57 protein-coding genes and 1 riboswitch (1 of these 58 cut by a window edge) are annotated in these 56,906 nt (G+C 63.8%); of the genes, 38 read left to right on the forward strand and 19 right to left on the reverse strand.

Annotated features, from left to right (window positions below):
- On the reverse strand, positions 1–150 hold the start of the coding sequence (locus tag JGU71_RS17395; RefSeq protein ID WP_199705540.1) for a DUF3027 domain-containing protein. The gene continues 666 nt to the left of window position 1, outside the view; the window shows 150 of its 816 coding nt (coding positions 1–150); its start codon is at positions 148–150; the stop codon falls past the left edge of the window.
- A gap of 83 nt (positions 151–233) precedes the next feature.
- On the opposite strand from JGU71_RS17395, the gene JGU71_RS17400 reads away from it, so the two are divergent.
- Both JGU71_RS17400 and JGU71_RS17405 read left to right on the forward strand, forming a co-directional pair.
- Positions 234–1,988: an MFS transporter gene (locus JGU71_RS17400; protein ID WP_199705541.1), complete on the forward strand. Its 1,755-nt coding sequence runs from the start codon at positions 234–236 to the stop codon at positions 1,986–1,988.
- Positions 1,985–2,482 carry a DUF2771 domain-containing protein gene (locus tag JGU71_RS17405; protein ID WP_199705542.1) on the forward strand — a complete coding sequence of 166 codons (498 nt, stop codon included), beginning with the start codon at positions 1,985–1,987 and terminating at the stop codon, positions 2,480–2,482. The genes JGU71_RS17400 and JGU71_RS17405 overlap by 4 nt, the downstream gene beginning before the upstream one ends.
- A 17-nt stretch (positions 2,483–2,499) precedes the next feature.
- Here the strand turns inward: JGU71_RS17405 and JGU71_RS17410 are convergent, their stop codons facing one another.
- Entirely contained in the window at positions 2,500–2,916 is a 417-nt protein-coding gene (locus tag JGU71_RS17410; protein ID WP_199705543.1) for a cold-shock protein, read from the reverse strand.
- A gap of 158 nt (positions 2,917–3,074) precedes the next feature.
- On the opposite strand from JGU71_RS17410, the gene JGU71_RS17415 reads away from it, so the two are divergent.
- The 3 genes from JGU71_RS17415 (at position 3,075) to JGU71_RS17425 (ending at position 4,833) form a co-directional block, all read left to right on the forward strand.
- Positions 3,075–3,302 carry a hypothetical protein gene (locus JGU71_RS17415; protein ID WP_233529738.1) on the forward strand — a complete coding sequence of 76 codons (228 nt, stop codon included), beginning with the start codon at positions 3,075–3,077 and terminating at the stop codon, positions 3,300–3,302.
- A gap of 34 nt (positions 3,303–3,336) precedes the next feature.
- On the forward strand, positions 3,337–3,708 hold the full coding sequence (locus JGU71_RS17420; RefSeq protein WP_199705544.1) for a YccF domain-containing protein: 372 nt from the start codon (positions 3,337–3,339) through the stop codon (positions 3,706–3,708).
- Positions 3,709–4,006: 298 nt separating this feature from the next.
- A riboswitch (cyclic di-AMP (ydaO/yuaA leader) is annotated at positions 4,007–4,202 on the forward strand.
- Positions 4,203–4,206: 4 nt separating this feature from the next.
- Positions 4,207–4,833, forward strand: a complete 627-nt coding sequence (locus JGU71_RS17425) for a resuscitation-promoting factor Rpf1 domain-containing protein (RefSeq protein WP_199705545.1) — start codon at positions 4,207–4,209, stop codon at positions 4,831–4,833.
- An 89-nt stretch (positions 4,834–4,922) separates the two neighbouring features.
- Here JGU71_RS17425 and JGU71_RS17430 read toward each other — a convergent pair whose 3' ends face one another.
- On the reverse strand, positions 4,923–5,111 hold the full coding sequence (locus JGU71_RS17430; protein WP_199705546.1) for a hypothetical protein: 189 nt from the start codon (positions 5,109–5,111) through the stop codon (positions 4,923–4,925).
- Positions 5,112–5,170: 59 nt separating this feature from the next.
- Between JGU71_RS17430 and JGU71_RS17435 the strand changes: the two genes are divergently transcribed.
- Complete coding sequence (locus JGU71_RS17435; RefSeq protein ID WP_199705547.1) at positions 5,171–7,459, forward strand: helicase-associated domain-containing protein; 2,289 nt, start codon at positions 5,171–5,173, stop codon at positions 7,457–7,459.
- Positions 7,460–7,472: 13 nt separating this feature from the next.
- On the opposite strand, the gene JGU71_RS17440 is transcribed toward JGU71_RS17435, so the two are convergent.
- Complete coding sequence (locus tag JGU71_RS17440) at positions 7,473–8,099, reverse strand: LppU/SCO3897 family protein (RefSeq protein WP_199705548.1); 627 nt, start codon at positions 8,097–8,099, stop codon at positions 7,473–7,475.
- Positions 8,100–8,179: 80 nt separating this feature from the next.
- A complete protein-coding gene (locus JGU71_RS17445; protein WP_199705549.1) occupies positions 8,180–8,698 on the reverse strand; it encodes an LppU/SCO3897 family protein in 519 nt (172 codons plus the stop codon).
- Between the two features lie 134 nt (positions 8,699–8,832).
- On the opposite strand from JGU71_RS17445, the gene JGU71_RS17450 reads away from it, so the two are divergent.
- The 3 genes from JGU71_RS17450 (at position 8,833) to JGU71_RS17460 (ending at position 11,921) form a co-directional block, all read left to right on the forward strand.
- Positions 8,833–10,503, forward strand: coding sequence for a DNA repair helicase XPB (locus tag JGU71_RS17450; RefSeq protein WP_199705550.1), 1,671 nt, complete (start codon positions 8,833–8,835; stop codon positions 10,501–10,503).
- 64 nt (positions 10,504–10,567) lie between these two features.
- Complete coding sequence (locus JGU71_RS17455; RefSeq protein ID WP_233529545.1) at positions 10,568–11,239, forward strand: DUF3239 domain-containing protein; 672 nt, start codon at positions 10,568–10,570, stop codon at positions 11,237–11,239.
- 43 nt (positions 11,240–11,282) lie between these two features.
- Complete coding sequence (locus JGU71_RS17460; RefSeq protein WP_199705552.1) at positions 11,283–11,921, forward strand: LysE family translocator; 639 nt, start codon at positions 11,283–11,285, stop codon at positions 11,919–11,921.
- Here JGU71_RS17460 and JGU71_RS17465 read toward each other — a convergent pair.
- Together JGU71_RS17465 and JGU71_RS17470 are read right to left on the reverse strand one after the other, a co-directional pair.
- On the reverse strand, positions 11,918–12,781 hold the full coding sequence (locus tag JGU71_RS17465) for a hypothetical protein (protein ID WP_199705553.1): 864 nt from the start codon (positions 12,779–12,781) through the stop codon (positions 11,918–11,920). The two genes, JGU71_RS17460 and JGU71_RS17465, sit on opposite strands and share 4 nt — an antisense overlap.
- Positions 12,782–12,832: 51 nt before the next feature.
- Positions 12,833–13,822 (reverse strand): LLM class F420-dependent oxidoreductase, encoded by a 990-nt coding sequence (locus tag JGU71_RS17470; RefSeq protein ID WP_199705554.1) that lies wholly within the window; start codon positions 13,820–13,822, stop codon positions 12,833–12,835.
- A gap of 35 nt (positions 13,823–13,857) precedes the next feature.
- Between JGU71_RS17470 and JGU71_RS17475 the strand changes: the two genes are divergently transcribed.
- Positions 13,858–14,766, forward strand: a complete 909-nt coding sequence (locus JGU71_RS17475) for a sigma-70 family RNA polymerase sigma factor (RefSeq protein WP_307829697.1) — start codon at positions 13,858–13,860, stop codon at positions 14,764–14,766.
- A gap of 35 nt (positions 14,767–14,801) precedes the next feature.
- Positions 14,802–15,980, forward strand: coding sequence for a pyridoxal phosphate-dependent aminotransferase (locus tag JGU71_RS17480; protein ID WP_199705555.1), 1,179 nt, complete (start codon positions 14,802–14,804; stop codon positions 15,978–15,980).
- A gap of 93 nt (positions 15,981–16,073) precedes the next feature.
- On the opposite strand, the gene JGU71_RS17485 is transcribed toward JGU71_RS17480, so the two are convergent.
- Positions 16,074–16,718 carry a LysE family translocator gene (locus JGU71_RS17485; protein ID WP_199705556.1) on the reverse strand — a complete coding sequence of 215 codons (645 nt, stop codon included), beginning with the start codon at positions 16,716–16,718 and terminating at the stop codon, positions 16,074–16,076.
- A gap of 150 nt (positions 16,719–16,868) precedes the next feature.
- Here JGU71_RS17485 and JGU71_RS17490 point away from each other — a divergent pair, with 150 nt between their 5' ends.
- The 3 genes from JGU71_RS17490 (at position 16,869) to JGU71_RS17500 (ending at position 19,023) form a co-directional block, all read left to right on the forward strand.
- Positions 16,869–17,390 (forward strand): hypothetical protein, encoded by a 522-nt coding sequence (locus JGU71_RS17490; protein ID WP_307829698.1) that lies wholly within the window; start codon positions 16,869–16,871, stop codon positions 17,388–17,390.
- A 314-nt stretch (positions 17,391–17,704) separates the two neighbouring features.
- Positions 17,705–18,460: a DsbA family protein gene (locus tag JGU71_RS17495; RefSeq protein WP_199705557.1), complete on the forward strand. Its 756-nt coding sequence runs from the start codon at positions 17,705–17,707 to the stop codon at positions 18,458–18,460.
- Entirely contained in the window at positions 18,457–19,023 is a 567-nt protein-coding gene (locus JGU71_RS17500; RefSeq protein WP_199705558.1) for a vitamin K epoxide reductase family protein, read from the forward strand. Before JGU71_RS17495 ends, JGU71_RS17500 begins: the two co-directional genes overlap by 4 nt.
- Here JGU71_RS17500 and JGU71_RS17505 read toward each other — a convergent pair.
- Positions 19,020–20,345, reverse strand: coding sequence for a DoxX family protein (locus JGU71_RS17505; protein ID WP_307829699.1), 1,326 nt, complete (start codon positions 20,343–20,345; stop codon positions 19,020–19,022). The two genes, JGU71_RS17500 and JGU71_RS17505, sit on opposite strands and share 4 nt — an antisense overlap.
- Positions 20,342–20,950, reverse strand: a complete 609-nt coding sequence (locus tag JGU71_RS17510; RefSeq protein WP_199705559.1) for a M15 family metallopeptidase — start codon at positions 20,948–20,950, stop codon at positions 20,342–20,344. The genes JGU71_RS17505 and JGU71_RS17510 overlap by 4 nt, the downstream gene beginning before the upstream one ends.
- Positions 20,951–21,037: 87 nt before the next feature.
- Here JGU71_RS17510 and JGU71_RS17515 point away from each other — a divergent pair, with 87 nt between their 5' ends.
- The 3 genes from JGU71_RS17515 to JGU71_RS17525 are packed head-to-tail and all read left to right on the forward strand — an operon-like array spanning position 21,038 to position 23,445.
- Entirely contained in the window at positions 21,038–21,721 is a 684-nt protein-coding gene (locus JGU71_RS17515) for a response regulator transcription factor (protein WP_199705560.1), read from the forward strand.
- A complete protein-coding gene (locus JGU71_RS17520; RefSeq protein ID WP_199705561.1) occupies positions 21,714–22,790 on the forward strand; it encodes a sensor histidine kinase in 1,077 nt (358 codons plus the stop codon). The genes JGU71_RS17515 and JGU71_RS17520 overlap by 8 nt, the downstream gene beginning before the upstream one ends.
- A 22-nt stretch (positions 22,791–22,812) precedes the next feature.
- The gene (locus JGU71_RS17525; protein WP_199705562.1) at positions 22,813–23,445 is read left to right on the forward strand and encodes an alpha-ketoglutarate-dependent dioxygenase AlkB; all 633 of its coding nucleotides are present in this window, start codon (positions 22,813–22,815) and stop codon (positions 23,443–23,445) included.
- On the opposite strand, the gene JGU71_RS17530 is transcribed toward JGU71_RS17525, so the two are convergent.
- Positions 23,411–24,505 carry a 3-deoxy-7-phosphoheptulonate synthase gene (locus JGU71_RS17530; RefSeq protein ID WP_199705563.1) on the reverse strand — a complete coding sequence of 365 codons (1,095 nt, stop codon included), beginning with the start codon at positions 24,503–24,505 and terminating at the stop codon, positions 23,411–23,413. The two genes, JGU71_RS17525 and JGU71_RS17530, sit on opposite strands and share 35 nt — an antisense overlap.
- 264 nt (positions 24,506–24,769) lie before the next feature.
- Between JGU71_RS17530 and JGU71_RS17535 the strand changes: the two genes are divergently transcribed.
- The 3 genes from JGU71_RS17535 to JGU71_RS17545 all read left to right on the forward strand — a co-directional run bounded on the left by JGU71_RS17535 (position 24,770) and on the right by JGU71_RS17545 (position 26,805).
- Positions 24,770–25,207, forward strand: coding sequence for a MarR family winged helix-turn-helix transcriptional regulator (locus JGU71_RS17535; RefSeq protein WP_199705564.1), 438 nt, complete (start codon positions 24,770–24,772; stop codon positions 25,205–25,207).
- A gap of 49 nt (positions 25,208–25,256) precedes the next feature.
- Entirely contained in the window at positions 25,257–25,679 is a 423-nt protein-coding gene (locus JGU71_RS17540; protein WP_199705565.1) for an organic hydroperoxide resistance protein, read from the forward strand.
- Between the two features lie 133 nt (positions 25,680–25,812).
- Positions 25,813–26,805: an ABC transporter substrate-binding protein gene (locus JGU71_RS17545; protein ID WP_199705566.1), complete on the forward strand. Its 993-nt coding sequence runs from the start codon at positions 25,813–25,815 to the stop codon at positions 26,803–26,805.
- Here JGU71_RS17545 and JGU71_RS17550 read toward each other — a convergent pair whose 3' ends face one another.
- On the reverse strand, positions 26,806–28,095 hold the full coding sequence (locus JGU71_RS17550; RefSeq protein WP_199705744.1) for a SidA/IucD/PvdA family monooxygenase: 1,290 nt from the start codon (positions 28,093–28,095) through the stop codon (positions 26,806–26,808).
- Positions 28,095–31,622, reverse strand: coding sequence for a non-ribosomal peptide synthetase (locus JGU71_RS17555; RefSeq protein ID WP_199705567.1), 3,528 nt, complete (start codon positions 31,620–31,622; stop codon positions 28,095–28,097). Before JGU71_RS17555 ends, JGU71_RS17550 begins: the two co-directional genes overlap by 1 nt.
- A 125-nt stretch (positions 31,623–31,747) precedes the next feature.
- Between JGU71_RS17555 and JGU71_RS17560 the strand changes: the two genes are divergently transcribed.
- On the forward strand, positions 31,748–33,349 hold the full coding sequence (locus JGU71_RS17560; protein ID WP_199705568.1) for a (2,3-dihydroxybenzoyl)adenylate synthase: 1,602 nt from the start codon (positions 31,748–31,750) through the stop codon (positions 33,347–33,349).
- 14 nt (positions 33,350–33,363) lie between these two features.
- On the opposite strand, the gene JGU71_RS17565 is transcribed toward JGU71_RS17560, so the two are convergent.
- The gene (locus JGU71_RS17565; protein ID WP_199705569.1) at positions 33,364–34,683 is read right to left on the reverse strand and encodes a salicylate synthase; all 1,320 of its coding nucleotides are present in this window, start codon (positions 34,681–34,683) and stop codon (positions 33,364–33,366) included.
- 107 nt (positions 34,684–34,790) lie between these two features.
- Positions 34,791–35,555 (reverse strand): DUF2127 domain-containing protein, encoded by a 765-nt coding sequence (locus tag JGU71_RS17570; RefSeq protein ID WP_199705570.1) that lies wholly within the window; start codon positions 35,553–35,555, stop codon positions 34,791–34,793.
- A gap of 157 nt (positions 35,556–35,712) precedes the next feature.
- Between JGU71_RS17570 and JGU71_RS17575 the strand changes: the two genes are divergently transcribed.
- From JGU71_RS17575 to JGU71_RS17585, 3 genes are read left to right on the forward strand one after another with little or no spacing between them, the layout of a single operon-like run.
- Complete coding sequence (locus JGU71_RS17575) at positions 35,713–38,037, forward strand: glycerol-3-phosphate 1-O-acyltransferase (protein WP_199705571.1); 2,325 nt, start codon at positions 35,713–35,715, stop codon at positions 38,035–38,037.
- Positions 38,037–39,467: an HAD-IB family hydrolase gene (locus tag JGU71_RS17580; RefSeq protein ID WP_199705572.1), complete on the forward strand. Its 1,431-nt coding sequence runs from the start codon at positions 38,037–38,039 to the stop codon at positions 39,465–39,467. The genes JGU71_RS17575 and JGU71_RS17580 overlap by 1 nt, the downstream gene beginning before the upstream one ends.
- Before the next feature lie 45 nt (positions 39,468–39,512).
- Entirely contained in the window at positions 39,513–40,388 is an 876-nt protein-coding gene (locus JGU71_RS17585; protein ID WP_199705745.1) for a pseudouridine synthase, read from the forward strand.
- Here the strand turns inward: JGU71_RS17585 and JGU71_RS17590 are convergent.
- Positions 40,300–41,352, reverse strand: a complete 1,053-nt coding sequence (locus JGU71_RS17590; protein ID WP_199705573.1) for an AraC family transcriptional regulator — start codon at positions 41,350–41,352, stop codon at positions 40,300–40,302. The genes JGU71_RS17585 and JGU71_RS17590 overlap by 89 nt on opposite strands.
- A 158-nt stretch (positions 41,353–41,510) precedes the next feature.
- On the opposite strand from JGU71_RS17590, the gene JGU71_RS17595 reads away from it, so the two are divergent.
- The 7 genes from JGU71_RS17595 to JGU71_RS17625 all read left to right on the forward strand — a co-directional run bounded on the left by JGU71_RS17595 (position 41,511) and on the right by JGU71_RS17625 (position 47,850).
- Positions 41,511–43,112: a GMC family oxidoreductase gene (locus tag JGU71_RS17595; protein ID WP_199705574.1), complete on the forward strand. Its 1,602-nt coding sequence runs from the start codon at positions 41,511–41,513 to the stop codon at positions 43,110–43,112.
- A 28-nt stretch (positions 43,113–43,140) separates the two neighbouring features.
- Positions 43,141–44,631 (forward strand): aldehyde dehydrogenase family protein, encoded by a 1,491-nt coding sequence (locus JGU71_RS17600; RefSeq protein WP_199705575.1) that lies wholly within the window; start codon positions 43,141–43,143, stop codon positions 44,629–44,631.
- 126 nt (positions 44,632–44,757) lie between these two features.
- Complete coding sequence (locus JGU71_RS17605) at positions 44,758–45,405, forward strand: ArsR/SmtB family transcription factor (RefSeq protein ID WP_199705576.1); 648 nt, start codon at positions 44,758–44,760, stop codon at positions 45,403–45,405.
- Between the two features lie 2 nt (positions 45,406–45,407).
- On the forward strand, positions 45,408–46,118 hold the full coding sequence (locus JGU71_RS17610) for an SRPBCC family protein (RefSeq protein WP_199705577.1): 711 nt from the start codon (positions 45,408–45,410) through the stop codon (positions 46,116–46,118).
- 25 nt (positions 46,119–46,143) lie between these two features.
- Positions 46,144–46,584 carry a DUF6069 family protein gene (locus tag JGU71_RS17615; protein ID WP_199705578.1) on the forward strand — a complete coding sequence of 147 codons (441 nt, stop codon included), beginning with the start codon at positions 46,144–46,146 and terminating at the stop codon, positions 46,582–46,584.
- 222 nt (positions 46,585–46,806) lie between these two features.
- A complete protein-coding gene (locus JGU71_RS17620) occupies positions 46,807–47,274 on the forward strand; it encodes a DUF6069 family protein (protein WP_199705579.1) in 468 nt (155 codons plus the stop codon).
- Positions 47,275–47,355: 81 nt separating this feature from the next.
- Complete coding sequence (locus JGU71_RS17625; RefSeq protein ID WP_199705580.1) at positions 47,356–47,850, forward strand: DUF2231 domain-containing protein; 495 nt, start codon at positions 47,356–47,358, stop codon at positions 47,848–47,850.
- Here the strand turns inward: JGU71_RS17625 and JGU71_RS17630 are convergent.
- Entirely contained in the window at positions 47,831–48,163 is a 333-nt protein-coding gene (locus JGU71_RS17630; protein ID WP_199705581.1) for a YidH family protein, read from the reverse strand. The genes JGU71_RS17625 and JGU71_RS17630 overlap by 20 nt on opposite strands.
- A gap of 9 nt (positions 48,164–48,172) precedes the next feature.
- A complete protein-coding gene (locus JGU71_RS17635; protein ID WP_199705582.1) occupies positions 48,173–48,790 on the reverse strand; it encodes a hypothetical protein in 618 nt (205 codons plus the stop codon).
- A gap of 67 nt (positions 48,791–48,857) precedes the next feature.
- Here JGU71_RS17635 and JGU71_RS17640 point away from each other — a divergent pair, with 67 nt between their 5' ends.
- The 4 genes from JGU71_RS17640 to JGU71_RS17655 all read left to right on the forward strand — a co-directional run bounded on the left by JGU71_RS17640 (position 48,858) and on the right by JGU71_RS17655 (position 54,338).
- Positions 48,858–50,090, forward strand: a complete 1,233-nt coding sequence (locus JGU71_RS17640; RefSeq protein WP_199705583.1) for an acyl-CoA dehydrogenase family protein — start codon at positions 48,858–48,860, stop codon at positions 50,088–50,090.
- Positions 50,091–51,239, forward strand: a complete 1,149-nt coding sequence (locus JGU71_RS17645; protein WP_199705584.1) for an acyl-CoA dehydrogenase family protein — start codon at positions 50,091–50,093, stop codon at positions 51,237–51,239.
- 40 nt (positions 51,240–51,279) lie between these two features.
- Entirely contained in the window at positions 51,280–52,479 is a 1,200-nt protein-coding gene (locus tag JGU71_RS17650) for a TetR/AcrR family transcriptional regulator (RefSeq protein WP_199705585.1), read from the forward strand.
- A gap of 62 nt (positions 52,480–52,541) precedes the next feature.
- The gene (locus JGU71_RS17655) at positions 52,542–54,338 is read left to right on the forward strand and encodes an SDR family oxidoreductase (RefSeq protein ID WP_307829700.1); all 1,797 of its coding nucleotides are present in this window, start codon (positions 52,542–52,544) and stop codon (positions 54,336–54,338) included.
- Here the strand turns inward: JGU71_RS17655 and JGU71_RS17660 are convergent.
- Positions 54,331–54,972, reverse strand: coding sequence for a YoaK family protein (locus JGU71_RS17660; RefSeq protein ID WP_199705586.1), 642 nt, complete (start codon positions 54,970–54,972; stop codon positions 54,331–54,333). The two genes, JGU71_RS17655 and JGU71_RS17660, sit on opposite strands and share 8 nt — an antisense overlap.
- A gap of 84 nt (positions 54,973–55,056) precedes the next feature.
- Between JGU71_RS17660 and JGU71_RS17665 the strand changes: the two genes are divergently transcribed.
- From JGU71_RS17665 to JGU71_RS17675, 3 genes are all read left to right on the forward strand, one after another.
- Positions 55,057–55,410 carry an ArsR/SmtB family transcription factor gene (locus JGU71_RS17665; RefSeq protein WP_199705587.1) on the forward strand — a complete coding sequence of 118 codons (354 nt, stop codon included), beginning with the start codon at positions 55,057–55,059 and terminating at the stop codon, positions 55,408–55,410.
- Positions 55,407–55,793 carry a DUF5313 family protein gene (locus tag JGU71_RS17670; RefSeq protein ID WP_199705588.1) on the forward strand — a complete coding sequence of 129 codons (387 nt, stop codon included), beginning with the start codon at positions 55,407–55,409 and terminating at the stop codon, positions 55,791–55,793. The genes JGU71_RS17665 and JGU71_RS17670 overlap by 4 nt, the downstream gene beginning before the upstream one ends.
- 101 nt (positions 55,794–55,894) lie before the next feature.
- Positions 55,895–56,863, forward strand: a complete 969-nt coding sequence (locus JGU71_RS17675; RefSeq protein WP_199705589.1) for a GGDEF domain-containing protein — start codon at positions 55,895–55,897, stop codon at positions 56,861–56,863.
- Positions 56,864–56,906: the final 43 nt, after the last annotated feature.

A 56,906-nucleotide genomic window follows, 5' to 3' on the forward strand; every position in this document is an offset into this window, starting at 1 on the left:
GTCGGCGCTGACGCCGACATAGGCACCCACGCCGTCCTCGCCGAGGTCGCTCAGAGCACTACGCGCCAGGTCGACTGCCTGTACCAGGATCTCGTGTATCTCGAACAGTTCCGGAGAAGAAGCAACGCTCACGACTCCATTTTGCCGCATCGATGCAATACCGTTCGCCGGTGGGCCGCTTTGGCGACTCGCCGAGGTAGTTGTTTGTCGCCTCGGTAGGACAGAATTGACCTGTGACCGACCGACGCGAGCCGAATGATCCCACCGGGGGATGGCCGAGCGCCGCTTCACAGCACCCCGGATTCGACAACTATCCACCGCGGCATGTACCGACCCGGCGCCAGCCTCTGCCCCCTCTGCATCCAGTCGATCCGCCGCGCCAGCCCGATCGCGGCGGTGAGCCTGCGTACAACGACGATTCGCAGCCGCCCCCCGCCCCGGCACCGACCCGCGGGATGCGGCAGCCGCGCAAGCTGACGGTGACGCGCGTCGCCGCGATGCGGGGACGAGAACTCACCGGTCGCGGTTTCGCCACGTTCCAGCGCGCAGCCAAGGCCGACGGTGCCGAGAAGTCGGGGCTCACAGCGCTGACGTACGCGACGATGGCAAATTTCGCGACCGACGCCGCGATTGCGATCGCTTTGGCGAACACCCTGTTCTTCTCCGCGGCGCAAGGTGAAAGCCAACTCAAAGTCGCGCTGTACCTGGCCATTACGATTGCCCCGTTCGCAGTGATCGCACCGCTCATCGGGCCTATGCTCGACCGGCTGCAGCATGGGCGCAGAGTCGCGCTCGCATCGTCGTTCGGTTTGCGTGCCGTGCTCGCCGTAGTGCTCGTGTTCAACTTCGACAGTTGGCTCCTCTACCCCGCTGCCCTGGGCATTCTTGTGCTCAGCAAGTCGTTCTCCGTGTTGAAGAGCGCGGTAACGCCACGTGTCCTGCCGCCCGAAATCGACCTTGTGCGGGTCAATTCCAGGCTGACGGTGTTCGGACTGCTCGGTGGCACCATCGGCGCAGGCGCGCTCGCGGGTATCGCCGCGATCATCGCCGACTCGGCGGGCGCGCTGTGGTTCGCGTTCGTTCTCAGCGTCGCCGGCGCGTACCTGAGCATGCGTATTCCGGCGTGGGTCGAGGTCACCGAAGGCGAGGTCCCGGCCACGCTGACCTATCACGGCGACAGCGACTACTCGGCGCCGATCGACGACCCCGACCGCGGCGATTCGATCAAGCCGAGCAAGCGAAGGCAGCCACTCGGGCGTGCTGTGGTCACCGGGCTGTGGGGTAACAGCACGATCCGCGTTCTCACTGGATTCCTCACCCTCTTCGTCGCCTTCGTCGCCAGGTCCCGCTCCGAGCACGAGCCGCTCGTGCAGGCGGCGATGCTCGGTCTCGTCGGCGTCGCGGCCGGTCTCGGCAACTTCTCCGGCAACGCGATCGGAGCGCGACTCTCGCTCGGCCGACCCGCGTTGCTCGTCGTTCGATGCACGATTGCGGTAACCGTGATCACCATCGTCGCGGCCTTCGTGGACAGCCTGGTCGCAGCGGCTGTGGTGGCGCTTGTGGCGTCCGCGGCGAGCGCACTTGCCAAGGTCTCCCTCGACGCGGCCATCCAGGACGACCTACCGCCGGAATCGATCGCGTCCGCGTTCGGCCGCTCGGAGACCGCGCTGCAGTTGAGTTGGGTTGTCGGTGGCGCGCTCGGCGTGCTGCTCCCGACCAAGTTCTGGCTTGGGTTCACCGTCATCTCGGTGTTGCTCGCACTGGGAACCGTGCAGACCATCGTCAGCTACACCGGGCATTCCCTGCTGCCAGGACTCGGCGGCAACAGGCCGGACCGCGCCAAGCAAGAGGTCAAGAAAGGCTTCGGCAGCCGGGTCGGCGGTCGATCGTTCAAACGTTCGGCCACCCCGTCGGCTGCCGCGGCAGGAACAGCGCGACAATCTCCGCAACCTTCGACCCAACCACCGACAGGAAACGCGCACTGGTGAGGCTCCAGCCCAAGACTGTCAAAATTCTCGCGCTGCTCGGCACCGGTGTTCTTGTGGTTGCCGTGGCGTTCTTTGCCGTGCTCTTTGTCCTCGTCAAGGACTCCGACCCACGCCTGCCTGCGGTGACCGCTTACGCCTACGGCGAAGCGATCACGGTCGAACCGACCAGGTACTGCGAATTGGACCTGACCGAGTGCAGCGAGGAGGGTTCGATCGCGAAGCTGCAGGTGCCGGTCGGTTATCCGTTGCAACTGTCGCTGCCGACGGAACTGTCGGACGCTCCGTGGCGGCTGTACGCGACCTACGACGGCCCGAACGGTCTCGAAATCGTCGAACAGGGCTACCGTCCCGGCCAGGCGACGGCGGTATCCGTTCGATCGAAGACAACGCCGGAGGCGAAGCTACTCGGCGTGGAGATCCGTCTGCCGTCGTCTGTCGTCGACGAGAACGGTGATCCGTTCCAGCGGGCGGTGTGGTTGATCGAGACTGCGTGAGCGCGTCGGAGCGAGCCTCAGCTGTCGAGTTCGCGGGCGACGCCGCGGACGACCTCGGAGATCCGCTGCGCGGTCTTGCGATCCGGGTACTTGCCCTTGCGCAGGTCGGGCTGCACGGTTGCTTCGAGCAGCGTGATCATGTCTTCGATCATCCCGTGCAATTCGTCGGCTGTGTGCTTGCGCGCGACGGGTTCCTTGCGGACTCCGCCGTTGGCCTGCCGAATCGTCGGGGCCGGTTCGAGGACCTTCAAACTGAGCGCCTGGGGTCCGCGGCGGCCTGCGGCCATACCGAATTCGACGCGCTGTCCGGGCTTGAGCAACTCGACTCCCTGCGGCAGCGCCGAGGAACGGACATAGACGTCCTCGCCTTCGTCCTGCGATAGGAACCCAAAGCCCTTTTCGACGTCGTACCACTTCACCTTGCCGGTCGGCACCGCAGCTCACCCGTTCATTTCTAAGAGGACACAGTTGGTTCTGCACAAAACAGTTGGTTCTGCACAAATAGGAACGCGCCCCGCCTTGTTGCGCAGGACGCGAATACCAAAGTCTACCCGCAGTGCAGAGTAGCGGCACACCCATTTACCGTTGACCCGTGGCCACCGAACCGGACTCGACCAGACCTCCCGTTCTGCTGGTCGGTGCGACGATCCTGTTCGTCGTCGGCGTCTGCGCGATTGCTGCGATGTTCGTCGTTGCAGCGGTGACCTCGGACGCTCCGCCGGATGCGCTGTATGGGGCTACACTCGCCGCGCCACTGGGTCTGCTGCTCGCGGTCGTGTACGCACTGCAGTCCGGGCGGCGCTCCCGAAACAAAAAATAGGCGCCACAACCAGACGAAATCGAAGGAGTCGGCCATGCGAATGCTGCTGAACATCATCTGGTTGCTCTTCGGCGGCCTCTGGCTCGCGCTCGGGTACTTCTTCTTCGGCATTCTGTGCTGCATTCTCATCATCACGATCCCGTTCGGCCTCGCCTCGTTCCGGATCGGCGTGTACGCGCTCTGGCCGTTCGGCAAGACGATCGTCGAGCGCCCGACGTCCGGTGTGGCCTCGCTCATCGGCAACGTCATCTGGTTCATCGTTGCCGGCATCTGGCTGGCGATCGGCCATTTGGTGACGGCGTTCGCGATGGCGATCACCATCATCGGAATCCCGCTCGCCATTGCCAACTTGAAAATGATTCCGGTCTCGCTGATGCCACTTGGCAAGGACATCGTCGACGCCTGAGTAGATGGGGTACCCGGGTCGGGTAGGCATCGTCCGGAGGATTGGTTTCGCGACACCGATAAACTGTGATCTTCATCACATCACGTCAGCGTCACGGTCGTACACCAAGTCGTTACGAGTTAGGACACGCCGTGTCTAGCTGCGAAGAGGCAAAATGCCGCACTCCGTTAACCAAAATTGTGTATGCGCGCGAACCGGTTACCAAATAGTGATTTTTGCCGCCCTTAGAAGTACGGTCATGACCGGCCGGAAGTTCGGCCGAAGTCCGGCCCGCCGCGCCAAACCCCGTCCCGCGGGCCCCGGACACCCGACGAATTACGAGGGACGGGAGCGGGGGACCCAACTTCCCCACAGGGACAACTGGAAAACGGTTCGAAAACTTGAACCCTTCCTAGGGGTGAAGCCAGACACGCTCTCGAAAAGAGCGCCGAGGCCGGGCGACCTCTCAGCCCGAACCCGACAGCTGACCTCGCAGGCGCGGACGGAGAGGACAGACCAATGAGCAGTGGACGCCACCGCAAACCGACCACCACCGGCCGCACCGTCGCCAAGGTTGCCGTCACCGGCGCCATCATGGGCACAGCAGGTGTGGCCTTCACGGGCACCGCAAGTGCGGCACCCGACAACGACTGGGACCGTCTCGCACAGTGCGAGTCCGGCGGCAACTGGGGCATCAACACCGGCAACGGCTACCAGGGTGGCCTGCAGTTCTCGCCGAGCACCTGGACCGCGCACGGTGGCGGCGAGTTCGCCGCCTCGGCCAACCAGGCTTCGCGTGAAGAGCAGATCGCAGTCGCCGAGAAGGTTCTCGCGACGCAGGGCTGGGGCGCATGGCCCTCCTGCTCGTCGAACCTCGGCTTGAGCAGCGGCCCGACGCTGCGGACCGCTCCGACCCCGAGTGCACCGCAGTGGGCACCGTCCGCTCCGAGCACCGCGGCAAGCGCCAATGCCAGCGAGCAGGTGTTCGACGGCATCGACAACACGATCGAGGCAGTTCAGAACAACGGGATGCCACTCCCCTCACCGTTGCTAGACGCATACAACGCCGTGAAGAACTCCGGCATCAATCTGGATCCGGCGCTGGTGAACTTCTACCAGTCCAACAAGGGTCTGCTTCCTCAGTAGTCCTCGCACACAGCGAAACGGCGGGCCCGCATCGAAAGATGCGGGCCCGCCGTTTTCGGTCTTGCTCAGTTTTTGTGCTGTTCGCCGACTCAGCGATTGATGACAGTGTGCGGGTGAACGTAGGGCAGGTCCTCGACGGGCAGAGGGAATTCCGTGTCCTCGCCGAACGGTGACAGACCACCGGATCGCGACGACGAAAGCTCGGTCACGGCGACTTCGCCCTTCGGAGTCTTAGGCCACCCCGGATCGACATAGTTCTTCTTCACGTTGTTAACCACGAGCCTATTTTGACACGAGCCACAGCTACGCACAGCACATGTATCTAATCTGGTACCTGATGACCGCCACCGACCGTGCCGCAGGCACTACAGATACCGACAGCTTGGCAGGGTGGCTGGCGAGGAGTTCCGATGCCGAACTGATCGAACTCCTCCGCCTGCGGCCGGACCTCACCGTTCCGTTGCCCGCTTCCATGGCCGTGCTCGCCAACCGCGCCGAACAGCGCGCATCGGTCCTGCGTGCGGCCGACGAGCTGAATACGCTCGCGCTGGCAGTGATAGAGGCGCTTGCCATCGAGAACGCCCAGGCCGTTGCGGTCGATCCAGCTCGTGTTGCGGAGGCCATCGGCGATCGCGCGCCAAGAAAAGCGATCGACGCCGCCATCGAGACGCTTCGATCGCGTGCGCTCGTGTGGGGTGAGCAGACGCTGCGAATGCTTCCGGTCGCCGTCGAGGTCGTGCCATGGCCGATCGGCCGGTCGCTCGAACCCGTCGTCGCGATGTCGGCAGAGGACATCGCCGCCGCCCTGAGTGGACTCTCACCCGGCGAGCGCGCCCTGCTCGATCGTCTGGCGGTGACGGCGCCGATCGGGCGGACGAAGGACGCGGCACCCGGAACGCCGAGTGATCGTCCTGTGCAGCGACTGCTCGCGCTCGGCCTGCTGACCTGGGTCGACGAACAAACCGTCGAGTTGCCGCAGCAGGTCGGCCAGGTGCTGCGCGGTGAGCCGGTATCCGACCTCAGCACGCTGATGCAGCCTGCGCTGCACACCCGCAAGCACAAGGCCGCCGAGGTCAACGGCGTTGCAGGTGGTGAGGCACTCGAACTGCTGCGGCACTGCGCCGATGTCATCGACGCGCTCGGTGAACTGCCCGCGCCTGCACTACGCGCCGGTGGCATGGGCGTTCGGGAACTTCGGCGGATCGCCAAGCGAATCGGCGTCGACGAGGATCGGGTCAGCCTGCTCGTCGAGTTGCTCGTCGCAGCGGGGCTGATGGCAAGCGGCCGACCCGACCCGGCACCACCCGGCGACGGCGACGACTTCTGGGCACCGACGGCCGCCGTCGACGCCTGGCTCGACGCACCACCTGCGCGACGCTGGCACACCCTCGCAGCGGCGTGGCTGGACCTGGCTAGGCGACCGTGGTTGATCGGGATGCGAGACGCGAACGACAAGCCGATCGCCGCGCTCTCCGACGAGGTACGAAGCGCCATGGCGGCCCGAGATCGGCGGCTCATTCTCGAGCTGACGGCCGAACTCGGCCGTGGCGAGGGTGTGGACGCCGCGGACGTAGCTCGTGCACTCGCGTGGCGCAGACCGCGCTGGGCCAACCGGTTCACCGTCGGCGCCGTCGAGAAGACCCTCACCGAGGCGACGGCACTCGGTGTGATCGGTCGCGGCGCACTCACCTCGCCAGGTCGCGCCCTGCTCCACGGCGGCGACGCCGAAGCAGAGATGGAATCGGCACTTCCGCCACCGGTCGACTATGTCCTCGTGCAGGCCGACCTGACCGTCGTCGCTCCCGGACCCCTCACTCCCGAACTGCAGGAACGCATCTCGCTGGTCGCCGATCTCGAATCGGCGGGCGGCGCGACGGTCTACCGCATCGGCGAGACAAGTGTCAGACGAGCACTCGATGCCGGCGCGACCGCGTCGGAGTTGCACACCCTCTTCGCAACCAAGTCGCGGACCCCGATACCGCAATCGCTGACCTACCTGATCGACGACATGGCACGTCGACACGGCCAACTGCGGGCAGGGATGGCGGAATCGTTCATCCGCTGCGAGGACCCCGCTCTGCTTGCCCAGGTGCTCGCTACCCCGATTGCCGAAGAACTCGCGCTTCGAGCCCTCGCCGCGACAGTCGCGATCTCGCCCGTCCCGCTGAACGAACTGCTGGCGGGTCTACGCCGTGCAGGCTTCGCGCCGGCGGGCGAGGACTCCTCCGGCGTGATCGTCGACGTGCGCAAACGCGGCGCCAGGATCGTCAGCAAGCGCCTGCGTCCACAGCTTCGTATCCCAGCCACCCCGACCGACGATCAGCTCGCAAACCTCGTCGTCGAACTTCGAGCCGGTGATCGCGCCGCGAAAGCCAACCGCGGCAACGGTGTTCGATCAGACGGCTCGCGCGCATCCGGTGCGGCGACGATGGCGCTACTGCAACTGGCGGTTCGGGTGCGTCGCAGCGTGAGCATCGGCTACGTCGACGCGCAGGGCATCGCGACCAACCGGATCGTCGAACCGGTGAAAGTCGGTGGCGGCCAATTGGATGCGATCGATCCGGCAACGGGTGCGGTCCGGCATTTCACGCTGCACCGGATCTCGTCGGTCGCGCTGGTCGACTGAGCCGACGCGCCCGCTAGGCGTATGCGAGGCAGTAGGTGAGTTGCGGGTCAGGGAACGCGAGGAACTGGACGTCGTCGGGTCCGCACACACTCTCGTCCTCGACACCTTCGGCCTTCGTGGTCACCCTGTAGGTGGCGGCAGGGTCCGAACAGGAAACGTAGGTAAGGACATTCGTGAGCGCGTCCTCCTCGTAGCAGTTGCCTTCCCGCAGATTCTCGTAGAGGCAGAGGAAGAACGTCGTCGTCGACCCGGACGTCTCGGTGTAGGTCGTGTACGCGTCGGAGGGACATGCCACCTCGGTCGAGTTCGACGAGTAGATCTTGTACGTCGCGTCGTCGGCCGAGCAGTCCCGCGGTTCGGTGTCGGCGTCTGTCGACGAGGCTTTGTTGATTCGGATGCACGAACCGACCTCGGACGGCGGCGCCGCCGCGGACGTTGTTGTGCGCGAGGACGACTTGGGCGTGCTGGTCTTTCCCGACGGCGGCGCGGAGGATTCCCGCGTCGATGTCTGCTCGGCCGAACTCTTTTCGGCAACAGGCTTCGGGTCTACTTTCTGACACCCGGTCAGCAGGGCAAACACGAACAGGCACAGTGCAGTTGCGGCCGTCACGAGAACGGTGGACCTACTACGTCGCTGCACTGAAATCTCTTTCGCTCGAACCGATCGATCGAGGGCCCCTGCGTACCCCGAGACACTCGGGGCCCTCGATCCGGATGTACTTACGCCGCAGCGTCACCCAGGCAGTAGGTGAGCTTCGGGTCGGGGAACTTCAGGTACTGGACGTCGTCCGCTGCACAGATGGACTCGTCTTCGGTGCCCTCTTCCTTCGTCGTGACCTTGAACTTGGCCGACGGATCGGAGCACTCCGCGTATCCGAGAATGTTGGTCAAGGTGTCCTGCGAGTAGCAGCTACCTTCCTTCAGGTTCTCGTAAAGGCAGAGGTAGGCGGTGGTGTCCGAACCGCGCGTCTCGGTGTAGGTCGTGTACGCGTCCGACGGGCACGCGGTCTCTGTCTCGTTCGTCGAGAAGATCTTGTAGGTCGCCTTGTTGTCGGCGCAGTCGAGGGGCTCGGTCTCTGCGTCGGTTGCGGAAGCCTTCTTGATCTCGATACAGGTGCCCGCCTCGGCCTTGGCGGTCTCTGACTTCGATGAACAGCCGATCACAAAAAATCCGACCGCCAGCAAAGCTAGAGTCGCAACAACGAGCCGCTTGAGCAGCCCGGATCCCTTGTTTGCCAATGTAGGCCTTTCTCGGAGTTGGACGAGTGTCTTAACGCTCGGCGCAGAATAGCGTGGTGACGTAGTTCGCGCATAGCGCAACCTCGTTTGGACCTGGACAATGGAACGATTACCGCCTATTTAGGAGACTCCACGTGACCGACGGACCGTTGATCGTCCAGTCCGACAAGACACTGCTCCTGGAGATCGACCACGAATTGTCCGGCGCCGCGCGAGCGGCGATCGCGCCGTTCGCCGAACTCGAACGCGCGCCCGAGCACGTCCATACCTATCGGGTGACGCCGCTGGCGCTGTGGAATGCGCGCGCGGCAGGCCACGACGCCGAACAGGTGGTCGATGCGCTGGTCACCTACTCGCGCTACGCAGTTCCGCAGCCACTGCTCGTCGATATCGTCGACACGATGGGCCGCTACGGCAGGCTGCAACTCGCCAAGAGTCCCGTTCACGGCCTGGTCTTGATCAGCCTCGATCGGGCTGTGCTCGAAGAAGTGCTGCGGCACAAGAAGATCGCGCCGATGATCGGCGCAAGGATCGACTCCGACACTGTCGTCGTGCACGCGAGCGAGCGCGGCAGACTCAAGCAGATGCTGCTCAAGATCGGCTGGCCCGCAGAAGATCTCGCAGGGTACGTCGATGGCGAGGCCCATCCGATCGAGCTGGACTTCGGAACTGACGGCTGGCACCTTCGCGACTACCAGGAAATGGCCGCCGATTCGTTCTGGGCAGGCGGATCCGGCGTCGTCGTTCTTCCGTGCGGTGCGGGCAAGACGATGGTCGGCGCCGCAGCGATGGCAAAGGCGAAAGCGACGACGCTCATTCTGGTCACCAACACAGTGGCAGGCAGACAGTGGAAACGTGAGTTGATCGCACGCACATCGCTCACCGAAGAGGAGATCGGCGAGTATTCGGGCGAGCGCAAAGAGATTCGCCCAGTGACAATCGCCACATATCAGGTGATCACACGCAAGACGAAGGGCGAGTACCGGCACCTCGAGCTCTTCGATTCGCGCGACTGGGGATTGGTCATCTACGACGAGGTGCACCTGCTGCCCGCGCCCGTGTTTCGGATGACGGCAGATCTGCAATCTCGTCGCCGGCTCGGGCTGACGGCCACGTTGGTCCGCGAGGACGGGCGCGAAGGTGACGTCTTCTCGTTGATAGGCCCGAAACGATACGACGCGCCGTGGAAAGACATCGAGGCTCAGGGCTGGATCGCGCCGGCCGAGTGCACCGAAGTTCGCGTGACCCTCACCGACGCCGAAAGAATGTCCTACGCGGTCGCCGAGCCTGAGGAGCGCTACAAACTCTGCTCGACGGCACGCACGAAAATCCCTGTCGTCCAGTCGATTCTGGCACGCCACCCCGACGCGCCCGCACTCGTCATCGGCGCCTATCTCGACCAACTCGACGAATTGGGCGAGGCACTGAACGCACCGATCATCCAGGGCTCGACGAAGACGAAGGAACGCGAGGAACTCTACGATGCCTTCCGGCGCGGCGAGATACCCGTTCTCGTCGTGAGCAAGGTTGCGAATTTCTCCATCGACCTTCCTGAAGCATCTGTCGCAGTGCAGGTTTCGGGTACGTTCGGGTCGCGTCAGGAAGAGGCGCAACGCCTCGGACGACTGTTGCGACCCAAACACGACGGTGGGCAGGCGCACTTCTACTCGGTCGTTGCGCGGGACACGCTCGACGCGGAGTACGCGGCGCATCGCCAGCGGTTCCTTGCCGAACAGGGTTATGCGTACCGGATCATGGACGCCGACGATCTGCTCGGCCCGACGATCGGATCGACCGACGCCTGACCCGAACAACCGTGCCCGCACAATAAAGGCCTGCCTAGGTGTCGGTGGCTCGTGCTAGGAATGAATGGTGCGACGCTTCGAGTTTGCAGTCGACCGGGGTCATGCGAAGGCAGTCAACGAAACCATCGCGGACGTTCGTCGTTTACGCATGGCCGCGATCGTGCTCGCGGTTGTACTCGGCGCTGCAACCGCCGTTCTGATCTCCCTCGATCATCCGTGGTCCTACATTCTCTCGGTGGTGTTCGCGATCGGCGCTGCAACGTCGCTGTGGGTCGCGATCTGGGCACCTCGCCGCGTCGGTAGCATCGAAAAGCTTTATGCGGAAGGTCCTTTGGTCGCGGCGGTGGTGTCCGAAGCCCGTTCCGACGGACTCACGCTGCTCGCCCTCGTCGACGTCGGACTGCCGGACGCGGCAGGTGCTCGCTACGCATTCGTCACGCGTAGCGTCCGCTCGCTACCCGGCCACAACGCAACGCCAGGCGAACGAGTGCCGTCGGTATCGGTTCTGGCCGACCGGACGGTTCTGCCTACCGGCGACACCTGGCAGCAGGTACGGCCGATGCCGATCGCGTGGGGTACTCGCGACGGTGAGGTCATCGCGCGGGCGATTGCCGCGATCGACGATGCAGAGTGGCAACTGCTTGCAGACAATCTTTCGGTCAGCGAGAAGGTCCGCCGGGCCGAAAACAATCACCTCCTGGTCAACCCGAAAGATCTCCCCCCGGAACTGCGCTGAAAACCTGTCGCGACCGGTACGACTCCGCCGCTACGCTGACCCGATGGTTCCGACCGCACACCTACTCGCGTTTCTCGCCGCAGCCTTCGTGATCATCGTGATCCCCGGCCCGAGCGTGCTGTTCACAATCGGCCGCGCGTTGTCGCTCGGCCGCCGTGCCGCGTTGCTCACCGTGATCGGAAACGGCGTGGGATCAGCGGTCCCTCTGATCGCGGTAGCCCTCGGCCTCGGAGCGATCGTCGCGGCCTCGGCGATCGCGCTGACGATAGTCAAGCTTGCCGGTGCCGGTTACCTGATCTACCTGGGCATACACGCATTCCGAGATCGCAAATCGTTGGCGGCTGCCTTCGGCACGCGCGTCGATCCCGTAGCGAACGGCCGGGTGTTCACTCAAGGGGTCGTCGTTGGGATGACGAACCCGAAAACGATCGTCTTCTTCGCCGCGGTCCTACCGCAGTTCGCCGACCCGAATACACCCATGTTGTCGTTGCAGCTATTGGTACTGGGCGCCATGTTCATCCTGATCGGCTTCGTGTCCGACGGCGCGTGGGCGCTCCTTGCCGGAACGGTTCGAACGTGGTTCACGAAGTCGCCCAAACGACTCGAAGCGGTCGGCGGCGCGGGCGGCGTACTCATCATCGGAGTGGGCGCCACGCTTGCTGCGTCGGGAGCGAAGAGCTAGTCGTCGTCGGAAGCGCTGTCGTCAGCGCTGATGTCGTCGAACATCCTGCGCACTTTCGTCTCCCACTGCTGAGCTCGTTCCAGATCTCGGTCCGCACGCTTGGCCGTGTCGGTTGCGACCTTCTCGGCGCTGCGTGCGAACTGCCGCTCCTGCTCCGCACGCTCCAGTTCGTCCTTCAACTCCGCGATTCGCTGTTCGACGTCTTCGACGGCGGCGCTCGCCTCGGCAGCTTCCTCCTGTGCCGATGCCGCGGCGGTCGTCGCGTCGGTCAGTGCGGCGGTGGCCTCGTCGAGTTCGGCGCGGGTCGCCTCGAGTAGGGCGCTCCGATCCCGTTTCGGCTTGGGCGCAACTCTTTCGGGAGCTTTGCCGCCGACTACGGTCAACCCGGCGGGGCCGAATCCTTCGTAGTTCGCGGCCGTCACGATCCGACCGAGACGCACCTGCTCGGCGATATCGTCGTCGGCCATCGCCGCGTGCAACGTCTGCCCGACCTCGCGAAGCGCATCTTCGCCCACATCACGGCCACGTTCCTGGGCCAACTCGCCTGCTTTGCGTGCCAGCTTTCGAACGATCTGCTGACGCTGAGTCGTGAGCCTGCGAAGTTCCGCACCCGAGAGATGCCGTTGCGCCTCACGAAGGGCAGCGCCGAGTTGTAGCACTGCGTCGATGTCGTCCGGGGTTTCCCAGGCGAGCAGATTCACCAGCCAACCGACAGTTGTCGGCTTGCGGAACTTCCCGATCTCGGTCGCCAGCTCGCGGTCGCCTTCTTTGCGAGCCTGCGCTGCCCTGGCTTTCCGAACTTCGATGAAATCGGCCGGGTCACCGCCGTACAGCTCGTTGGCGACGTCGTCGATGTCCACAGAGCCATCCTGTCACCAATGCCGTCGACTACTGCGCAAGTTCGGCGCCGATCAGCGCAGTGCCGGCAGCACCTCTCGTTCGAACAGCTCGATACCCGAGGTGTCGAACGCCGCTTCGGGAAAGTTGAAGATCGCGTAGCCGAGTCCAAGATCGCGCATCTCGCTCAGCTTCTCGACAATCTGCTCGGGCGTGCCGACGGCTGCCGAACCATCGAAGGCGCCTGCTGCGCCGGCAGCGGCTTCCCGGCCGATGATCGGCTCGACGCGTGCCTTGAACGCCGACAACCGCTCAGCGACTTCGGCTTCGGTGGACCCGATGGCGACGTTGTAGTTGGCCGAGCGGACGATGGCGTCGAAGTCGGTGCCGACGGTCGCGCAGTGCTCTCGCAGGATGTCGGACTTGTGCGTGAATTCTTCGGGGTTTCCGGCGAAGTTCGTGTACTGCGCGTACTTTGCTGCGATCTTCAGCGTCACCTTCTCGCCGCCACCCGCGACCCAGATCGGAATACCGCCCTCCTGCAAAGGAAGTGGTCTGACGATTGCGCCATCGACCTGGTAGTACTTGCCGTCCAGCGTCGCCGAACCCGTGGTCCATGCTTGCCGAAAAATCTGCACACCCTCGTCGAGGCGGCCCAAACGCTCACCGGCAGAGGGGAACCCGTAGCCGTAGGCACGCCACTCGTGCTCGTACCAGCCGCCGCCGATACCCATCTCGACGCGTCCACCCGAGATCAGGTCGATCGTCGCGGCCACCTTCGCGAGATAGGCCGGATTGCGATAGCTCATCGCGGTACACATCTGACCGAGGCGGACCCGCGACGTCGACGCAGCGAACGCAGACATCAGCGTCCACGCCTCGTGGGTCGCTTCGTCCGTCGGCATCGGCACGGTATGGAAGTGGTCGTACACCCAGATCGTCTCCCAATCCGGGTTGGCGTCAGCGCGTTGCGCCAGATCTCGCATCACCGCCCACTGGTTGGCAGGGTCTATGCCGACGAGGTCGAGGCGCCAGCCTTGCGGTACGAACATTCCGAAGCGCATAAATTCACCCTACTGCTTGTCCGTAGTATCGCCCTGTGGCAGCAGCACTCGCCTTGGCGCAAACTTTCGAATCCCACCGCGGCCATCTACTCGCAGTCGGCTATCGACTCACCGGCAGTGTCACCGACGCCGAGGACGCGGTCCAGGAAAGCTGGCTCCGTCTCGTGACCGTCGAGCAGGACCAGATTCGAGACCTACGTGGCTGGCTGACAACCGTGGTCGGGCGAATCTGCCTCGACCGCTTACGCTCTGCCGCAATCCGTCGGGAAAGCTATGTCGGGCAATGGCTTCCGGAACCCGTCGTCGCTCCCCTCTCGTCTTCCTACGAACCGGACCCACTGCAGGTCGTCGTCGCCGACGAGGACAACCGCCTCGCGGCCCTCGTCGTACTCGACACGCTCACACCCGCCCAACGGGTCGCTTTCGTGTTGCACGATGCGTTTTCGGTGCCGTTCGACGAGATCGCCGACATCCTCGGAGTGACCATCGAAACAGCACGCAAACTCGCTTCCCGCGCGCGCAAGGCCGTCTCGGCGACCCCACCAGCCGTTCCACGCGAAGAGCACGCAGCTGCGGTGGAACGGTTTCTCGCAGCGATGGCGAGCGGAGACATGGCTGCAGTGATCGCGGCTCTGCATCCGGATGCCAGGACGACCGGCGACGCGAACGGGACGACGAGTACCGCGATCAACATCGTCACGGGTGCCGTCAAGATTGCCAGGTTCTTCATGGGGCTCGCCGAGAAGTTCGGGCGCGACCCACTGCTGTCCTATACGCCGGTCATGGTCAACGGCGAACTCGGCATGTATCAACCGGGGACAGCGGGCGACGCCGCTCATCCGCCCATCCCATCGCGAGTGATGGGGTTCACCGTCCGCGACGGTCTCGTCGCCGCGACCTACGACATGGCGAACCCGGAGAAGTTGTCCGGCGTGCGACTCTGAGCGGTCGCAGCGGTCCACCCGGCTAGGCTCGAGCCATGTCGCAAGCGTCGGGGTCCACCTCTCGAACGGTCGCACGATTGCAGCCGTTCTCGTCGACGATCTTCGCTGAGATGACCGAACTCGCAGTGCGGCACGAGGCGGTCAATCTCGGTCAGGGGTTTCCCGACTCCGACGGTCCGGCAGCCATGTTGGCGGTCGCGCAGCAATCGATCGCGGACGGTCTCAACCAGTACCCGCCCGGTAGCGGTATGCCTATGCTGCGCAACGCAATCGCGGCGGATCGAGCCACCCGCTACGGCACTTCCTACGACACGGCGGACCAGGTGCTCGTGACTGTCGGCGCAACCGAGGCGATCAGCGCCTCGGTACTCGGCTTGGTCGAACCCGGCGAAGAGGTCGTCTTGATCGAGCCGTTCTACGACTCCTATGCCGCGGCAGTTGCGCTGGCGGGCGCGGTTCGACGCAGCGTGTCGCTCGTGAGCGACGGTGCGGGTTTCACACTCGATGCGGATGCACTGCGTGCGGCGATCACACCGAACACGCGGATGATCATCGTCAACTCACCGCACAACCCGACCGGCGCGGTGCTGAGTCGCGACGACCTTGCCGCCATTGCCGAGGTGTCCTGCGAGCACGACCTCCTTGTTCTGACGGACGAAGTCTACGAACACCTCGCGTTCGACGACCGGTCTCACATCTCGATCTCGACACTGCCCGGCATGTACGAGCGGACGATCGTAGTGTCCAGTGCGGCAAAATCTTTCAGCTGTACGGGCTGGAAGATCGGTTGGGCATGCGGACCCGCGGATCTCATCGACGGCGTCCGAGCCGCGAAGCAGTTCCTGACATTCGTCGGAGGCGGACCGTTTCAGCCTGCTGTTGCCTACGCCCTCGAACACGAGCAGGCGTGGGTCCGCGGGTTACGCGACGAACTCCAGGTCAAGCGTGATCGCCTGTCGAAAGCATTGACCGACACCGGTTTCGATGTGAAGCGCAGCGAAGGCGGCTACTTCGTCTGTGCCGACGTCACCCCGCTCGGAATCGGGGACGCATTGGCATTCTGCCGCGCCCTTCCCGATCGGATAGGCCTGGCCGCTGTGCCGGTGAGCGCGTTCGCCGACGACTTCGACAAGTGGAATCGGCTCGTGCGCTTCACCTTCTGCAAGAAGGACGAAACGCTCGACGCCGGAATCGAGCGATTGGCGAGGCTCTAGTAGGCGTGCGATTACCGCTGCTGCTCCACTCGTGTCTGCTGTGCGCGGCTTTCCGCTCGTTTCACGCGATAGTGGAGCGTCCGCAGCAGCGGATCAGATAGCGGCGGGCCGCGCGCGGTCCGTAGCAAGGGTTATCGCGAGTCCGCCGAGCACGGTCCCCATGGCGAAGCGCTGCACCCGCAACCACGAGGGTCGGCGGGTGAGGAAACCCGAGATGGTCGCTGCCGCAAGCACTATCAGCGCGTTCACCGTCAGCGCTACGCAGATTTGCACGGATCCGAGCGCCAGACTCTGCAACCACACCTTGCCTGCGTCGAGATCGACGAACTGCGGGATCAGGGCAAGGTACATGATCGCGATCTTCGGATTCAGCAGATTGGTCAGCAGCCCCATTGCAAACAGCTTTCGATCCGAATCGATCGGCATGGCCTGCGGAGCGAACACCGAGGTCCCGCCCGGCCGCAACGCCTGCCAGGCGAGCCAGAGCAGATATGCCGCGCCGGCGAACTTCACCGCTAGGTACAAATCGGGCACAGCGATGAACACCGCTGCGATACCAACCGCGGTCGCGGTCATGTACACGAGAAATCCGACAGCCACACCGCACAGCGAGACCAGGCCAGCGCGCCGCCCCTGGGTGATGCTGCGCGATACCAGGTACATCATGTTGGGTCCCGGCGTCAGCACCATTCCGAGTGCAACGGCTCCAACACCGAGTACTGCAGTCGTTGTCAGCATGAGGCCAAGCGTTCCAGCCGCTGGACCCTTTGTCGCAGTCCAGTTGCAAGGTAGTGGCCATGCGTCGAAGGCCGACGGCCCACTGCGACGATCCTTCTCGTTCACGAGACTACTAATTCGTGTAGTAGCGATCGCTGTATCGTGAATGGGGTGAATAACGCCGAGGTCGACGCTGCGCGCTTGCGTGGCGCCGCCGTCGGGGCTTGGTCGGCGGCTATGGCTGTCGCAGCTCACGGCTTCGCAGGTGGCGGAATCCCTGGCGAAAGCTCGATCGTCGCGTTGATCCTTGCCTGCGCCGCGATCGGTACCGCGGTAGGTGCGGCAGTATCGAGCGGGCGTAGGTACCTCGTCATTGTCGTCGCTCTGTGCGCCGGCCAGCTGGTCGGTCACTTCGCACTCGTTCTCACCGAAAGCCACGCCCACGGCGGCAACTTCTCGCTGCTGATGCTGGCATCCCACGTCGTCGCTGCCGCTGCCTGCGCGGCGCTGATCTGCAGCGCCGAGCGCCTGTACTGCGTCGCCGCATCCACCCTCGACCAGTTGATCGTCGCGACGTCGGCTCCGGTCCCCGTCGTCGGCCCGCTGCGCACTAGTCCCCCGCTGTATCGCCCCTCGGTTGTCCTACGGCTGCTGGTCAGCGCCGGAGCCGGCACCCGCGGCCCTCCTGCGTAGCTAGCCCTTTCCGCCTGAGGCGGCCGGTCTCGCTCGACGCGACCGGATCACGCCGTTGCAGCGCTACGCCGCGACGCTTCTCTGTTTCGACCCTCGGCGCGCCACAGCCGTGCGCCACGGATCGCGCGCTGTCGACAGCCAGATTCTGCATTGCCCCGGTTGATCACACCTATCGCTCCGCGGTGTTCGCGATTGCGCCAGGCGTGCAGCCGGTGCCCATCTGGGTCGCACGCTGCTCGACGAGCCTCCGCGGTGATGCCCGTCGGCACACTCGAATCGATTTCCTACCAACAGTTTTCATCGAAAGGCACACCATGAACACCAAATCCGGCAAGCGCGGCCCGTTGGCAGTGGCGGCGCGCAAAGATCGCAACCGCAAGATCGCGATACAGGCCGCGATTGCCCTTGTCCTCGTCGCCCTCGTCGTCGCGATAGGAATTTCCGTCTCTCGCAAGAGTTCCGACAACAAGGCAGAACAGACCGCGGTGCCCACAACCACCGAGTCGACGGCTGCACCTTCGGTCCTCACCCCTGACGGTGCCATCAGGATCGGCGATCCAGCTGCCAAGGTGGTCGTGTCGGCGATCGAGGACTTCCAGTGCCCTGCCTGCAAGCAGTTCGAATCGATGACCGGCCCGACGTTGTCGGATCTCGTCGCATCGGGAACTGTTGCGGTCGACTATTCACCGATTGCCATACTGGATCGTATGTCTTCGACGAACTATTCGACTCGCGCCGCCAATGCCGGCTTCTGCGTAGTAGAGGCAGACAAGGCGGCCTGGCCGGCGTGGCACCAGGCGATGTTCGAGGCACAGCCCAAGGAGGGTGGCGCTGGCCTTACCGACGACCGCCTCGTCGAACTCGCGACGGCAGCAGGAGCATCCGATCCTGACGTCGCGCAATGCATTACGTCGATTCGCTACGGAACCTTCGTCGGTTCCAATACCCAGACTGTTCTTGCAGGCGGCGTCAGCAGCACACCGACCATTCGCGTCAACGGCGTTCAGCTGCGCAACCCGACTCCGGACGCGCTGCGTGCAGCCGTCACCGCTGCCGCGGCCCAACAGTGACAAGCGTTCGATCGAGTTCGGGGTGGCTGCTCACGATCGGTGGGCTCATCGGCCTGACGGCAGCGGCCACACTGACCTATGAGCGCTGGAAGATCACCGCCGACCCGAGTTACATACCGTCGTGCAGTATCAACCCGGTGCTGTCGTGCGGCACGGTGATGACGACGCCACAGGCATCGGTGTTCGGCTTTCCCAATTCGCTGATCGGCATCGTGGGCTTCACCCTCGTCGTCGCGATCGGGGCGCTCACCCTGACCGGTGTGACACTGCCGCGCTGGCACTGGGTCGGGCTGTGGATCGGCAGTCTGCTCGGCACCGTATTCGTCTGCTGGCTGATCTTTCAAAGCCTGTACCGAATCGGTGCACTGTGCCCGTACTGCATGGCGGTCTGGCTGGTGACGTTACCGATCCAGACCGTCGCGTTTCATCGAGTCGCCGACGGGCGCGGCGGCGTTGTCAAAGCGATCGACGAGTGGCGCTGGACCATTGCCGCGGTGTGGTTCGCGATCGTTGCTGTCATGGTGTTCGTGCGATTCGAGGACTATTGGAAGAGCCTGATCTAGCGGAAGTAAGCGGAGTCCTGCACCCAGTGGAAATCGCGGTTGCGCAACGTGAAGCTGTCCAGATCCACGCGCTCCAGAGCGATGACAACCGGGTGATCGTGCAATTCCCCTCGTAGCAGGAGCTGGTCCGGTGTCGGTCGATCGATAGACAGGGTCGCAAAAGGTGCCTGGACATCGCGACCGGTCGGGTCTCCCATCGTGACGAGTTCGAGCTGTCCGTTGGGTAGGAAATCGGCAAGCATCGGCTCGAGCTCGTCGTCCATTCGCTGGTAGGTCGCTGTCTCCGGACCGTCGAAAACGATTCGCTGCCAACGGTTCTCATCAGTCTTCAACGGGGATAGCAGTTGCCCGTCGAGGGTGAACTCTTGCACATCCCAAATTCCGTACAGCTCGGATTTCGGGCTGCCTGCGCCGTTGCGCTCCTGCCAGACGACCCAGTTGTCGTAGCCGCTGCCAAGGGCGACCCAGATACCGATGAACACCTGAATCCAGGCCGCAATGCGGATCTTTCGGCCGTCGGCGAACAGCGTCGGTTGCGTCAATGGCTCGCAGGCTCGTTGCCGTAGGAACACATCGACAAGTCGCCGGACATACGGGGCGAGCAGGACCACACTGATGAGCAACAGCAGCAAAGAAAGCAGCTTCTCCGGTACGTCGAACGTGAGGTTCAAAAGGAGGATTTGCGCCGTGCTTGCCAGACTCAGAACGGCGCCGAGCACCACGGTCCTGGGGACGAACAACAGCAGCCCAGCCGCAACTTCCGCAGCGCCGAGCGCCATCTCGTACGGTTGCGAACTGCCGACTTGCAGCCACAGCACCGACATCGGACTCAGGCTCCCGTAGGGCTGCAACAACCGCGCAAGCGAGGGCTCGGGCATCTGGTTCGGGATCAATTTGGCGAACCCGAACGACAACATCTGCCCGCCGAGACACAGCCGCAAGAAAAGCATGAACCAGGCAAGCAAGCGGGGGTGAGCGGCTCGACGATCAAAGGCCGTCCACACCGCGGTGGCGACCGCCGCGACGATCACAATGCTGAACGCCAGCACCCACATGGCTGCCTGGTCTCCTGCTCCGGAGTTCTTGTTCAGCACCGCGTCGACCCCGAAGAACGTTCTGCCGACCCAACCCGTCAGTGGGTCCGTTGGCGCCACGACCCACGGCCCACCGGATCTGCGAATCCACCGGCCGAGGAGGCCGAGCAACGCAAACGGGATCGGAGTGAGGAGCAGACAGAACAAGCCGAAGTAGACGACGCAGAATCGGAATGCGAACTGCGTTAGCGGATGCCAGCCAGCCCGGATGGCGACAGTTTCGGTCACGGCTGCATCCTGGGATCCTGGGTAGGGTCGGCGTACTGCAGCGGGCAGCCTTGCTCCGGTGCCTCAGCGCGAAGTTCGTAATGCCAGGGCTCGTTGGCGTAGATCGGGCACAACCCGTACTCGTACCCACGCACGGAGAGCCACGTCGTGGCATCGAAGGGACCGATGTCTATGGCGTTGCCGGACACGTGCGGCGATGTGTCCGCAGTGGCAACCCAGCGTGCAGCTTCGGATTCCGAGCCGTACTTCGAGACCGCTTCCTGTAGCAGTTGATCCTGGTAGTCGCGCGAGCGCCATCCACTGTTGACGTTGAACACGATGCCGTCGGCGGCGGCGTCCGTCGCCGCCTGGCTAAGGGCCTGCCGCAGACTCGGGTCGAGGTTGGCTATGCCGGGATATCGGTCGTCGAACACGGTCACTCCCTCAGGAAGGGCACCGCCTCCCTCCGCAGTCGCGTCGCCACGATCTCCGCGAAGTACGTCACCGAACGAGAAGACCGACTGAAAGAGCAGGACTCCGACGATCGCTGCGAACGCGACCAGACCGACAGTTGTGGTCCGCACGATGCTGCGGTTCGTTGCTCCTGGTGTTGGATATCGACTCATGCTGCGAGTCAACGCAACTCGGCGTTCTCGACGCGTATGCGGTTATCGATACGCCGACGATATTTCCAAGCTCGTAGCGTTGCGAGTATGCGCGTGCTGATCGTCGAAGACGAACCCTATTTGGCCGACGCCATCCGCGACGGCCTGCGCCTGGAAGCGATCGCCGCGGACACCGCTGGTAACGGCGACGCCGCTCTGGAACTTCTGAGCATCAACGCCTACGACATCGCTGTCCTCGACCGCGACATTCCAGGGCCGACCGGTGACGAGATCGCCGAACGCATAGTCGCCTCCGGCAGCGGCATACCGATCCTCATGCTCACCGCTGCCGACCGACTCGACGACAAGGCGAGCGGTTTCGGCCTCGGTGCCGACGACTACCTCACCAAGCCGTTCGAACTGCGAGAGCTCGTGCTTCGTCTACGTGCGCTCGATCGCAGGCGGGCGCGCAACAGGCCACCCGTCCGGGAAATCGCAGGTCTGCGCCTGGATCCGTTCCGACGCGAGGTCTTCCGCGACGGTCGTTACATCGCGCTGACCAGAAAGCAGTTCGCGGTGCTCGAAGTTCTCGTGACCGCCGAGGGTGGCGTGATCAGCGCCGAAGAGTTGCTCGAGCGGGCGTGGGACGAGAACGCGGACCCGTTCACCAACGCAGTGCGCATCACGGTCTCGTCCTTGCGCAAGCGCCTTGGTGAACCCTGGATCATCGCCACTGTCGCCGGCGTCGGGTACCGCATCAGCACCGGGAGTGACGGAGGAGACCGTGCGTAGAGCCCCCGGATTGAGTGTTCGCCTGAAACTCACCCTCAGCTACGCCGGCTTCATCATGCTCGTGGGTGCCTTGCTGTTCGTCGCCGTGTGCGTCTTCTACCTTCGGTTCCTACCCGACGGCTTTATCAGCGCCGACGATAGCTTTTGGATAGACCGCTACGCCCTGCTGCGCGCCTTCGCTCCGTTCGTCACCATCGTGATGGCAGTCTTGCTGACCCTCGGTCTTGTGGGCGGGTGGCTGCTCGCCGGCTGGATGCTTACCCCGCTCACTCGCATCACGGCCGCAACCCGCATGGCAGCGAACGGATCACTCTCCCACCGAATCCGGCTATCGGGCCGGAGCGATGAGTTCCGCGAACTCGCCGATGTCTTCGACACGATGCTTGCCCGGCTCGAAGCGCACGTCGACGAACAGCAGCGATTCGCCGCCAACGCTTCCCACGAATTGCGCACTCCCCTCGCGATCACACAGACCCTTCTCGATGTGGCCCGAAACGATCCAGACCGTGACACCGGCGAACTGATCGACCGCCTGCGCGGCGTCAACACCCGCGCGATCGACCTCACCGAAGCACTACTTCTGCTCAGTCGCGCCGATCAACGTTCGTTCACCCGACAACACGTCGACCTGTCACTCCTCGCCGAGGAGGCCACGGAGACGCTGCTAACCCTGGCGGAGAAGCAAGAAGTCACCCTCGAGACCTCCGGCGAGATCGCTCGCACCGTCGGCTCTCATGCCCTCTTGCAGCAGCTGACGACCAACCTCGTGCACAACGCGATCGTCCACAATCTGCCGCAGGGGACCGTGTGGGTCACCACGAGCGTTCAACCCGACAGCGTGGTACTCACGGTCGCCAACACCGGCGAACCGCTTGCTGAACAACTGATTTCGACGATTGTCGAACCGTTTCAGCGTGGCACCGAACGAATCCGCACCGATCACGCCGGTGTCGGGCTCGGCCTTGCAATTGTCAACAGCATCGTCGAAGCGCACGCCGGAACTCTCACCCTGACACCGCGCGCCGCCGGCGGACTCTGTGTCGCAGTGCAACTACCGGCGGGGCGCTGACACGCGCGCTATCATCGAACACATGTTCGTAACGCATCAAGCTTCGCTGTTCGATGTCGAGCCGTCCGGCCCGACGATCGGCGACCTTGCCTGCGCAATCACCCGCACCCAGTTGAGTGCGGGCGCGTGGGTCGATCACGCGCCCGGCTGGGTGGCCGGATCCGAGGACCTGTTCTCCGACCTGGTCCACAACGTCGCCTGGCGGTCGGATCGCAGGCCCATGTACGACAGGGTTGTCGACGTTCCTCGCCTGCTGTGCTTCTACGATGCCGCGGATCCACTTCCGAATCCGCTTCTCGCGCAGGCCCGCTCACTGCTCAGCGAGCACTATGCCAACGAACTCGGCGAGCCGTTCACAACGGCCGGTCTCTGCCTGTACCGCGACGGGTCCGACAGCGTCGCGTGGCACGGCGACACGATCGGGCGCAGCCGCACAGCGGACACGATGGTGGCGATCGTGTCGCTCGGCGACGCCCGCCCGCTCCTACTGCGACCGCGAGCGGGGGGTGCGACGCTTCGTTTCCAACTCGGCCACGGCGACCTGCTCGTCATGGGCGGATCGTGTCAGCGGACCTGGGAGCACGCCGTGCCGAAGACCAATCGCGCTGTCGGACCACGGATCAGCGTGCAGTTTCGGCCCCACGACGTGCGGTGACGGCAGCTGCGAGGGTGTCGAGTTGCCGTGCGGTGGTCGCCCAATCGAGGCAGGCATCGGTGATCGATTTGCCGTAGACGAGGTCGTCGGCTCGGCCGAGTGTCAGGTCTTGCCTGCCTGCTTCGATGAAGCTTTCGAGCATCATCCCGACGACGCGACGCTCCCCCGCCGCAATCCGGCGCGCGACGTCGTCGACCACGTCGACCTGCTTGTTGTGGTCCTTGTTGCTGTTGCCGTGGCTGGCGTCGATGACGATTCGTTCGGGCAGGCCCGCCTTGGCCAGCAGGGCAGCCGCGGCATCGACCGACGCCTCGTCGTAGTTCGGTCCGACGCTGCCACCACGCAGAATCACATGACAATCGGGGTTGCCGGTCGTCTGGATCAACGCCGCGTGTCCGTTCCGGTCCATTCCAGGGAACACGTGGCTTGCCGCCGCTGCCCGGGTTCCGTCGACGGCAACCTGGACGTCGCCGTCGGTGCCGTTTTTGATGCCGACCGGCATCGACAACGCGCTGCTCAACTGTCGATGCACCTGACTTGCAGCAGTTCGCGCGCCGATCGCGCCGTAGCTGACCAGGTCCGCGATGTATTGCGGCGTGATCGGGTCGAGGAATTCGCACGCTACCGGTAAACCGAGAGACGAGATGTCGACGAGCAACTGCCTGCCGATGCCCAAGCCGGTATTGACGTCGAAGCTGCCGTCGAGGTGCGGGTCGTTGATCAGGCCCTTCCACCCCAGCGTGGTCCGTGGCTTCTCGAAGTAGACGCGCATGACGACATGAAGACGATCGTCGAGGTCGGCAGCCTTGCAGGCGAGGCGCTGTGCGTAGTCGAGTGCGGCTGCCGGGTCGTGCACCGAGCACGGTCCGACGATCACCATCAGGCGGTCATCGTCGCCGTTCAGTACGTCGACGGTTGCGTTACGTCCGGCGCGCACGGTAGCCACGGCTGCGTCGTCGACGGCATGGGCTCGACGAATCTCGTCAGGCGACACCAACGGGCTGATGCTGATGGTGCGCTGATCATCGAGATCACGTGTCGGATCGAGTGCGATTGTCATTTCGGGTTCCTGTTCTCAGGACCGACCCGAAGGAAGATTCGCTACCAAGCGAGCCGGTCTGTCGTCCGGCTCGAGGTGGAGGTGTCAGCGTCGCAAAGCGGTTTCGCCGACCGACCCACCAAGGGCCGGTTCGAGAAACCAAAAATATCCGCGCGACATAAATTGGACTGTACCAGCCGACACATCGGGAGTGTGTCGGTGCCGACCATTTTTACTGCACCCAACTCTATTGCGCACAATCTAATTGTGGTCTACAGTTTTGACATGGCCAACGACCTCGCTCTCGACAGGCAGTTGTGCTTCGCGCTGTATTCGGCCTCACGGGCCGTGACGGCGACGTATCGACCGATCTTGGAATCCCTCGGCGTCACCTACCCGCAATACCTTGTGTTACTTGCACTGTGGGAACGCGACGGCCGTGGCGTCAGCGAACTGTGCGACGACCTGAAGTTGGACACCGGCACTCTCTCGCCGCTGCTCAAGCGTTTGGACATGCTCGGACTGGTCGAGCGGCAGCGCCTCTCCACCGACGAGCGCCGGGTGCAGATCACCCTGACCGCCAAGGGCCGCGCGCTCGAAGCTCGCGCGTGCGACATCCCTAAGCGGCTCGGCGAGTCGATGGGCATGACTGCTCGCGACGCCGACGAGCTTCGCGAAACGCTTGTACGACTGACGAATTCGCTCACCACGGCAGCAACCTGAACCCCCGCACGGAACAACCGATAACCCCACAAAGGAAGAGGAAAGAATTATGGCAATCCTGTACACCGCAGAAGCGCTCGCAACCGGCGACGGCCGCAACGGCCACGCCCGCACCACCGACGGCAAGGTCGACGTCGCCCTGTCCGCACCGAAGGAAATGGGCGGCAACGGCGAAGGCACCAACCCGGAGCAGTTGTTCGCGGCAGGCTACGCAGCATGCTTCCACGGCGCGCTCCGCTTGGTCGGCGGTCGTGAGAAGGCGAACATCGCGGATTCGGCAGTCGGCGCGAAAGTTGGCATCGGCCCCAATGATTCGGGCGGCTTCGGGCTCGAAGTAACCCTCGAAATCTCACTGCCCCACCTGTCGAAGGACGAGGCACAGGCACTCGCCGACAAGGCACACCAGGTGTGCCCGTACTCGAACGCCACCCGCGGCAACATCCCCGTCACCGTGACGGTTGCCGAAGACTGATTCACGCTTTTCTCCGACACGCGCGGCGACCGCTTCGTCTTGCTCGATCCGACGAAGGTACGGTCGCCGCGCTTGTATCGTCACCAGTGGCACATACCGGCAACCACCGAGCTGACGTCGCTGAGGAGTTCTTTTGGGTACCCGCGTACCAGGATCGCGTGTTCTGCGACTGCTCGGCGTTGTACTCGCTGCACTGTTGCTTGTGCTGGCTACCGCGTGCGACACGCATTCGAGCGACGGTGGTTCCGACGCGGACGGCAACTCCGACCGCACCGTCACGATCGGGCACTCCAAAGGCAAGACCAGCGTCAACGGCATTCCGAAGAAGATCGTGACGCTCGGGACCCAATGGCTCGACGCTGCACAGGTTCTCGGTGTGACTCCGATCGGCTATATCGACAACGTGGGCAGAGCGGCCGGTGCAACCAACTCGCCGTGGGAGCCTCCTTCGCTGCAAAGTGCGACAGCGATCGATCCAGCAGGCGACGTGGTCGCCCAGGTCGAGGCTCTCGATCCCGATCTGATCCTCGTCACCAGGTTCGGCCCCGACGAGTACGACAAGCTGAGCAATATCGCGCCGACCATCCCCGAACTTCGGAGCTCCGAGGTGGACTCGTGGGGCGAGCAGATCGATATTCTCGGCAAGATCCTCGACAAGCAGGGCCAAGCCGCGTCGGTCGCGGCGAACATCAACGGCCGCATCGACGCGATTGCCGCGAAGAACCCAGGACTGAAAGGCAAAACCTTCGTCACGACGTTCCTGTCGTCGCCAACGCGGATGGATGTTCTCGCGGACCCGCAAGACGGCGCGAGCGTCCTGTTCACCCGGCTCGGCATGACGCTGCCCGAAAAGCTTGTCACCCAAGTCGGCCCGACGGGTCGCGCAGCGTTGCCACCCGAACGACTCGTCGACCTGAACACCGACCTGCTCGTCGCCACGTCGACCCCTGAGATGACCGACCTCTTCAAGGCTCTACCTGGGTACGACACACTGCCTTCGGTCCAGAAGGACAGCATCGTCTACCTCGACGTCGCCGCCGGAACAGGACTCAATCAGCCTTCGCCGCTGTCGATTCCGTACGTCCTCGATCGTCTCGAAGCCGGCCTGGCCAACGCCGCCAAATAGTCAGGCGTCACGCAGCGCCCGCGCTGCTTTTCGCGAGCGCGTCGACCCTTCGACGACATCGCTGCGTAGCACTCGGTCCGACAACATGCCGAGGCAACTCAAATTCGGAAAACCCGGACCTTGGGACACACCGGCGAGGTTCGGCAGGAACAACTTCGGCGTCATGGACTCGACGGCAAGGTCGTAGCCGATGGACGCCTCGATGCGCTCCTGGGTGATCTCGCTGCCGACCGACAGTTCGAGTACATCGGCGGCGTCCTGATCCATGAGGTCGACGAACCACAGCGGCTGACCGCCGGTGGCGTCGACCACCAGATCGAAGGTGTGCGTGCGATCGCCACGCGTGCCGTTGTTCAACGTCAACGCGAGCAGGTCGCCGTCGGACTTCGCGCGCACGACTCGGCCCTGCAAATGCGAGACCCTGTTGTCGCCGAGCAGCGTTTCCTGAACGCGGACCGAGAAGACTCCCCGATCGGTCCGGCGGATGACGTCTCGTTTCTCCTCGTTGGTGAGCGCGATCCACTTCGTCGGATCGCTGTACAGCGAGTTCTCGAAATAGCTTTCGCCACGGGTGTAGAGCGTTGCCATCGGTGAGACGACCGAGATGCTCATCGCGTCGTGCCGTGCGAGTTCGTCGAGCACCGAACCTGCGGTTTCACCGCCACCGATGACGGCTGCGCGCGACGAGAGGGGCAGTTGCCTGCGACCCGCCAGATCCCAGAACTCCGCCACGCTGAGCATCCGAGGATGTTTGTAGAGTGCGCTTTTGCTGCTGCCGGGACCGGTGATCATCAGCGCATCACCCTCGCACTGGATGGTCTGTCCGTTGGGTCCCTCGACGGTGAGCGACCATTCACCGGTGTCGCACGACATCGACCGGACCGATCCGACGATCAACTCCAGCTGAGCCTTCTTCGCAACCCACTGCAGGTATTTGGCCCACATGTGATGCTGCGGACTCGGTCGGCCGCGGTCGATCCATTCGGTGAAGCCGCCGTGATCGACGAGAAAGGACGTCCAGCTGAACGTCAGCATCTTCTCGTTGATCTCACGGTTGTGGCCCTGAACGAGATTCGAGCGGTACGGGAACCCGATGTCCTTCTCCGGGCTCGTGCCGAGGCGATGGTTGCCGTCGGTCCAGCCGCCGCCTGGCAGCCAGTTACCGCCGACCGCGTGCTGCTCGATCGCGACCACACGTGGCGCGGGGTAGCCGAGCTCTTTGAGAACCGACGCCTTCGCGGCTACCGCAAGCGCTTTCGGTCCGGCACCGACGACGAGAAGGGTATCCATCACCGCTGCCCGCCTGCCGCGTCGGCGGTTTCCAGTTGGTGGGTGTCCATGGCCGCGATCTCGGCATAGATCTGCGCGACCTGTTCGAGTCTCGTTGCGCTTTCCCCTGCCGCCACGTCGCTCGCGATCAGTCGGGTTGCCAGCGCCGCAACCGTTCGCGCGGCGAAGATGTCCGACACGACGGCGTTCGATGCATCGAGCCAATCCCGGATCCGCGCAATGAGAGTCGTCGCAAGGACGGAGTCGCCGCCGAGTGCGAAGAAGTCGTCGTCGACACCGACCTTCGTCCCGCCGAGCACCTCGCCGACGATTGCTGCGAGCGCACGCTCCAGCTCGGTTCGTGGGGCGACAAAGCCGTTCGCATCGTCCTCGGCGGTGAAGAGTGCCGTGACCGCTCGGCGGTCGAGCTTGCCGTTCGATGTCAAAGGGAAAACGTCGAGAATCTCGATGCGGCCGGGAATCATGTAGCGCGGCAGCAGATCTCCGAGTGCTGCCTGGATCTCGTCCGACGTGAGCGACCCGTCCGTGGTCACCGCCGCTGCCAGCTTCGGCGCAGCCTTACCGACGACGACCGCGACGGCAAGGCCGACCCCGTCGATGGACCGCAGCGCACCTTCGATCTCGCCGAGTTCGATCCGGTAGCCCCGAATCTTGACCTGATGGTCCGCGCGTCCGAGGAATTCGAGGGTGCCGTCCGGGAGGTATCTGGCGAGATCTCCTGTGCGATACCAGTTCTGACCCTGATGGGTGAGAAACTTCGCTGCCGAGCGTTCCGGATCGTTGCGATATCCGAGCGCGACACCCGAACCACCGACCCACAGTTCACCCGCGACCCAGTCAGGACAGTCGTGGCCGGTCGGCCCGACGACGCGGCAGGCAACGTTGTCGAGCGGAGTACCGAACGGCACCGCGATCCAGTGCGGATCGACCCCGGCAGCGCCGGCAACCTCACAGACCGAGAAATGAATGGCCGTCTCCGTCGCACCACCCAGACCGGCGAACCTGCAGGTAGGCACCTGCTGCTCCAACCGGCCCGGCAGATCGACGCCGACCCAGTCGCCGCCGAGCAGCACCGCACGAAGCGAATCGCCGAGTCCGCGTCCGGGTCCGGCACTGCTGCCGACCGTCAGCAGCATGTCCAGCATGCTGGGTACGCAGTTGAGGATGCTGACGCGATACCGATTGACGAGAGCGACCCACTCGTAGGGGTTTTCGCGCGTCGCCTCGTCCATCGCGACGACGGCACCACCCGCCGACAGCAATCCGAAGATGTCGTAGACCGAAGCATCGAACTCGAGGGCCGCCAGTTCGAGTGACCGATCGGCCGGGCCGACGTCGAAGCGGCGGTTGCAGTCGTCGATCGTGTTCATCGCCGCACGGTGCGGGACGTCCACACCCTTGGGAGTGCCCGTGGACCCCGACGTGAACAACACGTAGGCGACGCTCTCGGTGTCGGGAACTACCGGTTTCGCCAACGGCTCCGGATATGTCACCGCAGTCGCGAGCGGGAGCGCCGGAATGCCGACGCCACGGAACTGTTCACTGTCCTGACAGATGGCCGCGATGACGCGACCCGTTTCGAGTATCTGGGTCCGTCGCGCGATGGGCTGGTCGAAACCGATCGGAACGTAGGCCGCACCTGCGGCGAGCACGCCGAGTACCGCGACGATCTGCCCGGGACCTTTCGGCACCTGCACCGCAACAGCATCGCCGACGCCGACACCGTCGGCCTGCAATGCGCCTGCGATTGCGAGCGCTTCGGCAGCGAGGGCTCCGTAGGTCTTTCCGCCGGTCTCGCCCCACAGCAGCGCGGGCGCATCGGGATTCGCCGCAGCGTTGGCGAAGAAGCCTTCGTGCAGTGCTCGTCCGGTTACCGGTGCCGCCGTGTCGTTGACCCGACGCCTGACCGCGAACTGATCGAGCGGCAACGACGGGGTCGCTTGCGCGGTCCACCCGGCAGCACCGTTCGCGAGCCGATCGATCGCGGTTGTGTACTGCGCGAACATCGAGTCGACAACACCTGTGGGGAAGGCGGATTCGCGAACGTCCCAGTTGAGCAGCAGCCCACCGCGGACCTCCGTCACCTGCGCATCGAGCAGCACCTGGGGACCCTGCGACACGATCCAGACCGGCTCACCGAAAGTGTCGGCGACCGAATCCGCGAACAGCTCACCGAGATTCAGCGCACTGGTGTAGACGATCGGAGCGAGCACCTGTTCGCCGCGATGTCTGCCGAGATCCCGCAATACGTCGAGGCCTGAGTAGGCAGCGTGGGAACCGTTGGTATGCATCGTCTTCTGCAGTTCGCGGGCCCGCTCGAGCACACTGCATTCGGCGGAAACATCGACGTCGACCATGATCGACGAGGTGAAGTCGCCGACGATTCTGTCGACATCGGGATGCAGCGACTCACGTTGGAAGAGTGGAAGATTGAGCAGGAATCGCGGTTCGGCAGACCAGCGACCGATCGTTTCGGCGAAGACCGATGCCAGCGCCATCGCGGGTGTGACGCCGCGATCGTGCGCTGCGGCCAACAGGGCATGCTTGGCCTCGGGAGCGAGCCAATGGTGATAGCGAACAGTTTTGTTCGGGTCGGTCCGGTCGGCCTCGGGGACGACGGGAAGCGCAGGCGCGGCAGGAAGTTCGGCCAGCCTGCTCTGCCACCACCGCCTGTCCCGTTCGCGGGCGGGCGCGGGCTTTTCGGCCTTGGCGGCGAGGTACTGCCGATAGGTATAGGCGCTTGCCGCTACCTTTCGTCCGGCGTACAGCTCTGCGAGGTCGGCAACGAGCAACCGGTAGCTCATCGCATCGGCGGCAAGCATGTCGACGTCGAGATGCAGGCGCGTCTTGCCGTCCGGGAGCAGGGTGAGCGTCACATCGAGCACCTGGCCGTCCTCGACGGCGAGCCGTTGATGCGACTTCTCCTCGCGCAGCTCCGCGAGCTGCGCAGCCACCTCGTCGGCTGCGAGGTCGCGCAGATCGACGACGGCGAACACGGGTCGACCGGGCACCGCGAGGATCTGTTGCGTGCCGTTGGGAAGGAACTGAGCCCGCAGCATCGGATGGAGTGCGACCAACTCGGATACCGCTCGCTCCAAGGCAGCCGCGTCCACACCGCCGCCGTCGAACTCGACGTAGAGATGGGCGGCCACACCACCGAGCGCTTGGCTGTCGGTTCTGCCGATCCAGAAGGCGTGTTGCATCTGCGCCAGCGCGAACGGCTCGGCGTCGGCTTCGGGGGCGACGACCGGCTCGACCGCTTCCGGCTCGCTCACCGGTTCGGCTACGTCACCGGCAAGAAGTGCGTACCACGCATCGACAGTCGGTGCGGCCGCGAGCTGGGCAAAGTTGACGTCGAGCCCACGCTTACGCCACCCACCTGCGAGTTTCATCATGCGGATCGAGTCGAGCCCGAGCTGGATGAGGTCGTCCGCCGTGGCGATGGTGTGCGCCGGTTCGCCGAGTTGCTTGGCGACCTCGTCGCGAATGCTTTCTCGATCGATCCCGGCTCTGCCTGATTCAGCCACCACACACTCCTCGACAATCCTGGTCCGTCGCGGACCGGTCCGGCACCACGACCACAGGGCACCAGCGGCAATCCTAGCCGAATGTCGTAGGGTTGCCTTACCTTGGTTTCAGATCGAAGGATGACATGAACCACAAAGACGGCTTCGTCGGTTTCCGTGACGACCTGGCGGCGACCTACCGAAAAGCCGGCTTCTGGCAGGGCCGGACCCTCGGTGCCGTCCTGCGCGATGCCGCCGCACAGTGGCCGACGAGCACCGCGATCAAGTCCGACGACGGCGACCTCACCTACCGCGAGGTCGACGAGGCCGCCGACCGGATGGCATCGGGTCTGATCGCACTCGGCATCGAACCCGGCGACCGCGTCGTCGTTCAGCTACCGAACACCACGGAGTTCGTTCCGACACTCTTCGGACTGTTGCGCGCCGGTGCCATACCCGTCCTGTGCCTACCTGCGCACAGAGCGCTCGAAATCGGCCACCTCGCCGAGCTTTCGGGTGCGGTCGGCTACGTAATTCCAGACTCAGCAGCAGGATTCGACTACCGAGAACTGGCCGAGACCGTTCGCGCGCGAGTGCCCTCGCTAGCGCACGTCCTCGTCCTCGGCGAGCCCGGACCGTTCACCGCACTCGACACGGTCCCCCGCGAACCGACCACGCTGCCGGACCTGGACCCGTCCGACATTGCGCTGCTGCTGGTTTCGGGTGGGACGACCGGTGTGCCCAAGCTGATCCCCCGCACCCACGACGACTACGTCTACAACGCAACGGCAAGCGCGCGAGTATGCGAGCTGACCAACGACGACGTCTACCTCGTCACTCTGCCTGCGGCACACAACTTCCCACTCGCCTGCCCCGGCATCCTCGGCACCCTGAGCGTCGGCGGTGCCGTTACGTTCGTTGCCGATCCGAGCCCGGAAAATGCCTTTGCGACCATCGAGAGGCACGGTGTCACTGTGACCGCTGTCGTCCCTCCGCTGGCGCAACTGTGGTGTGTGGCAACGGATTGGGAGGATGCGAACCTGGAGACACTTCGCCTGCTGCAGGTGGGTGGCGCGAAGTTGGCCGAGTCGAACGCGCGGGAAGTCCGGCCACAGTTGGGCGCGACGTTGCAGCAGGTTTTCGGCATGGCCGAGGGGCTGCTCAATTACACCCGACTCGACGACTCCGACGACATCGTTGCGACCACGCAGGGGCGTCCACTCTCCCCGGCCGACGAGGTACGGGTCGTCGATGCGGACGGAAGCCCCGTTCCGACAGGCACCGAGGGTGAGTTGACGACACGTGGCCCGTACACGATCCGCGGCTACTACCGCGCCGAAGAACACAACGTCAGAGCGATCACCTCCGACGGCTTCTACCGCAGTGGCGACCTTGTAACTCAGCTGCCGAGCGGGCACCTGATGGTGACCGGCCGGATCAAGGACGTCATCAATCGCGGCGGCGAGAACGTGTCGTGCGACGAACTCGAAGAGCACCTGCTCGCGCATCCGGCGGTCCGGCACGCCGCGGCGGTCGGCATTCCGGACGACTCGCTCGGCGAAAAAATCTGTGCCGCATTGGTTGTCGTGGATGCCATGCCGTCACTCGCCGAGTTCAAGTCCTTCCTGACCGATCGCGGACTTGCGCCGTACAAACTTCCCGACAGCCTGTACCGGCTGGAATCCCTACCGATCACCGCAGTCGGCAAAATCGACAAACGCGCGCTCGCCGCACAGATTGCCGGCTGAGCGCGCGTCGCGACTCAGCTCGTGGCAGCCGCAACCACGTAAGGAGCGACGCTGCCGAGCTTTTCACACGTCTCTTCGAATTCCCGGTCGGGCTGGGACTGCCCGATCACCCCGGCGCCCGCGCGCAGCCAAGCCTGGCCGCCCGCCTGGTAGACCGCGCGAAGTACGAGCGTCGCTTCGAGATTCCCACCGGGCGAAACCACAAGCACTGCTCCCGAATACAGCCCGCGGGGCGCACCGTCGAGCCGGAAGATCGTGTCGATACTCGCGTCCTTCGGGATTCCCGACGCGGTCACAGATGGGAACAGAGCTTCGAGAGCATCCCAGTGCGAGTGGTTCGCTGCGAGCTGACCACGGACCGTGGATGCCAGATGCTGAACGCTGCCGCGCTCACGAACCGACATGAAGTCCGAGACGTGCGAGGTGCCCGCCTCGGCAACCGATTCGATCTCGGCCATCGAGGTTCGAACCGAAACTGCATGTTCGACAATCTCTTTGGGATCGGACTCCAGGTCCATCCGCGCTGCGAGATCTTCGGCGTCACCGCGGCCGAACGCTCGCGTGCCTGCCAATGGTTCCGTGGTGACGACACCGAACTCGTCGACGGACGCGACCAACTCCGGGCTGAACCCAGCCGCCTCGAGGCCGCCGAGCCGTAGCAGGAAAGACCTTGCTGGAGTGTTGTTTTCGCGACCGAGCCGATACGACTCGGGAACGTCCACCTCGAATCCCAGCTCGACCTTCCGCGACAGGATGACCTTCTGATACCGACCCTGCTTGATTTCGTCGACAGCCGCAGCGACACGATCGCGATAACCCGTCACGTCGGTGCCGATCTCGGTCGGGGCTGCGGTACGCACCGCAGCGTCCGGAGCGGTCAGCAGGTCACGGATCGCGTCGTGATCGGAACTGTCGCCGCCGACGATCGTCGCACCGGACTCCGACACCGTGACCTCGACGCGCGGGATCATCAGATGCGCGAGTTCGATCCCACCCTGCAGGTGTGCCTCCGCACCGAATGTGTAGGCGCAGCATTCGAATCCGACCCACCCGAACGCTCGTCGCGGTCCGAGCGGCAGGGAATGCAGAGCGTGCTCCAGCACGGTCATCGGCCGACCGCTCCACTCACCGGTCCGGGTCTCGCCGTCCCAGGTGACGCGGAGTTCGTGGGTATCGAGCTCGACTTTGCCGAGGCTTTCGCCTGCGAAAATCCATTCACCTGGGCGCTCGTAGACCACGTACTCTTCGAAACGGCCGGACGCGGCCAAGCGCGTGACTGCGGCGAGGGGGTCGACTGCGGCGTCGATGCGCACGAACTCATCGGTGGTCGACAACGTTCCTCCAGTTTGGAAAGGCTCACCTAATTAACTGAAGGAAGGTTAGCATTGCCTTTACATACCGCGGTATGGCTCTCGTCACCCAATGTGAACCAGCCGACCCCTCAGGCAGCCTTCGCCGCTGCAGCCCGTTCCACGGTGAGCAGACTTTCCGCACTGTGCTCCGCGTGATAAGCCGCGCCACCGCCACGAAGACCGAAGAGCCGCTTGCTCCAGACCAACCAGACGATCGCTGCGATGTTGATCAGCAGCGCACCGAGGCGAAGGACCGTGACGCGCTCGAGCAATTCGTAGATCTCGACGGGCAGGAAAATGCTCGTCGCGATTACCGCGAGGTATTCGCCCCAGCGTTTCACCAGCCACAATCCGACGGCCTCCGCGATCTGCAACCCGGCGTAGACGCAGACTCCGACGCCTAACCAGAACAGCGTCGTGTCCGACAACGAGAACGCACGATCGATCCCGTGCACGATCTTCGAATCGTCGATGTTCCAGCCGATCTGATCGGCCAACGGTCTCAGCAGCGGCAGCTCCGCGTCGAACGCCTCCCTTACCGTGCCTTTGGCACCGCGGAACTTGAAGATGGCGACGGCAACGATCAACAGCACAAGTGCCCGAACAACCCGTTCGGCAGCGAGCAGCCGCATCAGCATGCGGTCGCGCAACAGTCTGCCGTGGGGCACTTCGGGGGCTTGGTCGGCAGGCCCGCTACGACGCGGCTCGCCCGGTACGAAATTGCCACACCGCAGGCAACGCCACGCCTGCCCCACCGCGGTGTCGACGGTCAACCGTGCCCGCAACGACTCCTCGTCGGGCGAGTAGGTTTCGTGGCTCCGCCACGCACACGAGCGCAGTGCCCAATCCATCATCGAAGCCTAACGTCGGATATGACAAACCCTCGGCACGAACGGCGACGCGACGGGAGAATGAGCACTCCGCAGGAATCTTCGTCGACACTGTCGTCGACACAGTTCGAACAGGTCCCCACCGGGATCGACGGTCGAGCACCGCATGTGAAGGGACGCCATGAGCGACAGCAAGCCGACAGCAGCCACAGCAGCTGTAGTCCTCGTCGAGGCCGCAACGGCTGTCGAACGCGACGTCATATCGCGATGGGTGGCGGCAGACGGACTCGAGCGCGGATCGGGCGCACCGTCGCCGATTCAGATCGCCCTCGACACCGAACAGATCGTGAACAAACTGCTCGCGCGCGGTGACGACCCGATGGTCGTCCCGGTTCGGGTGCTGTGGCTGCCGAAGGAGCGTGACGGGTCACGGCGCGCACATGTCTCCGACATCGCCACCTTCTCCAACCCACGCAATCCGCACCGCCTCGCGCAGAAGTGGATCGTGCGCAACGCACCGGATCGCCATCGCGTCCTCACGGGTGAACCGGCATTGTTGAGCGAGTTGCGCACCCGCCACACGGAATCCACGGGCAACGACACCCCTCGTTCGCTCGCCAGATACATCGTGCGCAGCGCAGTCGTCACGTTGGCTCGCGCCGAGCGAACCGTGATCGGCGACCGCTACAAGGTGCCCCGGCTCGTCGCCGAGGAGATCCTCGACGACCCCCGCTTTCGCAGGCAACTCGACGATATCGCCGCGCGAACCGGCATACCTCGCGAGGAAGCGTTCGAACGTGCAGACGCCGCGCTCCGTGAGCTCGTGGCAGCGCAGAGTCGCTTGGTCTCCGACCTCTTCAGCCAGGCGATGGCACCGATTCACAAGCGCGCGTGGACCGTTCACGCCGACGAGACGGGTATGGCGGAACTACGAAAGTACAACCGTCGCTATCCGCTCGTCTTCCTGCCGTCGCATCGTTCCTACGCCGACGCCTTCGTTCTCGGAGATGTACTCGCGCAGAACGACTTTCCGCCGAATCATCTGATCGGCGGAGCCAACTTGAACTTCTGGCCGATCGGACCGATCGCTCGACGCACCGGAACCGTCTTCATCCGTCGCAGCTTCGGCGAAGACGAAATCTACAAGGCCGTCGTCGAGGAGTACTTCGGCTACCTGCTCGCCAAACGCTTCAACATGGAGTGGTACTTCGAGGGCGGTCGCACTCGGACCGGCAAGCTTCGCCCGCCGCGCTACGGCCTGCTCAACTATCTCGCCATGGCGGTGCGCACCGGCAGGGCGGAGGACGCCCTGCTGATACCCGTGTCCATCACCTACGAGCGACTCAACGAACTCGGCGCTATCTCCGACGAACAACTCGGTGGCAAGAAGAAGGCCGAAGGCCTCGCCTGGATGGCCAACTACATTCGTAGTCAGCAGAATTCGGCCGGTCACGTCTACATTCGGTTCGGCGATCCACTCTCGGCTCGCGATCGACTCACCGCACACGGCGATGTCATGGGCGCCGACGCACCGCCGGACGAGGCCAGAGCCCGCCTCGCAGTACAGAAGCTCGCGTTCGAGGTTGCGGTCGGAATCAATCGGATCACGCCGATCGCAACCAACGCCCTCGTCACACTTGCGCTGCTCGGTGTTCGCGGACGCGCGCTGACGATTCCGGAGATCCAGTCGATCCTCGATCCTGTCCTCGCCTACATCGACGAACGCAAGATTCCGCAGGGCGAACTGCAGGTGCTTCGCGAACGAATGGGCCTTGCGGGCGTCCTCGATCGGTTGTCCGACGCCAAGGTGGTCACCGGCTACACGGCAGGTGAGGAGCCCGTCTACTCGATCGAACCCGGCCAGCACCTGGTCGCAGCGTTCTACCGCAACAGCGCAATTCACTGGTTCGTCAATCGATCACTGCTCGAGCTCGCGGCACTCACCGCATTCGACAGTCACTCCGCGAACCCCCTCGAAGCGGGGTGGGCCGAAGCGATGCGGTTGCGAGATCTGCTCAAGTTCGAATTCTTCTTCCCCGATCGGCGCGGATTCGAGACCGAGATGGAAGCCGAAGTACTGCTTGTCGATCCGGAATGGCGCACGCGCAAACCGACCCCGACCGAACTTCTCGACAAGCTCGCAGGTAGCGGATTCATGATGGCACACCGCACCTTACGGTCGTTCCTCGGCGCACAGCTCGTCGTCGCCGAACGGCTGGCTCTACGCGATCCCGAATCGAAGGTCGACCGCGAGCAACTGCTGAGCGAGTGCGTCCGCGTCGGCCAGCAGATGCTGCTGCAAACCCGTTTGCACAGCCCGGAATCGGTGTCGTCGGAACTGTTCGCCTCGGCGTACAAGCTGGCCGACAACCGCAACCTGATCGGTCCGGGAGGACCCGAATTACGCAAGGAGCGAGAGGATTTCGCCGCCGAGCTGCGAGCGCTCGGCGGCCGGATCGACCGCGCCGAACAACTCGACGCATCCAACAGGAAGTTGCTGCCCTGATGGATCTCGACGAAGTCGTCGACACGATCCGCACAGGACCACGCGGACCGAACATCGGTGCCTTTTTCGACTTCGACGGCACTCTCGTCCACGGCTTTTCCGGCGTACCCTTCTTCCGACATTTCGTGCGCGCGGGCAGGCTGACGCCTCGCGAGATCGCCGGCACGATGCTCTCGGGCATCCGCGGCGGCAAGTCCGAGCAGGATTTCGCCCGCTTCATCGATCTCGCGCTCTCGGGCTGGGCAGGCCACACCGAAGCCGAGTTGGAGACCATCGGTAATCAGCTGTTCCAGAAGCGGATCGCCGGTCACCTCTACCCGGAAGCATGGCGACTGATCCGTGCGCACGAGGCTGCAGGTCACACCCTCGTCATCGCATCGTCGGCCACACGATTCCAGATCGAACCGGCGGCCCGTGCGCTCGGCATCGACAACATCCTGTGCACCCCGCTGGAGGTCGTCGACGGCGTCCTAACCGGCAAGGTAGCGGGCAGCGCACTGTGGCGCCATGGGAAAGCAGTAGCGACAAAGGAATTCGCCGAGGCTCACGGTATCGACCTACCCCGGAGCCACACCTACTCCAACGGCGGCGAAGACGTCGAATTCCTCTCGCTCGTCGAGCGTCCCGTCGCAGTCAACCCGGATTCGCACCTGGCAACCGAAGCGAAGACTCGCGGCTGGCCGACCCTAAGGTTCAAACCCCGCCGGTCCCCCGGACCTGTGACAGCAGCACGAACCATAGCCGCCATCGGCGGGTTCGCCGGAGCAGTCGTCGTCGGGGCCGGTACCGGCGTCGTCAGTCGGGATTCCAGCCGTGGCCGTGACCGCGTCATCGCCCATACCGGGGACTACACCCTAGCCATGGCGGGTATCGACGTCCGGGTCGTAGGCGAACACAACGCCCGCGAACCGCGTCCAGCGGTGTTCGCGTTCAATCATCAAAGCGAACTCGACATGTTCGTCCTTGCGAAAGTGTTGCGCGACGGATTCACCGGAATCACGAAGAAGGAGTTGGCGAGCAATCCGCTCCTCGGACCTGTATTGCGTTATATGGGAGCGACATTCGTCGATCGCAGCAATACGGCCGCCGCGAAGGAGGCCCTCCGCCCTGTGGTCGATACGCTACGCGGCGGCCTCTCGATAGTCATCGCTCCCGAGGGCACACGTTCGATCACACCGTCGCTCGGCGAGTTCAAGAAGGGCGCGTTCCATATCGCGATGCAAGCGGGCGTACCGATCATCCCCGTCGTGATCCGCAACGCGGGCGAACTCAGGTGGCGCAACGGCACCGCAATTCGGTCAGGGACCGTCGAGGTCGCCGTGCTCGATCCGATCGATGTAAGCGACTGGTCCGCAGACGATTTGAACGATCGCGTCGCCGCCGTCAGGCAGTTGTTCCTCGACACACTTCTCGACTGGCCGCGGGCCTGACGCGTGCTTCCAGTACGAAACGGGCTCAACCCCACGCGGTTACGTATGCCGGTCGGCGACTGGCCGACGGTGCTGTCCTACCTGCTTGCCAGGTTTCCCCACGACGCCGTCCGACTGGAGGAGAAGGTCACAGCGGGAGAGGTCGTCGACGACCGCGGCGAACCTATCACCCCGAAAACCGCCTATGCGCCGCACCGTTTCGTGTTTCTCTACCGCGACCCACCCGTCGAGACGCGGGTGCCATTCGAGATCGAGATCATTCATCACGACGACGATCTGCTTGTCGTCGACAAACCACATTTCCTGGCAACCACACCACGCGGTGCCTACATCGTCGAGTCGGCACTCGTTCGGCTGCGACGGCAGTTCGACCTGCCGGAACTGAGTCCCGCGCACCGTCTCGACCGCGGCACCGCAGGGGTCCTCGTTTTCACGATTCGACCCGAATTGCGGCGCGCGTACCAGACGATGTTCGCCGATCGTACGGTGACCAAGACCTACGAGGCGATTGCCGGGTTCGATCCCGCGCTGCCGCTGCCCCACGTTCGGAGCAGCCGAATACACAAGGACCGCAATGTATTACAAGCTCAGGAGATCCCCGGCGAACCTAACGCGGAGACTCGGATCGAACTGCTCGAAACACTCGGCGACCAAGCCCGTTACCGTCTTCTCCCCAGCACCGGAAAGATGCATCAGCTTCGTGTGCACCTGAGCGCACTCGGCATCCCGATCGTCGGTGACAACTTCTACCCCGACCTGTACGAGGTCGCGTCCGACGATTACTCGAATCCTCTTCGCCTCCTTGCCAAATCGATCGAGTTCGACGATCCGATCAGCGGTGTGCGCCGCCGTTTCGAGAGCCGCCGCGAACTCGATGCGAGCGTGGTGACGATCCCGTCCACCGCCGAAAGGCGTGGGTGAAGCTCGCCGTTTCGGAATAGCCGAGGCGCTGCGCGATCTCGGCAACCGACAGCGCGGTCTCACCGAGCAGTTCTTCGGCGACCTGCCTACGCACGTTCTCCAGCAGACTCCGGTACGTCGCACCTTCCTCCAACAAGCGGCGACGCAGCGTCCGTGGCGTCATGAACAGCGCAGCGGAAACCTGCTCCGATGTCAGCGGTCTGGCCGGGTTGCCGAGCAGCAGGCTTCGCACTTGCCCGGACAACCCCGTTGGGACGCTACGTTCGAGCAGCTCGCGACACTGCTCCTCGGCCATGGCAGCAGTGAGAGGCTCGGCGAGCGGCAATGGATCGTTGACCCTGGACAGGTCGAAGCAGACCGCGTAGCGATCCGCGTCGAATTCCGGTGCCACCCCGAGTAGGCGTCGCAGCTCGGTCCGTATCTGTGGCGAGGGCTCGGCGTAGGGCAACTGCACCGCACGAAGGGGGCGCGGCGTTCCCACCAACTCGCGTTGGAGTGCATCGATGATGCCGATGTCGCGCTCGGCGATGAACCGCCGCAGTGCCTGCGGTGCGGGCATCGGGTCGACGACCAGGGTGAGCAGGCCGTCTTCCTCGTGCGCGACGATGTCGCAGTAGGAGAATGTCAGTTCCAGATAGCGCAGACCGAGGTCGATCGCGTGGCGCAGTGTCGGGCTGCTCATCAGCGCATAGCCCCAGATGCCGTGGGTCGTGACGTGGTAGCGAATGCCGGCGGCGATGCCGAGGCCGGGTTCGTCACCGATCGCCGACACGACGTTGGCAACGACGACAAGCTCTTGGTCTGGGGTGACGTGAAGGTCGGGCGTGGCCAGCTCTTCGGTGTCGATCCCCGATCCGCGAAGACAGACGTCGACCGCGATGCCGCGGATGGCCGCGAACTCGACGATCAGGCGCACACTCGGCGCCCGACGGGTGCCCGTCACAGCGGCTGTCGCAGATGTCACGAGGCTCCTCTCCGCAGGCCGGGGCGCAAACTGTCGGGTTTGGCCAAATCTATCAATTTTTTGTCCGCCAACCGCCTGTGGTTTCGCGTCGGAAGCTCGTAGGTTGGTAGTAGGCACGTGATGCAGGTCACGGGTGAACCATTCGACGAGGAGTGCAGTTGACCGAGCAGGATTCATTCGACTACGTGATTGTCGGTGCAGGCAGCGCGGGTTGCGTGCTGGCGAATCGTTTGACCGAAGATGCGAGTACGTCGGTGCTCCTACTCGAGGCAGGCGGAGAGGACGACGCCGACGAAATCCACATTCCGGCCGCGTTCTCGTCGCTGTTCAAGACCAAGTGGGACTGGAACTACGAGACGTCCGAACAGAAGCACATGGGCGGACGCAAGGCCTACTGGCCGCGTATGAAGGGGCTCGGCGGCTGCTCGTCGATGAACGCGATGATCTACATCCGCGGCAACGCCCTCGACTACGACGACTGGCGCGATCATCACGGCGCCACCGGGTGGGGCTACTCCGACGTCCTGCCGTACTTCGCCCGCGCAGAGACGAATACCGGCGTGCACGACAAGTACCACGGATCCTCGGGCCCGCTCCACGTCGAGGACAGGCGCTACACCCACGAGCTCACCAACGCCTGGGTCGACGCGGCTGTGGCCAACGGGCTGAAGCGAAACGACGACTTCAACGGCGAGAGCCAAGGAGGCGCTGGGCTCTATCAGGTCACCTGCAAGAAAGGCCATCGCTGGTCGACGGCGGACGGCTACCTGCGCTCTGCGCTGGATCGGCCGAACCTGACCGTGCGCACGAACGCGTTCGTCACGAAGATCGTCCTCGACGGCACCCGAGCCACCGGCGTCGCATATTCGCGCGGCGGCAACGATCTCGTCGCACATGCAGGCAAGGAGGTCATCCTCTCCGGTGGCGCCATCAACTCGCCCCAGCTGCTTATGCTCTCCGGCATCGGTCCGGCAGCCCATCTGCGCGAGCACGGCATCGACGTCGTCGTCGACTCGGCCGGTGTCGGTGAAAACCTGCACGACCACCCGGTGGTTCCCGTCCTGACGTACACGAAAGGCACAAGCGACCTCAGCGACTTCGTCAATCCGAAACGATTGATCCAGTGGCAGGTCACCGGCCGTGGGCCACTCGCGAGCAACGTCGGCGAGGGCGGCGCCTTCTTCGCGTCGAAGGAGGGTCTCGACGCACCCGACATCCAGATCCACGTCGCGCCGACCGGCTTCTACGACAACGGTTTCCGCGAGCCGATCGGTCAGATGTTCACCGCCGGAGTCACTTTGGTCAACGTGGCCAGCCGCGGTCGCCTGCGCCTGCGGTCGGCGAATCCGGCATGGAAGCCGGACATGGATCCCGCCTACTTCGCCGACCCGATCGACATGGACGCGGCCGTGGCAGGCATTCGCAGGACGTTCGACATCGCGAAAGAATCTGCGATCGGCCGCTTTCTCGACAAGCCGTTCATTCCCGCGAAGGTCGACGGCGTCACCGACACAGAACTCGCCGAGCACGTCCGCACCTGGTCTCAGACGCTGTACCACCCCGTCGGGACCTGCGCGATGGGCGATAGCGAAGACTCCGTAGTCGATCCGCAACTGCGGGTCCGCGGTGTCGACTCGCTTCGCGTCGTCGACGCGTCCGTCATGCCCGAAGTTCCACGCGGCAACACCAACGCTCCGACCGTCATGGTCGCGGAGAAGGCTGCCGATCTGATCCTCGCTCGCACCGCACCGACCGCCTAGACCTCGACACCCGATTCAGGAGTACGACATGACCACAACAAGCGACGTCACGACCACCGAGACGTTCGATTCGCTCGATCCCGCCACCGGCGACGTGATCGGCACCTACCCCATCCACACGGCCGAGCAGGTCAACGAGGCCGTGGCGAAAGCCAAGGTCGCGGCCGAATGGTGGTCGGGCCTGACGTTCAACGAGCGCGGCGACCGACTGAAGGCGTGGGGTGGGGTCCTCACTCGCCGCATCGCTCAGCTCGCCGAGGTCGTGCACGCCGAGACCGGCAAGCCGACCTCGGACGCGACACTGGAGGTCGCCCTCGTTCTCGACCACATCGCCTGGGCCGCAAAGAATGCCAAGAAGGTCCTCGGTCGCAAGGGCGTTTCGACCGGTCTCGTCATGTCCGACCATTCGGCCACCCTCGAGTACTTGCCGATGGGTGTGGTCGGCGTGATCGGGCCGTGGAACTACCCGGTGTTCACCCCGCTCGGCTCGATCACCTACGCACTTGCCGCAGGCAACACCGTCGTCTTCAAGCCCAGTGAGTACACCCCCGGAGTCGGCGCGTGGCTCGTCGACGCGTTCGCTCAGGTCGTTCCCGAAGCGCCTGTGCTGCAACTGGTCACCGGGCTCGGAGCGACCGGTGAAGCGCTCTGCCGGTCCGGTGTGGACAAGATCGCGTTCACGGGTTCGCCTGGCACCGGCCGCCGCGTCATGCATGCCTGCGCCGACACCCTGACCCCCGTCGTCATCGAAGGTGGCGGCAAGGACGCGTTGATCGTCGATGCCGATGCCGACGTCGCGAAGGCTGCGGACGCCGCGATCTGGGGCGGTCTGGCAAACGCCGGTCAGACGTGTGTCGGGGTCGAGCGGGTCTACGTGCACGAGCAGGTCTACGACGAATTTGTCAGTGCTGTAACCGAACTCGCGAGCGGACTGCGGTCGGGCGCGGATTCCGAGGCCAAGCTCGGACCGATGACGATGCCGTCGCAGCCCGGTGTGGTCCGCAGTCACATCGCCGATGCGCTTGCCCGTGGTGGCCGTGCGGTCGTCGGTGGGCTCGGAGCGGTCGGCGAGCGGTTCGTGCAGCCGACGATCCTCGTCGACGTGCCAGAGGATTCGCTTGCCAACACGGAGGAAACCTTCGGTCCCACCATGACGGTCGCGAAGGTTCGCGATATGGACGAGGCGGTCGCGCTGACAAATGCGTCCAAGTACGGACTGGGTTCGACGGTGTTCGCGAAGAAGAACGGCAAGGCAATCGCGCATCGCATCAGGTCGGGCATGACGGCCGTCAACTCGGTCATCTCGTTCGCCGCGATCCCGACGCTGCCGTTCGGTGGCATCGGTGATTCGGGCTTCGGCCGCATCCATGGCGCCGACGGCCTGCGTGAGTTCACCTACGCGAAAGCGGTTGCGAGCCGCAGGATGCCGGGCCTGATGAATCTGATGAGCTTCTCGAGGACGGCGAAGAACGACAAGGCAGTGGTCACCCTCGCATCGCTGCTGCACGGAAAAGGCTAGGCGGCTTCGCCGCTCGTGAGTCTTTTCGGAGGGCCCACCCTCCGAAAAGACTCACGAGGCCGGAGGCCACCTACCGACAACTTTTCTTTTCTTGACAACTAATACTTTCGGTGCGATCGTATTCGCATGCACGACATCGAAGTGATCAACGACCCGGCTGCCGCCGAGGTCACGCTCGATCCGATCCGCGCCGAACTCCTTGCCGCGCTCGCCGAACCGGGCTCTGCAACAACACTTGCCGCCCAGATCGGCCTCACGCGCCAGAAGGTCAACTACCACCTGCGCGCCCTCGAAACGCACGGCCTCGTCGAGCTTGTCGAGGAACGCAAAAAGGGCAACGTCGTCGAGCGGGTGCTGCAGGCGACTGCCGCGTCGTACGTCATCTCCCCGACCGCACTCTCCGCTGTCGCACCCGACCCGGGCCGCGCACCCGACCAGTTGTCGGCACGCTGGCTGCTCGCACTCGCCGCCCGACTTGTTCGTGAGGTCGGCGACCTGATCACCGGCGCGGCGGCGGCCAAAAAACCTCTGGCGACGTTCGCGGTCGACAGCGAGATCCGGTTCGCCACCGCAGCCGACCGTGCGGCATTTGCGCGAGAACTCGGCGACTCCGTCAAGACCCTTGTTGCCAAGTACCACAGCGAAACCGCGCCAGCTGGACGCGACCATCGCTTCGTCGTAGGACTCCATCCGAAACCCAAGGCGGCTTCGCCGCTCGTGAGTCCTTCCGGAGCGCCCGACCACCAAAAAGACTCACGAGCCCGGAGGGCATAGCCGTGCACGAATTTTCCATCGAACGCGAAGTGATCCTCCCGGTCGACCCGGAGCAGGTATTCGCAGCGATCACCACCGGAACTGCCGGTTGGATGTTTCCGACCGGCGGCGACCCGGATATCGACGCGAACGATTCCACGAACAATCCCGTCAAGGCATGGGAGCCACCCAACCGACTCGCGATCCGCCAGGAAGCCGACGGCTGGTTCAACGCGCTCGAGTACCTGATCGAGGCACGCGACGGCGGTACGGCTTCGCTGCGCTACGTGCACAGCGGCATCTTCGTCGACGACTGGGACAACCAGTACGACGGCGCGAGCAAGCACACCGACTTCTACCTGCACAGCCTCGGGGAATACCTGCGGCACTTCGCGGGCAGACCCGTCACCTACGTCTCCGCCGACGGTCCGCCGGCATCGGGCACACCCGACGCCTTGACTACACTTCGACGCGCACTCGGCGTCGATTCCGCAGCGCGCGTGGGTGATCGCATCACCATCGACGTACCCGGGTCGACGCCGGTCGATGCCGAGGTCGACTATACGAACGAATACTTCCTCGGATTGCGCAGCGCCGAAACCCTGTACCGCTTCTACGGCCGCAACAACTTCGGTGGAACGGTCGACGCTGCACACCACTTCTTCACCGACGAGATCGACCACGTCGCAACGCAACTGGCTTGGCAGAACTGGCTCGACAACATCTACGCGTGACCAATTACCCATACAAGGAGAAGCTATGACCAACACCGCTCCCGACCGCCTGTCCTCGTTGAAAGCGTTGCGGCTCAGCCGAGTCGAAGGCGTCGTCGGCACCGTGCTCGTCGCGCTTGTGATCAACCTGGTGATCTGGCTGATCGGCCTCGCTGCAGGTGCTTCCTACGACGCGCAAGACGGCGACGAGGTCATGAGAGTTGCCCCAGGGGGTGTCATCTTTCTCTCGACGCTGCCGACGATCGTCGGAATGACCGCCGCCGCATTGCTGTCGCTGAAATGGACCGTGATTCTGCGGGTCGCTCAGGTAGTGGGTCCGGTGCTTGCCATCGCGACGATCGCGACAACGGCCACAACCGAATTCGACTCCACGACCTCCCAGGTCTTTCTGTCACTGATGCACGTCGCGCTCGCGGCAGTGCTCTACGTCGGGCTGGAAGGTATGCGCCGGAATCTGGCGAAGTAGCCTCAGGCTGTATCGATTCGGGTCGGTGTGCGCTTTTCGGGGTGCACACCGACCCGAATTCGTACACGGCGACCCGTCAGAACGTCGACGCCGGTCCAGTTGAGCCAGTCGGTGAGATAGGCATCTGAAAGTTCGATTTCGGGATTCGACTTGACCTAAACCATTGTTCAGGTTGAACGATGGGTCAGGTACCCCGACCATCGCCTGACGAAGGAACTCCGAATGACTGCCGCAAATGCAGAAACCAGCACCGCCACACCAGCCACCACACCTCACAACCGTCGAGCACTCAACCGCCCGCAAGCTGTCGCGTTCGCCGTCGTCGCGGCACTCGTCGTCAATCTCGTTGTCTGGCTTGTAGGTTGGGCTTTCGGCGGCGACTTCACGATCGTCGCGGACGGAAAAACCTCCGACGCCGCACCCGGCGGAGTGATCATCTTCACCGTCGTCCCCACGTTGATCGGCATGACCGCAGCGGCCCTGCTTCTCCCCTACTGGGCTGGGGTCGTCCGAGTAGCGCAGATCATCGGACCGACACTGTCGATACTGACCATCGGACTGACGATCAACGCACCCTTCGATGGTCCGAGCACCGTCTCGCTCTCGGCCATGCACGTTGTGATCGCCATCGCGATCTACGTCGGACTCGATGCAATGCAACGCGGCTGGGCAGCCAAGCGCCGCAACTGAGCTCGCCAACCGGAACTCGCACCCTGGCCAAACCGTCGGTAGGATTTCACAAAGTCCGGCGGTTCGGCCGAAGGAGTGGCGATGTCGACGATCAACGGTCTCCCGGCTCATCCCCTGCTGGTCCATTTCGTCGTCGTCCTCACCCCGGCGACCGCTGTCCTCGCAGTCGTGTGTGCGATCTGGCCCGCCGCTCGACGCCGTTTCGTCTGGTTGCTGCTCCCGACCGCACTTGTGGTTCTCGTCCTGACACCGCTGACCGTCAGAGCGGGCAGGTCACTCGCCGAGAAGTTCGGCAACTCCGAGGTACTCCGCACACACATGAACCTCGGCGAGACGATGATCTGGTTTTCGATCGCGCTCGCCGTCGCCGCCGCGTCCGTCACAGCCATTCACGTCGCGGAACACCGATCGAAGGCACTCAAACCCGCTGTCGTGTGGAGTATCGCAGCCTTGACCATTGCCGTCGGCGTCGCTGTCTGCGTGCAGACCTACCGCATCGGCGATTCCGGTTCGCGCGCCGTCTGGGGAGGAACCGCCATGGCCCTCGAACTGCCCGCTAGCCCAGCACGATCATGACCAACGCGAGCACGACAATCACGGTGATGCCGACAGCAATCACCGCAGGCATCATCGATCGGGGTAGGGGACGGCCACTCCTGATCGCCTCGTCGACTCGCTGCCACCGCTGATAACTGGTCGACGCAAGATAAAGCGCAAGCGCGGCCAACGCGAGGCCCGCGGCCAGACGTAGCGGCTTCGGCCCGAAATCCGGAACGAACTGCACCACACCGACGCCGCACGCCAACAGTGCCAGGGACGTCCGGATCCACGCCAAAAACGTGCGCTCGTTCGCCAGCGTGAACCGGTAGTCCGGCTCGTTGTCGGTCACGATTTCAGATTAAGGCTTCCTGGGCTCGTCCCCGTAGTTGGGGATTCGAAATCGGTACCAGTCGCCTTCGATATGCGTGTAGATAGTTCGATCAGCCTCCAGATTCGGGCGGAACACAAATCCGGTAGCGCGAATCCCGTCGTCCAGATCGAAATAGACGCTGCCGTTGCGCTCCCACTGCTGACTGCAACGAAATCCGCCGACAACGCCGGGACACTGCACCTTCGTCTCGTCACCGAGCATTTCCAGCGCAGCTTGTTCGAACGACCCCTCGACGAAGTGCCAGCGCACCTCGAACATGTCGACGCTGACGACCACCGACGCGACAATCCCGAACAGAATTGGAACTGCGGCAGTTTTGGCCCACTGCCTTCCGGCCGTGTCTCCGTAGCTACCCGAATAGCCTGCGAGTCTGATGATCCAAGCCAGTCCGACGACCGCCAGCGTGCACATCACTGCGAGCCACAGGTCGAGGTCGACGCCGACGGGGAAGGTGTCCAGCCACATCAACGCAGCACAAGCGCACACACCCACGGCAAACAGCACCCACCCCGGCGGCGTCGACCAGAACCGACTCCATGCCGCGCGCACCGTCCCCACCGCCCCGTCATGGGTCCATACTCTCATTCGGTCAGTGCTAGTCTGATCACATATATTTGATTTTCTGTGCCGTACTCGCAAAGGAGCGAACCGTATGGACCTCGACTGGTCGACCGACGAACTCGAGTTTCGAGACGAGGTCCGCGAGTTCCTCGCCGAGAAACTGACGCCCGAATTGCGCCGCGCCGGACGCCTGATGACGAGCGTCTACTCCGACCACGAGGCCAGTCTCGAATGGCAGCACATCCTGCACGAACGTGGTTGGGCAGCGCCTGCGTGGCCCGTCGAATACGGCGGCTGCGACTGGAGTCTCGCCAAGCACTACATCTTCAGCGCCGAGTCGATTCGCGCGGGCGCTCCCCTGTTGTCCCCCATGGGAATTCGGATGGTCGCTCATGCCATCGTCGCATTCGGCACGGCCGAGCAGAAGGACTTCTATCTCCCTCGCATCCTGACCGGTGAGGTCTTCTTCTGCCAGGGCTATTCCGAGCCGGAATCCGGTTCGGATCTGGCGTCGCTCAGCATGGCCGCCGTCGAGGACGGTGACGACCTCGTCTGCACCGGAAGCAAGATCTGGACGACCCACGCAACCGAAGCCAACTGGATCTTCTGCCTCGTGCGGACATCGAAGGAAGCGCAGAAGCAGCGTGGCATCACCTTCGTGCTCATCGACATGAACAGTCCCGGTATCGAGGTGCGGCCGCTGGTGATGACCTCGGGCGAAGAAGTGCAGAACCAGGTGTTCTTCGACAACGTGCGGGTTCCGAAGGCCAATGTCATCGGCAAGATCGACGACGGCTGGACCGTTGCGAAGTATCTCCTCATCTTCGAGCGCGGCGGTGGTGCAGCGGCGCCCATGCTGCAGGCCATGGCGAATTCGGTCGCGGACGCAGCTGCGGAACAGCCCGGTCCCGACGGCCGACCGCTGATCGACGACCCCGCATTCTCGGCCAAACTCGCCGAAGCCCGCATTCGCGTCGACGTACTCGAGATCGTCGAATTCCGCACGCTCGCAGCGCTTGCGAGCGGAAAGAACCCCGGGCCTGCCGCCTCGATGATCAAGATTCTCGGAACCGAACTGAGCCAGAAGATCACCGAACTGGCGCTGGAGGCAGCTGGTCCGCGAGGACGCGTCTACCAACCGCACGCGACGGCACCAGGCGGACCGCTGTCGGAGTACACCCCACCCGCTGACGGCTACCTCAGCGGCGCTGAATGGCAAGCCGTTGCTCCGCTGCGCTACTTCAACGACCGCGCCGGCTCGATCTACGCCGGCAGCAACGAAATTCAACGAAATATTCTCGCCAAAGCCGGATTGGGTTTGTAGATGGACTTCGCACTCGACAACGAACAAGAACTGCTGCGCGACACCGTCACCGGGTTTCTCGCCAACCGCTACGACCTGGCGGGCAGCCGGACCGTTGCCAAGTCCGGGATCGGCTGGCAACCCGACATCTGGCGCGGCTTCGCGAAGGAACTCGACATCCTCGGCGCGACGCTGCCCGAGTCGGTCGGCGGAATGGGCGGTGGCCCAGTCGAATCGATGATCATCGCCGAAGCGCTCGGCTACGCGCTCGTCGTCGAGCCGTACGTCGACACGGTGATCGTCGGTGGCGGACTGCTACAGCGCGCAGGTGGCGAACAGCCGACGGCACTACTGAACGGCATCGCGTCGGGGGACGTGATCACTGCCCTCGCTGCCACGGAACCGACGTCGGGATACACCCTCAACGACGTGACCACCACAGCCACGAAGGACGGCGATGCGTGGATCATCAACGGCGCCAAGATAGTTGTCGGTAGCGCTCCTTTCGCGACGCATCTTCTCGTCACCGCACGAACATCGGGCGAGCGCCGCGACACGACCGGACTGTCGCTGTTCGTGCTCGAGTTCGACGCAGGCAATCCGCCGAAAGGCCTTGAAGTCCACAGCTACCGAACGATCGACGACCGCCGCGCAGCCGATCTCGTCTTCACCGATGTCCGGCTACCGGCCGACGCGCTTCTCGGCGCCGAGGGCAGGGCGTGGGCATCGCTCGACCAGGCAATCGACGAAGCAACAGCGGCGGTTGCGGCCGAGGCTGTCGGTTGTATGCGAAAAGTGTTGGCGGACACCGTCGAATACACGAAGCAGCGGCAGCAGTTCGGGCAGCCGATCAGCAGCTTCCAAGTGTTGCAACACCGTATGGTCGACATGTCCATGGAACTCGAGCAAGCGGTTGCTGCAGCACATCTCGCGATCCTGAATCTCGATGCCGAACCGAAGCTCCGCGCCCGAGCGGTCTCGGCTGCCAAGGCGACGATCGGTCGGGCCGCTCGATTCATCGGCCAGAACGCCGTCCAACTTCACGGCGGCATGGGGATGACGGAGGAACTCGCGATCGGACACTACTTCAAGCGTCTCACCGCGATCGAGCACGAATACGGTCCTGCCGACTTCCATATCGCCCGCTACGCCGCACTGACAAGGGGCTGATCGCTCCAGGCGAGCAATCGCCGCCGGTAGCATCGTCGCGATGACCAGCGCGCAGGACGGGCCGACGCAGGACCGTCCTGCCCGGAACACGCGTCCACCCAACCGACGCGCCCTCATCGTCGCGGCAGCAAGCGCGCTGTTCTACGAACACGGCTACGCGAACGTCGCGATGAGCGACGTGGCAGAGGCAGTCGCGATCGGTCCGTCAGCGCTGTATCGCCACTTCCGAGGCAAGCAGCAACTCCTCGGTCGGGTCGTTGCCGATGCGCTCGACACATTCGTCGACGCCCTTACCCAAGCCGAGTCCGACGACACGACCGATCTCGCGGAAGTTCTCGCGACAGCCGCGCTCGAGCACCGAACGGACGGCGTCCTGTGGCGGCGCGAAGCTCGCCACCTCTCCGAGGAGGACCGCAAGGATCTGCGCGCCGAAACCAGACTGATCGGCGAGCGTCTGATGCGGATCATCGGTGCCAGGCGCCCACAGCTCAGCGCGGCAGAGTCCGACCTACTGGCGTGGTGCGCACTCGGCGTTGCCAACAGCATGTCGTTCCACCGACTTACCCTCCCAGCGTCGGAATCGGCGAAACTGCTGACCGAACTCGTTGCGGCCGTACTCGATGCATCCATCGAACTGCCGGTGGGGGCGCAGGCGCCGAACCGCGCGACCGACCTGCTGAATGCGACCCGATCACGTCGGGAAGCCATTCTCGGCGAAGCGATAGTCCTGTTCGCCGACAAGGGTTTTGCGGGAGTGAGCATGGACGACATCGGCGCTTCGGTCGGAATTGCCGGGCCGAGTGTCTACAGTCATTTCGCGGCGAAGACCGACATCCTCGTCGCCGCCATGTTCCGGGGTGACGAGTGGCTGCAGATGGACATGAACCGAGCCCTCGGCCAGTCCACCGATTCCCGCGACGGAGTCCGGCGCCTACTCGACAGCTACGCATCGTTCGCAATGGAGAACCCGCACCTGGTCAGGATCCTCGTCTCGGAGTCAACGCACCTTCCCGACACCGAGCGGCACAGGTCGCGGGTCGCGCAACACGACTACATCGCCAAGTGGGTGCATCTGGTCCGAACGGTTCATCCCGAATGGGACGCGACCGTCGCCAGAATCCGCGTCCAGGCAGCGCAAGCGCTGATCAACGACGTCGCGTTGACGCCGCACCTTCGCACACTTCCCGGCATAGAAGCTGCGATCGCGTCGATCGGTCGAGATCTTCTCGGCGTCACATAGGCCGTCCGCAATCGAGTAGCGTTCTTGTCCATCAACTCGCGACCGATACCTGGAGAACGAACGTGACAGATACGAAGCCGACCGACGCGACCGACACTGCGCACGGCATCTCCGAGCGATTCGTTCGTAACGGCGAGATCGAGATCGCGGTCTACGAACAAGGCAATCCGGACGGCGAAACGATCATCCTCGTTCACGGTTGGCCCGATACCCACCACCTCTGGGAGGGCGTCGTTCCGTTCCTCACCGACCGCTTCCATGTCGTCAGTTACGACACTCGCGGCCACGGTCGGACGACCAATCCGGACAGCTACCGCGACTTCGAACTCAGTGCCCTGGCATCGGATTTCTTCGCCGTCGCCGACGCGGTCAGCCCGGACCGACCGGTGCACGTACTCGCACACGACTGGGGTTCCATCTCGGTGTGGGAGGCAGTGTGCGAGCCAGCGGCCGAGGAGCGGATAGCGTCGTTCACGTCGGCATCCGGCCCGAACCTCGACCACGTCGGCAAGTGGATGAAACGCAGGCTGTCGCGGCCGACACCGAAGAACGTCTGGCAGCCGGTGTCGCAGTTGCTGTCGTCGGGATACACGTTCCTCTTTATGACCCCCGCACTACCGAAGGCCCTGTTCGGGCTCGGGAACGAGTCGCACTGGAAGACGTTCTTGAAGGTGACCGAAGGCACCGACTCCGATCGGATCTTCCTCGCCGACACCCTGAAGCAGGACCTCGTCAACGGCCTGCGGATCTACCGGGCCAACATCGTCCAGCGAATCTTCAATTCGCGCGAACGCGAGACCAAGGTTCCTGTGCAGTTGATCGTCGACACGAAGGACGTCGCCATTCGACCTGCCGGCTACGACGACGAATCCCGCTGGACCGACCGGCTGTGGCGTCGCGACGTCAATGCAGGCCACTGGGTGCCGTTCTCACATCCGCAGGTTTTGGCGCAGGCCACGATCGAGCTCATCGACGCCCTGTCCGGCAAGGAACCCACGCGAGAACTACGTCGCGCTCGTGTGAGGAAGGCCGAGCGACGCCACTTCGACGACCAGCTCCTCGTCATCACCGGCGGGGGTAGCGGTATCGGCCGGGAGACCGCTCTTGCCTTCGCCCGCGAAGGTGCCGAAGTGGTGCTTTCCGACGTCAACCTCGCCTCGGCGAAGGAGACCGCGACGTTGATCGCCGAACTCGGCGGGGTCGCCCATGCCTACCAACTCGACGTCTCCGACGAGGACGCTGTGCAGGCGCACGCCGATCACGTTGCCGAAAAGCACGGCGTGCCGGACATTCTGATCAACAATGCTGGTATCGGACAGGCTGGCGGGTTCTTCGACACCCCGGCCGCAACGTTCCGCAAGGTCATCGACATCAACCTCTTCGGCGTCATCAACGGGTCCCGGTCGTTCGGCGCGAAGATGGTCGAACGCGGACTCGGTGGGCAGATCGTGAACCTGTCGTCGATGGCGGCGTTCGGCGCGCAGCAGGGCTTCAGCCCGTACGCGACGAGTAAGTCCGCGGTGTTCATGTTCTCCGACTGCCTGCGATCCGAGCTGGCCAGCGCCAACATCGGCGTCAGCACGATCTGCCCAGGCATCGTGCACACGAACATCACCAACACCACTGAGTTCTCCGGGGTATCGAGCGATGAGCAGGCCAAGAAGCAGGCCAAGTTCGATCGGCTCTACGCCAAGCGCGGCTACACCCCCGACAAGGTGGCCGACTGCATCGTCGACGCGGTCAAGACCAACAAGTCGATCGTTCCGGTGACACCCGAGGCGCACCTCAGCTATCACTTCAGCCGGTTGGCGCCTGCGTTGGTCCGCTTCGGTGCGGCCAACTCGAACCTCATCAAGTAACTGTCCCCATACGCCGCAACGCTGCCGTGCCGAACGCGGTCAGCGCTGCGGCGAACCACAATGCGGACAGGCCTATCCACAGGTAGGTCACGGCACCGACCACAGTGCCTGCAGCGAGGCCGGACCAGAGTGCGAAGTACCGCAGCCCGACCACGCTTCGCTCTCCGTCGATCAGCCTCGACACACTTTGTCCCAGCTTCACCAGCGTCCCGGTGACGAAGGTGAGGCCGATCGTCGCTTGCCCGTCACGTTCGAACACCGAGTTCTGCGCACCCATCGCGACAGCCATCAAGGGTGGGGCCAAAAACGCGACGAAGGGCACGTGATGGAAGACCGCTGCGGTCGTCAGGATGGACGCGACGATCGCGAGCACCAGCCATCGTCGCTCCCGGACTCGACGACTTGCCTGCGACCCGATGACGACTCCGACGAAGAAGGCGACGATCAATCCGATCGCGAGGCCGAAGTCTCGGAAGTCACCTTCGGCGAGCGATACTCCCGCCTGCGTTGTGTTTCCGCTCATAAACGAGACGAAATAGCCTCCGAAGTGCAGAAACCCGATCGCATCCACGAAGCCCGCTACCCCGGACAGCATGGCCGCGAGCGCCATCTCACGGCGGTCGTGATCAAGCATCGGACTCCTTCCCGCCGCTATTTGCTAAACTTTGAATATAGTCAATCATGAAGCGCGTGCAGCTCGAGTCTGGAGAGGATCACGATGCCGAATTCGAGCCAGCCGCTGTATCGCATGAAAGCAGACTTCTTCAAAACCCTCGGCCACCCGGTCCGAATAAGGGTGCTCGAACTGCTCAGCGAACACGAGCGCACGGTGTCCGACATGCTTGGAGAGGTCGGGATCGAACCATCGAACCTTTCGCAGCAACTCTCGGTTCTGCGCCGCGCCGGACTGGTCACGGCCCGTCGCGACGGACTGTTCGTGACCTATGCGCTGGCATCACCGAGGGTGTCCGAACTGCTCGCCGTCGCGCGCGAGATCCTGCTCGGCGTGGTCGTCAGCCAGGCGGAAACCCTAGGCGAAATCGACGAAAAACCTATTAAGGAAAGACTTTGAGCAACGAAACGCGCACCAAGCCCAATCTGATCGAATACATCACCTACTCCTACGGACGCACCCTTCCGCCATCGATGCGTGACTGGGTTCGACACGATCTAGCAGGCAAGGGTTCCGCGACTCGATTGGTCATCAGGGTCACGATTCCTTGCATCCTGCTGCTTCTGCCACTGCTGTTGATACCTACGACGCTGTACGTCTACATCAGCATGACGGTGCCGATCCTCATTCCGTTCGTCTACTTTGCGATCGCACTCAATCGGGTGTACCGACGTCATCGCCTGTCCCAACACGGCCTCGACCCGGCCCTGGTCGACGAGCAGGACAAAGCGAAGAACGCAGTCGAATACCAGGCCTACCGCGATCGACACGGGCATACCTAGATTCGACGATTACCGAAAACAACAACGGTTACGATTCCATCGGGCCGGGTACACCGGATTGACCGCCTTGTCGGGAACCGATTCGACCGGACGGAGGATGCGTGAGCAGCCACTATTCGCACTTCGCGCATTCACCCCCGCGCTTCGATCTGGCGAGCGATGCGATCCTGACCTATTTGCGCAACGAGATCCCGCTCGGCTTCTGGGGAGTGACGCGATTCGACGGTGAACGCCAGGTCTACCTCACCGTGAACAACGTCGCGTTCCCTGTCACGTCGGGTGATTCCGTTGCCTGGGCCGACTCGATGTGTCAGTACATGGTTCTCGGCGAGTCCCCGAACATCGCACCCGACGTCCGTGAGGTACCCCAGTACGCGGCGATCGAAGAAGCGTCCGCACTTTCCATCGGCACCTATGTGGGGCTGCCGCTGGTCACCTCGGACGGAACACTGTTCGGCACACTCTGCGGGTTCGACGAGAAACCGCACGAGGATTCACTCGAAACCCACCAGTCGCTCCTCGAGCTGCTCGTCTCATTGCTTGCGAACGTTCTCGAAGCCGACCTCGATCGAACCGCGGTGCAACGGGCACTCGAACAAGCCGAGCTGCGCGCCTCGACGGACACGTTGACCGGACTGCTCAATCGAGGGGGCTGGGAACGCCTGCTCGAACACGAAGAGGCTCGCTATCGTCGGTTCGGCGACCCCGGCGCAGTGATCAGCGTCGACCTGGATCATCTGAAACCGATCAACGACACCAAGGGACACCACGCCGGCGACGAGTATCTCCGTACCGCCGCTCGGGCACTCGCGGACAACGTGCGTAGCGCCGACATCGTTGCCCGTGTCGGCGGCGACGAGTTCGGCATTCTGGCGCCGAAGACGACAGCGGACGACGCAGAGGAATTGGCCCGACGTCTGTCGCAGGCACTCCACGCGGTCGGCGTCACGGCATCGTTCGGACACGCCCAGTACACGATCGCCGAAGGTTTCGCAGGTGCATGGAAGGCCGCGGACACCGCTATGTATCAGCAGAAGAAGACGCGCCGCGAACCGTTCCCGTCGCGCTAGTCGGATCGGTGACTCGACCGCTCGAGGATATCGACGAGCCCAT

Source organism: Antrihabitans stalagmiti, assembly GCF_016482825.1.
In the GTDB taxonomy this organism is placed as follows: domain Bacteria; phylum Actinomycetota; class Actinomycetes; order Mycobacteriales; family Mycobacteriaceae; genus Antrihabitans; species Antrihabitans stalagmiti.

Bases quoted from the DNA above. Each gene is read 5' to 3' on its own strand.
- JGU71_RS17620 (WP_199705579.1), top strand. From the start codon at position 46,807: ATGACTGCCGCAAATGCAGAAACCAGCACCGCCACACCAGCCACCACA.
- JGU71_RS17650 (WP_199705585.1), top strand. From the start codon at position 51,280: ATGACCAGCGCGCAGGACGGGCCGACGCAGGACCGTCCTGCCCGGAAC.
- JGU71_RS17510 (WP_199705559.1), bottom strand. From the start codon at position 20,950: ATGAGTCGATATCCAACACCAGGAGCAACGAACCGCAGCATCGTGCGG.
- JGU71_RS17530 (WP_199705563.1), bottom strand. From the start codon at position 24,505: ATGACAATCGCACTCGATCCGACACGTGATCTCGATGATCAGCGCACC.
- JGU71_RS17470 (WP_199705554.1), bottom strand. From the start codon at position 13,822: ATGCGCTTCGGAATGTTCGTACCGCAAGGCTGGCGCCTCGACCTCGTC.
- JGU71_RS17525 (WP_199705562.1), top strand. From the start codon at position 22,813: ATGTTCGTAACGCATCAAGCTTCGCTGTTCGATGTCGAGCCGTCCGGC.
- JGU71_RS17605 (WP_199705576.1), top strand. From the start codon at position 44,758: ATGCACGACATCGAAGTGATCAACGACCCGGCTGCCGCCGAGGTCACG.
- JGU71_RS17665 (WP_199705587.1), top strand. From the start codon at position 55,057: ATGCCGAATTCGAGCCAGCCGCTGTATCGCATGAAAGCAGACTTCTTC.
- JGU71_RS17600 (WP_199705575.1), top strand. From the start codon at position 43,141: ATGACCACAACAAGCGACGTCACGACCACCGAGACGTTCGATTCGCTC.
- JGU71_RS17485 (WP_199705556.1), bottom strand. From the start codon at position 16,718: ATGCTGACAACGACTGCAGTACTCGGTGTTGGAGCCGTTGCACTCGGA.
- JGU71_RS17535 (WP_199705564.1), top strand. From the start codon at position 24,770: ATGGCCAACGACCTCGCTCTCGACAGGCAGTTGTGCTTCGCGCTGTAT.
- JGU71_RS17560 (WP_199705568.1), top strand. From the start codon at position 31,748: ATGAACCACAAAGACGGCTTCGTCGGTTTCCGTGACGACCTGGCGGCG.
- JGU71_RS17645 (WP_199705584.1), top strand. From the start codon at position 50,091: ATGGACTTCGCACTCGACAACGAACAAGAACTGCTGCGCGACACCGTC.
- JGU71_RS17635 (WP_199705582.1), bottom strand. From the start codon at position 48,790: ATGAGAGTATGGACCCATGACGGGGCGGTGGGGACGGTGCGCGCGGCA.
- JGU71_RS17570 (WP_199705570.1), bottom strand. From the start codon at position 35,555: ATGATGGATTGGGCACTGCGCTCGTGTGCGTGGCGGAGCCACGAAACC.
- JGU71_RS17420 (WP_199705544.1), top strand. From the start codon at position 3,337: ATGCGAATGCTGCTGAACATCATCTGGTTGCTCTTCGGCGGCCTCTGG.
- JGU71_RS17435 (WP_199705547.1), top strand. From the start codon at position 5,171: ATGACCGCCACCGACCGTGCCGCAGGCACTACAGATACCGACAGCTTG.
- JGU71_RS17575 (WP_199705571.1), top strand. From the start codon at position 35,713: ATGAGCGACAGCAAGCCGACAGCAGCCACAGCAGCTGTAGTCCTCGTC.
- JGU71_RS17625 (WP_199705580.1), top strand. From the start codon at position 47,356: ATGTCGACGATCAACGGTCTCCCGGCTCATCCCCTGCTGGTCCATTTC.
- JGU71_RS17515 (WP_199705560.1), top strand. From the start codon at position 21,038: ATGCGCGTGCTGATCGTCGAAGACGAACCCTATTTGGCCGACGCCATC.
- JGU71_RS17495 (WP_199705557.1), top strand. From the start codon at position 17,705: ATGAACACCAAATCCGGCAAGCGCGGCCCGTTGGCAGTGGCGGCGCGC.
- JGU71_RS17615 (WP_199705578.1), top strand. From the start codon at position 46,144: ATGACCAACACCGCTCCCGACCGCCTGTCCTCGTTGAAAGCGTTGCGG.
- JGU71_RS17550 (WP_199705744.1), bottom strand. From the start codon at position 28,095: ATGGATACCCTTCTCGTCGTCGGTGCCGGACCGAAAGCGCTTGCGGTA.
- JGU71_RS17480 (WP_199705555.1), top strand. From the start codon at position 14,802: ATGTCGCAAGCGTCGGGGTCCACCTCTCGAACGGTCGCACGATTGCAG.
- JGU71_RS17640 (WP_199705583.1), top strand. From the start codon at position 48,858: ATGGACCTCGACTGGTCGACCGACGAACTCGAGTTTCGAGACGAGGTC.
- JGU71_RS17660 (WP_199705586.1), bottom strand. From the start codon at position 54,972: ATGCTTGATCACGACCGCCGTGAGATGGCGCTCGCGGCCATGCTGTCC.
- JGU71_RS17580 (WP_199705572.1), top strand. From the start codon at position 38,037: ATGGATCTCGACGAAGTCGTCGACACGATCCGCACAGGACCACGCGGA.
- JGU71_RS17460 (WP_199705552.1), top strand. From the start codon at position 11,283: ATGGTTCCGACCGCACACCTACTCGCGTTTCTCGCCGCAGCCTTCGTG.
- JGU71_RS17455 (WP_233529545.1), top strand. From the start codon at position 10,568: ATGGTGCGACGCTTCGAGTTTGCAGTCGACCGGGGTCATGCGAAGGCA.
- JGU71_RS17540 (WP_199705565.1), top strand. From the start codon at position 25,257: ATGGCAATCCTGTACACCGCAGAAGCGCTCGCAACCGGCGACGGCCGC.
- JGU71_RS17585 (WP_199705745.1), top strand. From the start codon at position 39,513: ATGCCGGTCGGCGACTGGCCGACGGTGCTGTCCTACCTGCTTGCCAGG.
- JGU71_RS17425 (WP_199705545.1), top strand. From the start codon at position 4,207: ATGAGCAGTGGACGCCACCGCAAACCGACCACCACCGGCCGCACCGTC.